The sequence below is a fragment of the Burkholderia sp. 22PA0106 genome, assembly GCF_047497155.1.
In the GTDB taxonomy this organism is placed as follows: domain Bacteria; phylum Pseudomonadota; class Gammaproteobacteria; order Burkholderiales; family Burkholderiaceae; genus Burkholderia.
In genome coordinates, this window is record NZ_CP163163.1 from 3,141,561 (window position 1) to 3,197,920 (window position 56,360).

Sequence of the window (56,360 nt, forward strand, 5' to 3'; positions counted from 1 at the left end):
GCGAGAAGCAAGGTGCGGAGAAGCCATGCACCTTTGCTTCTATAATGCGCGGACAGCCAGGCCGGCCCACGAGCCGGCGGAGACCCCTATGAGAACCCTGTTTCCGGGTGCCACGCTCGTTGCGCTGCTGGCATCGAGCGCCCCCGCCATCGCGCAGCAATCGGCCAGCGGCCCGGTGCTCGCGCAACGCAAGAATTGCATGGCATGCCATGCCATCGCCAATCCGCTGATGGGACCGTCGTTCCACGCCATTGCCGACCGCTATCTGCCGCGCCCCGACGCCGTCGACTATCTCGCGCAAACCATCGTGCGCGGCAGCGTGGGCGTATGGAGCTCGGTGCCGATGCCCGCCAATACGCAGGTGACGGGCGACGAGGCTCGCGCGTTGGCGCAGTGGATCCTGACGTTGAAGTGAGGCGACGGCAAAAACGAACGCCGCGCGGCCGGTCAGGCATCGCGCGGCGTTGATTCTGCGTTTTCCTTTTGCTCTGCCGTGGCGTCGCGTCAGTGTTCCGACGTGGGCGCATTGCGATGCGCGATCGCCTCTTCCACGGCCTCGCTCACCCAGCGTTCGATCTCGGGCGCAAGCGCCGACACCACCTGTTGCGACACCTCGCCCACCAGCCAGGCCGCGTGCTGCTGCACGACTTCGCGGCTGCGCGCGTCGATCAATTCACGCCCCTCGCCCGACAGATAGGCGCTCACGCGCCCTTGCAGACGCTCGGCAATGCGGCGCGAATCGATCTTGACCGGCGGAGGCTGCGGCACCACCACCGATTCGCTGTGGCGCAACTCGGCCGGCAACGGCGTTTCGACGTCGGTGAAGCGCGACGGCACCGGCGTGGCGGCATCGAACGGCGTCAGTTGCGCGAAGGCAGGCGGCGGCAGCGCATCGGCGCGCTGCCGGGCCGATTCGGTGCGGTTGGCGAGATCGCTGGCCGCAGCTTCGGTTTGCGCCGCAGGTGCCGAGGTCGCTCGGTCGTCCTCGAGATTGAGCGCGTAGGCCAGCGGGCCGCCATCCGGGATGTCGTGTTCGTCGTCGTGAATGACGGACGGGAGCGTGGCCTGCGCGGCGGACGGCTCGGGTTCGTGGACAGGCAACGGTTCGGGTGTGGCGGCCAACTCTTGCGGCACGGCCGGCTCGGTCGCGACGAACCGTGCTTCCGCCGGCGTCGGCTCGGACACGTCGGTGGGTTCATGCAACGCGAGCGGCTCGGGTATCGCTGCGAATTCCGCCGGCACGGCGGGTTCGGGCGAGGCGAAGGCGGCTTCGGGTTGCGTCAGGGCTGCGGGTTCGGACGGCTGCGATTCGGCTTGAGCGCCGGACGCTGGCGGAATCGGTGGTTGCGGCTCGGTTGCCGGTTCGTGCGATGCCGGTTCGGATTCAGGTGCGGCGAATGGCGCTTCGGCCTGCGTCGGCTCGACCGACTCAGTTGCCTGATGCGGTTCGAGCGGTTGCGGCTCCGCCGCCAGTTCCTGCGGCACCGACTCAGGTTCGTGAGCCGCAAACGGCGCTTCGGCCTGTGTCGGTTCGACCGGGTCAGTCGCGCGATGCGGTTCAAGCGGTTGCGGCTCCGCGGCCAGTTCCTGCGGCACCGACTCAGGTTCGTGAGCCGCAAACGGCGCTTCGGCCTGTGTCGGTTCGACCGGGTCAGTCGCGCGATGCGATTCGAGCGGCTGCGGCTCCGCGGCCAGTTCCTGCGGCACCGACTCAGGTTCGTGAGCCACAAACGGCGCTTCGGCCTGCGTCGGTTCAACCGGGTCAGTCGCGCGATGCGATTCAAGCGGCTGCGGCTCCGCGGCCAGTTCCTGCGGCACCGATTCAGGCTCGGTCGCCATGAACGCCGCCGCCGAAGCATCCAGCCCCCCCACCGCCAACGGCGCTGCCTCTTCGCCCCGCTCGCCGTCAGCCGGCGCAAGCCGCGAAGCCGGCAACGCATCGGCGCCTGCCGCATCGGCCGGTGCATCGTAAGCCGTGGCAAGCGGCCGGCCTGCATCGACCGCCGGCAAACCCGACGCCGCGACACCCGGCGCCACGTCGGGCGGATGGTCCGGCAGATCGGTGGCGTGCGGCGGTACGTCGGGCCGCGGCGTCGCGCGCGCCAGTGCCGCCTTGCCGGGCACCAGCACGTCGGTCAGAACGGGAATGTCGAACGCGTTGTGGGCGTCGGGCATGTTGGCTCCAGGCGCGACTAGCCGCCTTGCTTGTAATTGTTCAGCGCGTAGCCGCGGTCGCGATAGAACCGGTAACGGTCGCGGCCGGCGGCCAGCTCGTCGGGCGTGTTGCCGACCACCTCCAGCAACCGGGTGAACCGCGCGAACTGCGCGGGCACCTCGGCACCGAGGTTCAGCACCACGCCGTCGTGCGGCGCATGGGACAGATCGGCGGTCAGCACGATCGGCGTCTGCGACGCCTGCGGGCTGTCGACCGAGCAGTGCGGGATGAACTCGAGCGGCGCAAAGGTCCAGAGCCGCTCGTCGAGCGCGCGCAGGCGCGCCGGATCTGCACAGACGACCACGGGTTGCCCCGCCAGATACGCCTTGCGCAGCAATCGGCACGCATACGCGAGCGAATCGCCGACGTTCGAATGGAAGTCGATTCGCGTCATCGCGCGCTCCACCCGGCCAGTGCCGGGCTGCTCGTCACGGCTTCGCTCACGCGCCGGCGCGGTCGATCAGGAACTGCGACAGCAACGGCACCGGACGGCCCGTGGCGCCCTTCGCCGCGCCGCTCTTCCAGGCGGTGCCGGCGATGTCGAGGTGCGCCCACGGGTAGCTTTCGGTGAAGCGCGACAGGAAGCAGGCCGCCGTCACGCTGCCGCCCGGACGTCCGCCAATGTTGGCGAGGTCGGCGAAGTTCGACTTCAGTTGCTCCTGATATTCGTCTTCGATCGGCAGGCGCCAGGCCGCATCGCCCGCTTCGCGCGAGGCGTCGAGCAGCTCGCCCGCGAGCGCGTCGTCAGTCGAGAACAGGCCGCTGTTGTGATGGCCCAAGGCGATGACGCAGGCACCCGTCAGCGTTGCGACGTCGATCACGGCGGCCGGCTTGAAACGCTCGGCGTAGGTCAGCGCATCGCACAGGATCAGGCGGCCTTCGGCGTCGGTGTTGAGCACCTCGATCGTCAAGCCCTTCATGCTCGTGACGATGTCGCCCGGCTTGGTGGCCAGGCCCGACGGCATGTTCTCGCAGGTCGGCACGATCGCGACGACGTTGAGCTTCAGCCCCATTTCGGCCACGGCGCGCATCGTGCCGAGCACCGAACCGGCGCCGCACATGTCGTACTTCATCTCGTCCATGCCCTCGCCCGGCTTCAGCGAGATGCCGCCCGTGTCGAACGTGATGCCCTTGCCGACCAGCACCACCGGCGCGGCCTTGGCGCCGGCGCCCTGGTAATGCAGCACGATGAACTGCGGCGGCTCGACCGAGCCGCGCGTGACCGACAGGAACGAGCCCATCTTCAGCGCCTGGATCTGCTTGAGGCCCAGCACCTCGGCCTTCAGGCCGAAATCCTTGGCCAGTTGCTTCGCGGTGTTCGCCAGATAGGTGGGCGTGCAGACATTGCCGGGCAGATTGCCGAGGTCGCGCGTCAGATCCATGCCGTTGGCGATCGCCACGGCCTGCTTCAGCGCGGTCTTGGCGGCCTTCTCTTCGGTGGTGTCGACGCTGAACACGATGCGCTTGAGCGTGGCCGGCGCCGGCTCCGCCTTGCTCTTCATCTGCGTGAAACGGTAGGTTTCGTTGCGCAGCGCGAGGATCGCGGCGCGCACGCCCCAGTCGGCGCCGCGGTCGGTCACCGGCAGCTGCGCGAGCGTAAACGTGACCTGCGCGATGCGGGTGGCCAGCAGCGCGCGCCAGGCGGCGCGAGTGGCATCCTGGTAGGCCTTCTGGCCGAACGCATCCTGCTTGCCGAGGCCGACCAGCAGCACGCGCGACGCGCCGATTCCCTGGACTTCGTGCAGGAACAGCGTCTTGCCGGATTTGCCATCCATGTCGCCGGCCTTGACGATGCGCGACAGCAGGCCCTTGGTGGCCTCGTCGATATCGAGCGCGGCACCGGACAACGTCTGCGATTCGAACACACCGATCACGACGCAGTCGGACTTGCCGGTCAGGAACCCCTTGGAGGCACCTTTGCTCCAATCAAAGCCTTTTATGCTAAAGTCCATCGCGCTTGTCCTCGGATAAAATCTGGGCTATGTGGGTGAAAGCCGCAATTATCCGCTATTTTTCCCGTGGCGGCGCGCGCTCCCGCCCCTCCCCGCCCTCTTCGCATCAAACATGATCTTCGAACGCTCCCTCCGGCGTGAGCTGGCGTATACGGCCGGCGCTGTATTCATGGTGCTGCTCACGATCATGCTGACGTCGATGATGATCCGCATCGTCGGCTACGCAGCGTCCGGTCAGGTCAGCCCCAAGGACGTGCTCGTGCTGATCGGGCTCACCGTGATCGGCTACCTCGCGATGATCCTCGTCGGCACCCTGTTCGTGTCGATCCTGATCGTGCTCACGCGCTGGTACAAGGACTCCGAAATGGTGGTCTGGCTCGCCTCCGGCGTGAGCCTGACGCGCCTCATCAAGCCGATCGGCGTGTTCGCCACGCCGCTCGTGCTGCTGATCGCCTTCTTCGCGTTCGTCGGCTGGCCCTGGTCGAACCAGCAGAGCAAGCTGATCAAGGCGCGCTTTCAGCAGCGCGACGAAGTTTCGCTGCTCGCGCCCGGCCAGTTCCGCGAATCGCCCTCGACCAACCGCGTGTTCTTCATCGAGAAGATGACGCCCGATCAGGCCAAGGTGCAGAACGTGTTCGTCACGACCACCGAAGCCGACAAGGTCAACGTGGTGGTGTCGCAAACAGGCCGCACCGAAACCGCAGCCAACGGCGATCGCTTCATCGTGCTGGAGAACGGCCGGCGCTACGACGGCGTGCCCGGCCAGCCGAACTTCAAGATCATGCAGTTCGAACGCTACGGCCTGAAGATCCAGAGCAAGGCGGTGGTCACCCAGCCCACCACCACCAGCACGCCCACGCTCGACCTGTTGCGCAATCCGACCAACGAGAACCTGGCCGAATTCGCCTGGCGCGCCGGCCTGCCGCTGATCGCGATCAACCTGATGATCCTGGCGATTCCGCTCGCCTACCAGAACCCGCGGCGCGGCCGCACCGTGAATCTCGTGATGGCCGTGCTGATCTATCTGACGTATTCGAACCTGCTCAACGTGGTGCAATCGCAGATCGAGCGCGGCAAGCTGCCGTTCGCCGTCGGTCTGGTCGTGCTGCACCTGGCGGTGGGCGGCGTGGTGGCGTTCCTGTTCTGGATGCGCGTGCGCAACCGGCCGCTGATCTCGCGCGCCACGTTCCGCCGGGGGAGCTGACCGATGCGGCTCTACGAAAAGTACTTCGCGCGGCAGATCTACCTGACCTTCATCTTCGTGCTGTTCGCGTTCTCGGGCCTGTTCTTCTTCTTCGACCTGATCAGCGAACTGAACTCGGTCGGGCACGGCACCTACAACTTCGGCTACGCGGTGTTGCGCGTGGCGCTTCAAACGCCGTCGCGCTTCTACGAAATCATCCCGGTGGCGGCGCTGATCAGCTCGATCTACGTGTTCGCGCAGATGGCCGCGAACTCCGAATTCACGATCTTCCGCGTGTCGGGCCTCGCGACCAACCAGGCGCTGCGCTCGCTGCTGAAGATCGGCGTGCCGCTCGTGATCGCCACCTACCTGATCGGCGAATTCGTCGGCCCGTACACGGATCAACTGTCCGAGCGCGTCCGGCTCGAAGCGCTCGGGTCGTCGGTGTCGTCCGATTTCGCCTCGGGCGTATGGGTCAAGGACACGCTCACCGCGCGCGACAACGGCGAGCCGGTCACGCGTTTCGTCAACGTCGGCACGCTGTCGCCCGACTCCACCGTGCGCAACGTGCGGATCTACGAATTCGATTCGAAGTTCCAGCTCCAGAACGTGCGGATCGCCAAGGCGGGCCGCTACGCGCCGCCGGGCCACTGGCTGCTGACCGACGTGACCGACACCCAGCTCACGCCGATCGTGCCGGCCGCCAACGGCCCGCAGGACGCGCTGAACCCGGTCTACCGCTCGGAACAGGTGTCGATGCCGCAGTATTCGCTGCGCTCGGACCTCACGCCGCAGATCCTCTCGGTGCTGCTGGTGTCGCCGGAACGGATGTCGATCTTCAATTTGTTCCGCTACATCCAGCATCTGCGCGAGAACCAGCAGGACACGCAGCGCTACGACATCGCGCTGTGGCGCAAGCTGCTCTACCCGTTCGCGGTGTTCGTGATGCTGGTGCTGTCGCTGCCGTTCGCCTACCTGCACACGCGTGCGGGCGTGGTCGGCGTGAAGGTGTTCGGCGGCATCATGCTCGGCATGAGCTTCCAGCTCTTCAACACGCTGTTCTCGCATATCGGCACGCTGAATACCTGGCCCGCGCCGCTCACGGCGGCGCTTCCTGGTCTGATCTACCTCGCGCTCGGGCTGTTCGCGCTGAAGTGGGTCGACCGCCACTGATCGACAAGGAGCGAAGATGAGCAAACACGGGATCATCCTGTTCGGACATGGTTCGCGCGACCCGCGCTGGATGGAGCCGTTCGAGCGGCTCGCCGAGCGCGTACGCGCCACGCACACGAGCGGTCCCGTCGCGCTCGCCTTCCTGGAGCTGATGCCGCCCGAACTCGAAGAGGCGATCGCCGCCCACGTCACGGCCGGCTGCGCGAAGATCACCGTGGTGCCGGTGTTCGTCGGTCAGGGCGGCCACGTGCGCCGCGACCTGCCCGAGATCATCGAGGTCTGCCGCGCCGCGCATCCGAATGTCGAAATCCGCAGCGCGTCAGCGATCGGCGAAGACGACTCGGTACTCGACGCCATCGCGCGCTACTGCGTGCAACAGGCGCACGCCTGAGCCTAAGAAGCTGTTGCGGAATTAAGTTTTGGGTCTGTTTAACTTTTCCGACTTGGTGTTAACTTTCTGTCTTGTTTTGCCCAACAGGAAGCGATGCCTAAAGAACTGATAGACGACGAATTGTGGTCACTCATCGAACCGCTGCTGCCGGTGCGAGCACCACGCAATCGCCAGTATGCAGGCCGCAAACCGACACCCGACCGCGCGGTGCTGGCAGGCATTGTGTTCGTGTTGCGCTCGGGCATTGCGTGGAATCTACTCCCGCAAGAAATGGGATGTGGTTCAGGCACGGCTTGCTGGCGACGGCTCGTGGCGTGGCAACAGGCCGGCGTCTGGCAACGCATCCACGAAACGTTGCTGGCCGAGTTGCGTCGCCGTGGCGAAATCGACCTCTCGCGTGCGCTCGTCGATAGCTCATCGATCCGCGCCGTACTGGCGGGAAAAAAACCGGCCCGAATCCCACGGACCGGCGCAAGCTCGGCAGCAAACACCACCTCATCGTCGACGCGCAAGGCATCCCGCTCGCGGTCATCCTGAGTGCAGCAAACCGTCACGACATTACCCAGCTTGATGCGCTGGTCGATGCCATTCCACACATCAGGGGCAAGCGGGGACGTCCGCTGCGCAAGCCGCAAATCATACAAGGCGACCGGGGCTACAGTTCTGAGCCCCATCGGCAGCGCTTGCGTGAGCGCGGCATCACGCCGATGCTCGCAAAAATCGGCGCGCCACATGGCAGTGGACTGGGAAAAACACGTTGGCCAGTGGAGCGTTCGATTGCCTGGTTGCACTCGTTTCGACGGCTCAAAATTCGTTATGAACGCTACGCTCATGTACACGAGGCCTTTATGTCTTTGGCTTGTGCCTTGATTTGCTGGACACGTCTCAAATCTCTGGATAACTAATTTCGCAACAGCTTCTAAGCCTGATAAGCACGCTTCACGCATCATGAAAAAACGCCGGCTCGAAAGCCGGCGTTTTTGCTGGAATGCCTGAGCGGCAACGCGCGACGCTCAGGCCGCGTTGCGAATCTCGCCGCCTTCACCCTCGGCATCGCCCTCACCCGCCTCGCGCCCGCGCTCGGCGAACGCATTGCCGATCATCAGCAGGCTCGGCTGCGAGGCATCGAGCCAGGCCTGCGCCTCGCCTGCCGCCATGCGCGCCAGCGTCAACGCGAAGCTGCGCTCGCGCGGCGTGCTGCAAGCCTCGACGATCGCCACCGGGGTGTCGCCCGGGCGGCCCGCATCGATCAGTTGCTGCGCGATGCCGGGCGCGCTGTCGCGGCCCATGTAGAACACCAGCGAATCGGCGTTGACCTGCTCGCGGATCTCGTCGCTGCCGGGCGCGCGGCTCTGGGTGGCGAACGCCACGCTGCGCGACACGCCGCGCAGCGTCAGCGAGCGCTTGAGCGTCGCCGCGCTGGCCAACGCGGCCGTGATGCCCGGCACCACGTCGTAGTCGATGCCGGCCGCTTCCAGCGCGCGCATTTCCTCGTCGGCACGGCCGAACAGCATCGGGTCGCCGCCCTTCAGGCGCACCACCACGGCGTGCTCGCGCGCGGCGTCCACGATCTGCTTGTTGATGAACTGCTGCGCCGACGAGCGCTGCCCGCAGCGCTTGCCGACCGCGATGCGGCGTGCGTTCGGCGCGTAGTCGAGCATCTCCGGCTCGACCAGCGCGTCGTGCAGCACCACGTCGGCCTGCGCGAGCAGCCGCGCGCCGCGAACCGTGATGAGGTCCGCCGCACCCGGCCCCGCGCCAATCAGATACACCTTGCCCATATGTTCTTCGTCGGTTGTTCGCCGCCGGCGGCGGGCAGCGAAAAGCGCCCCGGCCGGCGGTACGGACCTCAGGCGGAGTACGCGCGGATCATGCCGGCGGCGACCGTGTGGTGCGTCGCCTCGTCGATCAGCACGAACGCGCCCGTGGCCGGATGCGCATCGTAGGTGTCGCAGACGATCGGCTTTTGCAGCGTCAGCGCCACGCGGCCGATGTCGTTCATCTTCAGATCCTGGCGGTCGATGGCCTGCGACAGCGTATGCACGTCGAGCACCTGCCTGACCGCGCCGATCTTCGTGAACACCGTGTTGGTGGTCTGCTTCAGCAGATACTTGCGTTGCGGCGACAGCGGCGTTTCGTCGAACCAGCACAGGTCGGCCTCGAGCTTCTTGGCCGGCTCGATGCGCTGCGCGTTCGGCACAAACACGTCGCCGCGCGACACGTCGACATCCTCGGCCAGGCGGATCGTGACGGTCTGCCCGGCGAACGCGGATTCTACCGCAGCCGTGCCGCCCGGCACCGGCGCGACAATCTCCGCCACCGTGGCCGTGCGGCCCGACGGCAGCACCGCGATCTCGTCGCCCACCTTCACTTCGCCCGCTTCGACACGGCCCATGTAGCCGCGGAAATCGTCGGCCGAATTGCCGTCCTGGCGCGCCACCCACTGCACCGGGAAGCGCAGCGCGTCGCCGCCGTCGATCGCCACCGGCAGCGATTCGAGCAGGTCGAGCAGCGGTTCGCCCGCGTACCACGGCATGCTGTCCGACAGCGTGACGATGTTGTCGCCCTTGAGCGCCGACACCGGCACGAAGCTCACGTCCTTCAGGCCCAGTTGCTGCGCGAGCCCCACGTAGGCGTCGCGAATCACGTTATAGGTGGATTCCGAATACTCGACCAGATCCATCTTGTTGATTGCGACGATCACGTGCTGCAGGCCGAGCAGCTTGACGATCGCGCTATGGCGCTTGGTCTGCGGCAGCAGTTGCGTGACGCCGTTCTCGACCGTCACGCGGGTGGCGTCGACCAGGATGATCGCCGCATGCGCCGTGGACGCGCCGGTCACCATGTTGCGCGTGTACTGTTCGTGGCCCGGCGTGTCGGCGATGATGAACTTGCGCTTGGCGGTCGCGAAATAACGGTACGCGACGTCGATCGTGATGCCCTGCTCGCGCTCGGCTTCGAGGCCGTCGGTCAGCAGCGCGAGGTCGAGCTCGTCGCCGACCGTGCGCTTGTTCTTCGCGCGCGACAGCGCCGAAAGCTGGTCCGACAGCACGGCCTTGCTGTCGTACAGCAGGCGGCCGATCAGCGTGCTCTTGCCGTCGTCGACGCTGCCTGCCGTGATGAATCGCAACACGCCGAGGTCTTCGTGGTTCTCGATGATGCTCATGATGTTCTCTGTCCTCGCGTGCTTCAGAAATAACCTTGCTTCTTGCGCTGTTCCATCGCGGCTTCCGATGCCTGATCGTCCATGCGCGTCGCGCCGCGCTCGGTGATCTCGGTCACGGCGGTCTCGGCGATGATCTTCTCGACGTCGTCGGCATCGCTGTCCACCGGGCAGGTGCAGCTGATGTCGCCGACCGTGCGGAAGCGCACCAGCGCCTGCTCGCTCGTTTCGCCCTCGCGCATCGGCGTGAGCGGCGTGACCGGCACCAGCAGGCCGTTGCGGCGCACGATCTCGCGGTGGTGCGCGTAATAGATCGACGGCAGTTCGAGATTCTCGCGGGCGATGTATTGCCACACGTCGAGTTCGGTCCAGTTCGAGATCGGGAACACGCGCAGGTGCTCGCCGTTGTGCAGTCGCGCGTTGTACAGGCTCCAGAGTTCCGGGCGCTGCGCCTTCGGGTCCCATTGGCCGAATTCGTCGCGGAACGAGAAGATCCGTTCCTTCGCCCGCGCCTTTTCCTCGTCGCGGCGCGCGCCGCCGATCAGCGCCGTGTAGCCGTATTGCTCGATCGTTTCGAGCAGCGTGACGGCTTGCGCGGCGTTGCGCGAATCGGTTTCGCGGCGCAGCACCACGGTGCCGCGCTGGATCGAATCCTCGACATGGCCCACCACCAGCTCGGCGCCGATTTCCTTGGCGCGGCGATCGCGGAAGTCGATCACTTCCTCGTAGTTGTGGCCGGTATCGATGTGCACCAGCGGGAACGGCAGCGAGGTCTTGCGGCCCGCGCCCAGCCCGAACGCCTTCAGCGCCAGATGCAGCACGACGACCGAATCCTTGCCGCCCGAAAACAGCAGGGCCGGCTTGCTGCACTCGGCCACGAGCTCGCGCAGGATATGGATCGATTCGGCCTCGAGCCAGTCGAGGTGACCCATCCGGCTGGCAGTGCCGGCGGGCGGTGCGGATTGTTCGAGCGTCGTGCTCATGATGTCAGTCCTTACTGGGTTGCTGGCCGTCCGTCATGGCGGACGACGCCGTTCTATAGGGTTCGTGCTGCCTGGCCGATTGGGTCGACCGGCTCAGGCGTTGGCGCCGCGGTTCGGCAATTCGGATACCGGGGCGGCCGTGATGTGCAGGCCGCATTCCTTGCTGTCGCGCGATTCCCACCACCAGCGGCCCGCGCGGCTGTCCTCGCCGGGGCGGATCGCCCGCGTGCACGGTTCGCAGCCGATGCTCGGGTAGCCGCGCGCATGCAGCGGATTGACCGGCACGTCGAAGGCCTTCAGGTACGCCCACACATCGGCTTCGGTCCAGTCGGCGAGCGGGTTGTACTTCGCGATGCCGCGCGCGTCGTCGTGTTCTTCCTCGTGCAGCTCCGCACGCGTGACCGACTGCTCGCGGCGCTGGCCCGTGACCCACGCATCGACGCCGGAGAGCGCGCGGTTCAGCGGCTCCACCTTGCGGATGTGGCAGCACGACTTGCGCAGCTCGACGCTTTCGTAGAACGCGTTCAGGCCGTGCTCGGCCACATACTGGTCGATCGCATCCTGCTGCGGATGGAACTGCTCGATCTCGTAGCCGTAGCGTTCGCGCACGCGGTCGATCATGCCGAGCGTTTCCGCGTGCAGCCGGCCGGTGTTCAGCGAGAAGATGCCGATCGCAACGCCCTTGGACAGCACGGCGTGCGTCACCAGCATGTCCTCGGCCGCCAGGCTGCTCGCGAACTTCACGCGCGGGTGGCGCTCGGCGATCGACGCGAGCAACGCGTCGAGCCGGGCCACCTTCGCGCTCAGTTCGGGCGTGAGGGCGTCGCTCATGCGTTCACCTGTCCGGCAGCGGCGCGGCGGCGGAACAGCGGCACGGCCTCGTCCACCGCGCCCTGATAGCGCTCGGAGAATTCCGTGAACGCGGCCAGCGCATCGTGCGGATCGCGGTCGGCACGCACCGCGAACGCGTCGAAACCGCAACGCGACAGGTACAGCAACTGGTCGCGCAGCACGTCGCCGATCGCGCGCAGCTCGCCGGTCCAGCCGTAGCGATTGCGCAGCAAATGCGCCGTGCTGTAGCCGCGGCCGTCGCCGAAGCGCGGGAAATCGACGGCGATCACCGTCAGCTTGTCGAAGTCGGCCAACACGTCGGCCGGTTCGCTGTCCGGCGCGAGCCACACGCCGAGTTGATCCTTGCCGCGTGCGGCCAGCAGCGCGTCGCGCCCGGCCTGCCAGTAGGCCAGCGGCACCAGCAGCTTGCCGGCCGGCAGCGCGTCCACGTCGGGCAGCACGCCGTCTTCGCCGGCCCGCACGACCTGCCATGCGTCGTCGATCACGGCGCGGTTCTTGATAATCGAAGCCATCTGCTAATTCCTCGTTGCTTACGCGTGGGCCGGCTGGCGAGCTGCGTACACGCGTTCCTTGAACGGCGCGAGACCGATGCGCTGGTACGTGTCGATGAAGCGTTCGCCGTCGATGCGCGATTCGACGAACGTATCCACCAGCTTGGTGATCACGTCCGGCACTTCATGCGCCGAGAACGACGGGCCGATCACGCGGCCCAGCTTCAGGCCGTCCGCGCCGGTGCCCTGTTCGCCGCCGAGCGAGATCTGGTACCACTCGGAACCGTCCTTGTCGACGCCGAGGATGCCGATGTTGCCGACGTGGTGGTGACCGCACGAGTTCATGCAGCCCGAGATGTTCAGCGACATCTCGCCGAGGTCGTACACATAATCGAGATCGTCGAAGCGGTCCTGGATCGCCTGCGCGATCGGCAGCGACTTCGCGTTCGCCAGCGAGCAGAAATCGCCGCCCGGGCACGCGATGATGTCGGTCAGCAGGCCGATGTTCGGCGTGGCGAAGCCGGTCGCCTTGGCCTTTTCCCACAGCGCGAACAGGTCGTGCTTCTTGACGTTCGCGAGGATCAGGTTCTGCTCGTGCGACACGCGCAGCTCGCCGAACGAATACTGGTCGGCCCAATCGGCCACCTGGTCCATCTGCGCGTCGGTCGCATCGCCCGGCGCGACGTTGTTCGGCTTCAGCGACAGCGTGACGGCCGCGTAGCCCGACACCTTGTGCGGCGCGACGTTGCGCTCGACCCAGCGCGCGAACGCCTTGTTCTCGAGCAGGTGCTGCTCGTAGGACGTATCGGTGTCCGCGAGCTTTTCGTAGGCCGGCGGCGCGAAGAATTGCGAGACGCGATCCAGTTCGGCCTGCGTCAGCGTCGACGGGCCGTCCTTCAGGTGTTGCCACTCTTCCTCGACCTGCTGCGAGAACTTCTCCGGTGACAGCGCCTTGACGAGAATCTTGATCCGCGCCTTGTAGAGGTTGTCGCGGCGGCCGAAGCGGTTGTATACGCGCAGCACGGCTTCGCAATAGGTCAGCAGGTGCTGCCACGGCAGGTTTTCGCGGATGATCGCGCCGACGATCGGCGTACGGCCCAGGCCGCCGCCCGCGAGGATACTCGCGACCACCTGGCCGTTCGCGTCGTGCGACAGGTACACGCCGAGGTCGTGCATCTGCACGGCCGCGCGGTCCACCTTCGAGCCGGACACGGCGATCTTGAACTTGCGCGGCAGCCAGGCGAATTCCGGATGGAACGTCGACCACTGGCGCAGGATTTCCGACCACGGACGCGGATCGATCACTTCGTCCTGCGCGACGCCGGCGAACTGGTCGGCCGTGATGTTGCGGATGCAGTTGCCCGAGGTCTGGATGCCGTGCATCTGAACCGAGGCGAGCTTGGCGAGAATGTCGGGCGTTTCCTCGAGCTTGATCCAGTTGAACTGGATGTTCGAGCGCGTGGAGAAATGGCCGTAGCCGCGGTCGTTCTCGCGGGCGATGCGGGCCAGCATCCGGAGCTGATCGCTGCGCAGGTTGCCGTACGGCACCGCGATCCGGTGCATGTAGGCGTGACGCTGCATGTACAGGCCGTTCTGCAGGCGCAGCGGCTTGAATTCGTCTTCGCTCAATTCGCCCGACAGCCGGCGGCGCACTTGATCGCGGAACTGCGCGACGCGTTCGTCGACGATCGTCTGGTCGTACTGGTCGTACTGATACATTCGGGGACCCCAGGGTTTCGTGTTGACTGCTCGGCGTCCTAGCCACGCCGTGCCCGACCTCCGTTTTCGTCTGCGCCTGACCCATCGAGCCGTCTAGCCCGCGGCCGTGTCATTTGCTAATGACGAAAACAGATATCCATATTTGAAAAACCAAGGTGAATCGTAATAAACTCGCCTTATATTTCAAACGACTAAAAAATTCTGTCCATATGCGGAAGGGTTATATATGAACCTGCACCAATTTCGTTTCGTGCGCGAGGCCGTCCGCCAGAATTACAACCTCACCGAGGCGGCGAAGGCCCTGTTTACGTCGCAGCCGGGCGTCTCGAAAGCCATCATCGAGCTCGAGGACGAGCTGGGCGTGGAGATCTTCACGCGGCACGGCAAGCGCGTGCGCTCGTTGACCGAACCCGGACGCATCATTCTCGCCTCGGTCGAACGGATTCTGCAGGAAGTCGAAAGCCTGAAAAGGGTCGGAAAGGATTATGCGGCGCAGGATCAGGGCAACCTGACCATCGCCGCCACCCATACCCAGGCGCGCTATTCGCTGCCGGGCGCGATCGCCGAATTCAAGAAGCGCTTCCCGAAGGTGCATCTTTCGATCCTGCAGGGCAGCCCCACGCAGGTGGCCGAAATGGTGATCCACGACCAGGCCGATCTCGCGATCGCGACCGAGGCGATCGCCGACTACAAGGAGTTGGTGTCGCTGCCGTGCTTCCAGTGGCACCACGCGGCCGTGGTGCCGGCCGACCATCCGCTGCTGGAGCGCCGGCCGCCCTCGCTCGACGATCTCGCGCAATACCCGCTGATCACCTACGACGACGCGTTCGCCGGCCGCAAGAAAATCAACCACGCGTTCGCGCTGCGCGGCTTGTCGCCCGACATCGTGCTCGAGGCGATCGACGCGGACGTGATCAAGACCTACGTGGAACTGGGGCTGGGCGTCGGCATCCTGGCCGACATCGCGTTCAATCCCGAGCGCGACCGCAACCTGCGCGCGATTCCGGTCGGGCATCTGTTCGGCAGCAACGTCACGCGGGTCGCGCTCAAGCAGGGCGCGTATCTGCGCGGCTATGTGTATACGCTGGTCGAACTGCTCTCGCCGACGCTGAATCGCAAGCTGATCGAGCAAGCGCTCAAGGGCGAGGCGGAATCGTACGAGCTGTGAGGTACGGGGCGGCGCTGACGGCCTGTTGATCTCGCGCAGACTATATAGCAGGGATTGCCACCCGATCGCGGCGCGCTGCTTGCCCGTCGCAACGATTTCCGCCATAATCGCTGTTTAGCCTGCGCGCAATCGCAATCGCACGCGCAAGGCCTGAATTCTCTGCCCAGGTGGTGAAACTGGTAGACGCAGGGGACTCAAAATCCCCCGCCGCAAGGCGTGCCGGTTCGATTCCGGCCCTGGGCACCAGATATTCGCTTCGGATACCTTTCCGGAGCCTCTCGAAACCCGTGTCGATCCGCTGATCGCCACGGGTTTTTCATTGGTAGCCGCGAAGTTTGTGTTTCGGGTTTCGCGCCCCCCCGATGCACCGACTGGCCCTCATAGCTAGCCCATCTCGCTCGCCAGCACCATCGGAAAAATTCCGAAAACAGCCCATCCGATTTCCCCATTCCTCCTAGGGAAAAACCAGATTTTCCCGAGTAGCGCCCTCGCGCGCGCCATCGAACTTTACACTTTGCCTACTCGGTCAATTTTGTTGCGCGCCGAACGACTGGCCCACGCGCCGCCCCTCCCACGCCCCTCCTACCCTTCCCGATCATGGTCATGAAACTCATTCCCATCGCGGGCGATCTCGCCCTTCCCGGTTGGCACGCGTTGCGTACGGTATCGTTCGGTGAATCATGGGCGCTTGCTGGTCATGCCGCCGATCGTCATCCGTCGTTCGTACGCGCGACCTGTCGTGCTGCGTTCGCATCGTTTTTCGGCACCGCCAACCGGCCGCAATCCGCTCCTGCCATGGCGCACGTCGCATCCAATCGCGCAGCCAGCGGCATCTCGCCGCGCGAAATACGCCTCGCGGCCTACTGGACGATCGGTGCACTCGGCGTACTGGGCAGCCTCGTATTCGGCACCTCACGCAGCAACGAAAAACCGCTTGAAAACACCGTGCCGATGCAGCCCGCCGCAAGCAGCGCGAAGCCGCTTGCAGCGCTTGCCTCCGTCACAACGCCCGGAGCGGGCCTCACGACGCCCGAAGAGAGCAGCAAGGCCTCGCCCGCCGCATCGGTTCAGCCCGAAACGCCATCGCCCGCTGCTCCGGTGAACAAAGCACCGGCCCGTCCCCCGTCGCACGCCATGCCGCGCCACACCACACAGCGACATGCGGCCGCCGTCAAGCACAAGCAGAGTTATGAGATCCCGCTTGCGAGCAAGGCGCTGGCGACCAAGCAAGCGCGCAAACCCACGGATGCGCCTCGCGCTGCGGCCCCTAAAGTCGATGCGCGTGTGGCCCATGATCGGGACGCATTGCGTGCGCAACGCTGGCGCGAGATCGGCGCGATGCAACGGTTTGCGCCCCACCGCGCCGCCGCGCTACCCACGCCGGCGCCGGTCAACGCCGTAAGCGATGGCAAGCTGGGCCCGCCCAACCTTGATCCGGCCGCAACGCTTGCCTATGCGCATCCGGTATCGCACGCCCACATCGCCCAAACGTCTCATGCCCGGGGGCCGCTGGCGCCACTCCGCAGCGAAACCCCGGCAATTCTCGTAGCAACACCCGGTACAAGCGCGCCCGTTGTCATGCCGCCCGCTGCGAAAACGGCCCCTGGGCATATCGAAATCGTGATCGGCAAGGCAACCATTCGCATCGAAGGCGATGTCGACCCAGCCGTTCTGCGGCACGTATTGGCGGCCCTGCCCGCCTGAATATTCCGGGCTATCGCAACCAGCCATCCGAGCGACCTCGACAGGCGTCGCTCGCGCGATGACCTATCGGTCGCCGAACCGACGTCCGGGTCACACCGAAAACGATTCGCACTTCTCTCTCAACCGCCAGATCCGATCGCCATTCGTCACAGGCGGGCGTGACTTCTGACCACTCGGCCACAGATCGACGGAACGTCACGGATAACGCAGCAGCGTCATCATTGATCGCAAGCCTGCCGTGAGTAGGGAGAGCCAAACAACGCGCACCCCGAACCGAATATTGGATGTCGGGGCGGCAATAAGAAATACAGAGGAGGGGGACAGGCTCAGACAGGCTTATCAGCGGGCAACGGGGTGCCCTTCGCATTCGGATCCTTCAACGGGTCGAAGGGCCGAAAAGCCTCCTGCTCGATACGTTGCGCGGCCTCGATTTCGTCTCGCAAAAAATCGAGCCACGTGCGGATCTTGGCATCGATATAGTGCCGCGACGAATACAGCGCGGAAATGGTGCGCTTGGACGAACGATACTCAGGCATCACACGCACGATGTCGCCAGCACGCATCGCATCAATGACGGAATAGACGGGCAGGATACCAATGCCCATTCCCTCGCGAATCGCAACCGCCATCGCTTCATAGGTATTCACTCGAAACGGCGCGGCTGTTACCGATACATTGGCTTTGCCCTCGGGTCCGACCAATTCCCATTCGCCCGAGCCCGCCGATGCTGCATCGGACGTGACATAGCTGTGCGTAACGAGATCGGCCAGACGACGCGGCGTGCCGTGCTTCGCAAGGTACGCCGGCGATGCGCACAACACACCGAAGGTTTCACCAAGCCGGACGCCAACGAGGCTTGAATTCGGCAAATCACCGCCCATCAACACCGACACATCAAGACCCTCGTCGATCAACCCGGGGGTACGTTGCGACAGGGTCAGTTCGATCTGGACTTCCGGATAGCGCTGCCGGTATTTCGCGACGGCAGGCACGAGATAATGTTGCCCGAGGCTGACCGTACAGTGCACGCGCAACCAGCCGCTCGGATTGACGCTGGCTTTGCGCGCCTCGGCTTCGGCTTCGTCGATAAGCACGAGGATCTCCTGGCAACGCTGCAAATAACGCTCGCCGGCTTCGGTCGAAACAATGCGGCGCGTGGTGCGATTGAGCAGCCTGGTTTGCAGATAGGCCTCGAGTGCCGCCACGGCACGCGACACCTGAGGAATCGTCGTGTTCAACCGATGAGCTGCGGCGGTAAAACTCTTTGCATTCGCGACACAGGCGAAAATACGCATGTTTTGTAGCTTGTTTTGCATGTTCCACTTCCGATACCGAATGACGCTCATCGACGGCGTATCTGACGTTCGATTTTTTCAGGTGATACCCATGCAGGCAACCGGCACCCAAATACGAACCATCTCGCGACCAGTATATAAACAACAGGACAACTTATTAATATCAGGCAAGGCAATAGCCAGGGGCACCACGAAGAAACCGCTGAATGAGGCTGTTTGCCGTGTAGGAACGCTCAGGAGAACAAACGCTTTGCGGCAGTCAGCAGCTCGACCGAATTACGCGCGCCGAGCTTTTTCATGGCCGCTTTCTTCTGCGCGCTGATGGTTTTACAACTGCGCCTACGCACCGCTGCGATTTCCGTGACGGTCATGCCACTCGACCACATGCGCATGACTTCGAGCTCGCGCAAGGACAAATCGACCAGGCTGCCGTTACCATAACCGGTGCCGCCCGAACCGAAGCGTTGAAGCACGATCGACGAGGTTTCCGAATCGAAATATTTGCTGCCGCCGAATACCTTCCGGATGATTTTGGCCAGCTCGATCAAATCCTCGCTGCCCTTTCGGATGAAACCATCGGCGCCCAGTTCGACAACGCGTGCCACCATCGCGAATTGATCGAGCGTCGACGTGAAAATAGTACGAATCTCAGGATAGGTACGCAGAATACGCTCAACCATTTGCAAGCCATCGGGTTGAGAATCGTTCGAGAAGTTGTAGTCGCACACGAGCAGATCGCACGACGTGCGATTCAGTTGCGCATACAGTTCGTCGACCGAACTGGCGGTGGCCACGATGTCGATATCGTTCTCGTCTTCGAGCAAACGGGAAAGACCGTAACGCAGCACCGGTTGGCGATCGGCAATGATCACACGGATGGGCACCGTGCAGACGCGGCCTGGTTCGGTCACGCCCTTGATGAAGGATTGCATTTGCATTTCGTTACCCTTTAATGTGCGGCAAGCATGCTAGGTCTCGAATCGATCGATCTTCTTGCGATCGCACGCCGAAGCCGATCCGTCATGCCGCGTTGTTGTCCAACATATTGCCTAGGACATATCCTAGCTTTTGCTCGATTGATTCTTAGGACAGCTTCCCCACAAAATCTGCCATACTGGCCCGCAGAAATAGATCGGAAATCAGACTGCATGCCATTGAATAAAACCCTCGATCAGAAGCGCCGAATTGGGTTCGTGGTATTCGATGGCGAGCTATTCATGGACGTGATCGGGCCGCTCGAGGTCTTTACCGTCGCCACCGCGTGCCTCGCCGGCCAGGGCCGCGCCGATGCCGGCTACGAAGTCGAATTGATCGCACCGAAAGCGGGGCCGGTCACGAGTTCGTCGGGCCTCAAGCTCTATGCGGAACGCGGTTTTTCAGACACGGATCTGGCGCGCTACGACACGTTGATCGTCGGTGGGTCGGGCAACATGTCGATCATCGAAGACACCGCACGGGCGCTGCGTCACTGGTTCACCGATGCGGACGGCAAAGTCCGGCGCATCGTCTCGACCTGCACCGGCACCTTCTTTCTCGCCGAAGCGGGCCTGTTGAACGGCCGCCGCGCCGTCACGCACTGGCGCGAATGCGACAGGCTCGCGGCGCTCTATCCGCAGGTGCAGGTGGATCGCGATCCGGTCTTCATCAAGGACGGCCCGGTCTATACCTCGGCCGGCGTGACGGCCGGGCTGGATCTCGCGCTCGCGCTCGTCGAGGAAGACTTTGGCCGCAAGATTTCGCTGGCGGTGGCGCGCCTGTTCGTGATGTTCCTGAAGCGCCCCGGCGGGCAGTCGCAGTTCAGCGCGTTGCTCAATGCGCAAATGGTGGAAACCGATCCGATCAGCCAGGTGCAACAGTGGCTTCTGGCGAATCTCGATCAGAACCTGACCATCGAAACCCTGGCCGAACGCGCAGCGATGAGCCCTCGCAACTTTGCCCGCGTGTTCACGCGCGCGACCGGTTCGACACCCGCCGAATTCGTGATTCGCGCGCGCGTCGAAGCGGTCAAGCGTTGCCTGGAAGATTCGAACGATTCGCTGCTGCTGATTTCCGAGCGCTGCGGCTTCGGCAGCACCGAAACCTTGCGGCGCAATTTCCAGCGCTACGTGGGCGTCAGCCCGCTCGATTACCGGGCGCGCTTTCGTTGAAGCGAATCGGCGCGCCGCTCACGACAGCAGCTTGCACGCCACGGCCAGCAGCTCCACGGCGTTGCGCACGCCGAGTTTCCTCATCACATTGGCCTTCTGCGCACTGATCGTGTTCTTGCTGCGCTTGCGCAGCACCGCGATTTCCGTGACGGTCAGCCCCTTCGCCCACATCCGCATCACTTCGATTTCGTGTACCGACAAATCCGCCACGCCATCGCACGCCGTGCTCGCACCGAGCCGCCCGCTCGGCAACGACACGCTGGTTGCGTCGAACTCGAAATGGCGCGCGCCATCCTGCACCTTGTGGATCAACGCAGCGACATCGATCAGATCCTCGCCGCATTTGCGCACGAACGCATGCGCACCGAGTTTGAAGATGCGGCTGACGATCGGCATCTGAGCGTGCGTCGACATGAAGATGGCCCTGACCTCAAGATACGAGCGCACGATGCGCTCGACGAGTTGCAGGCCATCCGGTTGCGCATCGTCACCGAAGTTGTAGTCGCAGATCAGCGTGCAACGAGGGTAGCGTTCAATAGCGGCGTAGATATCTCGCACCGCCCCGACGGATGCGACCACGGCGATGCCGGGCTCGCTCTCGAGCAATCGCATCAGGCTGTATCGCATGATGGGAAAGCGATCGGCGATGACAACCTCGATGAACCTTCCCGCCCTGACGACCGGCTCGCACCGGTCGCGCTGCTCCATTCCCGATCCATTGTGTTTTTCGTATATCGATCGTGCGTGCATGATTATTGTCGGCTTTGCGCCTTGCCGTGATGACCGCCCCGAAGCGGCAAGGCTGCACACGCCCAGAAAATTAATAGTTGAATCATAGGCAGGCGGCGTGAAATATTCGGACAAGCTTCACACGAAAACTGCCAGTGCCGCGCAGTGGGCCGATGTGCCGCTTGTTACAATGCGCGCGCCATGAAACTCGAAACCATCCTCTTTTCCCAGGGCTTCGGCTCGCGCCGCCAGTGCCGCGCACTCGTGGACACAGGCCGCGTATCGATCGGCGGTGCCGCATGCGACGACGCCGATGCGGCGTTCGATACCGCAGGCCTCGCCTTCGAGGTGGACGGCACGCGCTGGCCCTATCGCGAGCGCGCCTATCTCGCGCTGAACAAACCGGCCGGCTACGAGTGCTCGCACGATCCGCAGCATCACCTGAGCGTCTTCTCGCTGTTGCCGCCGCCATTCGCGGCGCGCGGCGTGCAATGCGTCGGCCGGCTCGATCAGGACACCACCGGCCTGCTGCTGCTGTCCGACGACGGCCAGTTCGTCCACGCCTACACGTCGCCCAAGCGCAAGGTGCCGAAAACCTACGTGGCCGAAGTCAGGCACGCGCTCGACGACACGCAACTCGCGGCGCTGCGCGGCGGCGTGCTGCTGCATGGCGAACCGAAGCCGATCGCGGCGGTCGCGGCGAATGCGCGCGGCGAGCGCACGCTCGAACTGACCGTGCTGGAAGGCAAGTATCACCAGGTCAAGCGCATGGTGGCAGCCTCGGGCAATCGCGTCGAGGCGCTGCATCGGGAACGGATCGGCGGCTACGGGTTGCCGGCCGACCTCGCGCCGGGCGCATGGCGCTGGCTCGACAGCACCGATCTGGACTCGCTGCGCGCGGTGCCCTCCGCCGGCTGAAACCGGCTGCCCACCTCGCGGGGCCATGACGTTGCGCGCATCAGACGGTGTCGCCGCATTGCAGCATGGATGTCCGCCATTGCCTCGCTATACTCGAATCACAACGATAAAAAACGAGCAAACCGCGAGGCTCTGGGGAAGATCATGAACGTCAATAATCCGATCGAACTGTCATCCATGGTGCTGATATTCGCCGTGATGGGCGTTGTCGCCATCGGCGCGTTGCTGGTCATCATGCGACTGCGACATCGCTACGATCCGAACTTGATTGGCGCCTTGATCGGCGCCCTGCTCTGTTTCATGTTGATCGAGGCGCTGCCCGCGATCATCTGAGCGAGCCGAGTTCGCTGTCCGGTGAAATCGTGCGCAGGAAATCGTCCACCGTGGGGTAACGCAGCGCCACGCGCAGTTCGCGCTTGAGCCGCCGGTTGACCAGCCGCCGCGATTCCCGCATGAATGACAACTGCACGGGTTCGAGCCTCGCCTCGGCTTCGGCGCGCGTGATGCGCGGCGGGCTGGCGCGACCGCTCGCCCGCGCGACGCGCTCGAAATACTCCCCCATCTTCATCTCGGTGTCGTCCGACGCGAGCACCACGCGCGACGGCAGGCCGCGCACGGCAGCGGCCAACAGGATGCGGGCCAGATCGTCGGCGTGAATGTGGTTGGTATACACGTCGTCGGCATCGACCAGCGCCGGCGTGCGGCGCTCCAGCCGCGCGATCGGCAGGCGGTTGGCCGCGTAGATGCCCGGAATTCGCACGATCCGGGCAGCGAGCGCACCGCGTGCGGTCGCCCGCCGCAGTTGCCGTTCGGCCGACACGCGCCGCACGGCACGCGCGTTGGCCGGGCGCACCGGGCGCGTTTCGTCCACCCGCGCGCCGCCGCAATCGCCGTACACGCCGCTCGTGCTGGCATAGACAAGCGCGGGAGCCGGCCGAATCCCCTCGGGTACAATACGCGCTGCCTGAAACGGCGCGCCGCCCGCTCGCAAGCGGCCCACGGCCGCGGCGCCAGCCGGCCTGGCCGGCCCGCGCCGCGCACCGTGCCGGGCGCCGAGCGCCGCGATCAAGGCGCGCGTGCGCCGATCGTCGTTGCCCGACGCTTGCGGCGGCGCCAGGTGCAGCACCCGATGCGCGATGCCGCCGAGCCGCGCGAGCGTGGCCCGGCGGTCCAGATCGCCGATCATCGGCACCGCGCCGGCTGCCGCCAGCTCCGCCCGGCGGGCCGGCTGGCTCGTCAGCGCGATGATTCGCGGCGGGCGAGCCCGCGCGCGCAACTGTTCGACGCAGCGCATGCCGACATCGCCGCAGCCGACGATCAGTACGCGCGAGCGGCGCAGGATTCGTGTCGCAATCATGGTGTTACCGGAATTCGTAGCGCAATCATTGTAGCCGCCGTGCCCGATTCGCACGGTCCCCACTTTTGGTTCATGGACTTATGGCATTCAACGTAACCCTCAAGCAAAGCGGCCGGCAATTCCAGGTCGAGGCCGAAGAAACCGTGCTGGCGGCCGCCCTGCGGCAGAACGTGCATCTCCCGTATGGCTGCAAGAACGGTGCGTGCGGCTCCTGCAAGGGGCAGATCGTGCAGGGGCAGGTCGAGCAACGCCCGCATGCGGCGTCGGCGCTGTCGAACGACGAGCGCACGCGCGGGCTGGCCCTGCTCTGCTGCGCGAGCGCGCAAAGCGATCTCGAAATCGACGTGCGTGAAATCGCCGGCGTGGACGGCGTGCAGGTCAAGAAGCTGCCGTGCCGCGTCAACGCGATCGAGCGCAAGGCCGACGACGTCGCCGTGCTGAAGCTGCAACTGCCGGCCAACGAACGCTTGCAGTATCTGGCCGGCCAGTACCTCGAATTCATCCTGAAGGACGGCTCGCGCCGCAGCTACTCGATGGCCAGCGCGCCGCACGAGGAAGGCCCGGTCGAGCTGCATATCCGCCACATGCCCGGCGGCAAGTTCACCGATCACGTGTTCAACACCATGAAGGAGCGCGAAATCCTGCGCTTCGAAGGCCCGCTCGGCACGTTCTTCCTGCGCGAGGATTCCGAGAAGCCGATCGTGCTGCTGGCCTCCGGCACCGGTTTCGCGCCGATCAAGGCAATCATCGAGCATGCGCGGCACAGCAATTTCACGCGCCCGATGCGCCTGTACTGGGGCGCACGCCGCAAGAAGGACATCTACCTGTTCGAGCTGGCCGAGCAATGGGCGCGCGAGATCCCGAATTTCCGCTTCGTGCCGGTGCTGTCCGAGCCCGACGCCGGCGACGCCTGGACAGGCCGCACCGGCTTCGTCCACCGCGCCGTGGTCGAGGATCTGCCCGATCTGTCCGGTCATCAGGTCTACGCCTGCGGCGCGCCGGTGATGGTGGAATCGGCCCAACGCGATTTCACGGCCCATCACGGGCTGCCGGCCGACGAGTTCTACGCCGATTCGTTCACGAGCGCGGCCGACCTCGCGAACGCCGTCTGAGCGGCGCGGCCGGCGTCTCGCCCACGCGACGCGCCGGCCGAAAATCCCTGCTCGACATGCGTTTGTCGCAACCGGGCGGTTTACTTATCGCCACGTCATGCCTTATGCTTGCGCCATGAACCGCTTCCTGTCCGCCCTCCGACGTCGCCGCTCGCCGCATCGCACGAATGCCGCCGGCTCGTCACGGACGCACGCGTAACCAGTACCCGTTACGCCCAAGCTGTTCGAACTACCAAGCCACGGCATTCCGTGGCTTTTTTATTGCCCTTTTTTCCCCTGTCGCTACCCGCTGGAGCCCGCAGCCATGCCCTTGAACGATTATCCGATCGACTCGCTGATGTACATCACGACCCGCCCCGACCTCGTGTTCACGCACGGCAAAGGCTCGTGGCTCTACGATCACAACGGCAAGCGCTATCTGGATTTCATCCAGGGCTGGGCGGTCAACAGCCTGGGCCACTGCAACGAGGGCGTCGTCGAGGCGCTGAAAAGCCAGGCCGAACGCCTGCTGAACCCGTCGCCGGCCTACTACAACGAGCCGATGGCCAAGCTGGCCGGCCTGCTCACGCAGCACAGCGTGTTCGACAAGGTGTTCTTCACCAACAGCGGCGCGGAAGCCAACGAAGGCGCGATCAAGCTCGCGCGCAAGTGGGGCCGCAAATTCAAGAACGGCGCGTTCGAGATCATCACGTTCAACCACAGCTTCCACGGCCGCACCATCGCGACCATGTCGGCCAGCGGCAAGCCGGGCTGGGACACGATCTACGCGCCGCAGGTGCCGGGCTTCCCGAAGGCCGAACTGAACGACATCGCCTCGGTCGAGCAACTGATCACCGACAAAACCGTCGCCGTGATGCTCGAACCGATCCAGGGCGAAGGCGGCGTGATCCCGGCCACCCCGGAATTCATGCAGCAACTGCGCGCACTGACCCGACAGCACAACCTGCTGCTGATCGTCGATGAAGTGCAAAGCGGCTGCGGCCGTGCCGGCACGCTGTTCGCCTACGAACTGTCGGGCATCGCGCCGGACATCATGACGCTCGGCAAGGGCATCGGCAGCGGCGTGCCGCTGGCCGCGCTGCTGTCGACGGCCGAGGTGGCGGTGTTCGAGGCCGGCGACCAGGGCGGCACCTACAACGGCAACCCGCTGATGACGGCGGTCGGCTACTCGGTGATCTCGCAACTGGTGGCGCCGGGCTTCCTCGAAAGCGTGCGCGAACGCTCGGAATACCTGAAGCAGAGCCTGCTGGCGCTGTCGGCGGAGCGCGGCTTCCAGGGCGAGCGCGGCGAAGGGTTGCTGCGCGCGCTGCTGCTCGGCAAGGATATCGGCCCGCAGATCGTCGAGAAGGCGCGCGACATGGGCCCGGACGGCCTGCTGCTGAACGCGGCCCGCCCGAACCTGCTGCGCTTCATGCCGGCGCTGAACGTGACGAACGCGGAAATCGACCAGATGATGGCAATGCTGCGCTCGATCCTCGACACGCTCTGATCGAAGCATGACGAGGCTCGCGATGCATGCCGACGACGACGTGACGATCCGGATCTTCGACCGTGCGGACACCGAAGCGGTGACTGCGCTGTGGTGCGAAGCGTTTCCGAGCTACACCGATACGAGCGCGCCGCATCGCGACCCGCGACGATCGATCGACATGAAGCTGGCGGCGCAGCCCGAGCTGTTCTTCGTGGCATTTCGCGACGCGCAATTGGTCGGCACCGTGATGGCCGGCTACGACGGCCACCGCGGCTGGCTCTACTCGTTCGCGGTGGCGGGCGCGGCGCGCCGGCTCGGCATCGGCCGCGTGCTGATGGCGCACGCCGAAGCCGCGCTCGCGGCACGCGGCTGCACCAAGATCAACCTGCAGGTGCTGCCCGAGAACGACGAGGCCTGCCGCTTCTACGAAGCGCTCGGCTATCGTGTCGAGCCGCTCGTGTCGTTCGGCAAGCGGCTTCCGCTGCCGGCCTGACGGGCCGCCGCTCGCCTGCCCGGGCGAGCGGCAAAAACAAAAGGCCGCCGCGGTTTCCCGTGGCGGCCTTTTTCATGCAGGAAAGGTCTGCCCGCTTACTCGCCCAGATACGCTGCGCGCACCTTTGGATCGTCGAGCATGTCCTTCGCGTTGCCTTCCATCGTCACCAGCCCCGAATCCATCACGTAGCCGCGGTCGGCCGCCTGCAGCGCCAGGCGTGCGTTCTGTTCGACCAGCAGCACCGTCAGGCCTTCCTTCGAGATCTCGCGCACCACCTCGAAGATCTTCTCGACCATGATCGGCGACAGGCCCATCGACGGCTCGTCCAGCAGCAACAGCTTGGGCTTGCTGATGATCGCGCGCGCCATCGCCAGCATCTGCTGTTCGCCGCCCGACAACGTGCCCGCGAACTGCGTCGCCCGCTCGCGCAGGCGCGGGAAGAAGCCGAACATGCGCTCGATGTCCGACTTGATGCCTTCCTTGTCCTTGCGCAGGTATGCGCCCATCTGCATGTTTTCGAGGATCGACATGCGCGCGAAGATGCCCCGGCCTTCCGGCACCATCGCCAGGCCGCGCTTGAGCAGCTCGTGCGCCGGCACGCCCTTGATCGAGGCGCCTTCGTACGTGATGTCGCCGCCCGAGAACGGCTTCAGGCCCGTGATCGCCTTCATCGTGGTGGTCTTGCCCGCGCCGTTCGCGCCGATCAGCGTGACCAGCTCGCCCTGGCGAACTTCCATGTCGACACCCTTCACCGCCTGGATGCCGCCGTAGTTCACCTGCAAGCCCGAAATCTTCAACATTGCCGCTGCCATCAGTGCACCCCTGCGCCGAGATATGCCTCAATCACCTTCGGATCCTTCTGCACGTCCTGCGGCAGACCCTCGGCGATCACCTTGCCGTAATCGAGCACCGTCATCCGGTTGCACAATCCCATCACCAGCTTCACGTCGTGTTCGATCAGCAGGATCGTCTTGCCATCCGAACGGATCTTGTCGAGCAGGCTCGTGAGCTCGACCTTCTCGGTCGCGTTCATGCCGGCCGCCGGCTCGTCGAGCGCGAGCAGCTTCGGATCGGTCGCCAGCGCGCGGGCGATCTCGAGACGGCGCTGGTGGCCGTACGAGAGGTTGCGCGAGGTGTAGTCGGCATACTTCAGCACGCCCACGTAATCGAGCAGCTCGATCGCGCGTTCCTTGATCTCGCGCTCTTCGCGGCGCTCCGACGGCGTCTGGAACACCGCGCCGATCAGGCCGTGACGGGTGCGCACGTGGCGCCCCACCATTACGTTTTCCAGCGCGGTCATGCCGCCGAACAGGCGGATGTTCTGGAACGTGCGCGCAATGCCGGCCTTCGCCACTTCGTGCACCGCGGTCGGCGTGTAGTTCGTGCCGTCCAGCTTGAAGTCGCCCGAATCCGGCGTGTACAGGCCCGTGATCACGTTGAAGAAGGTGGTCTTGCCGGCACCGTTGGGGCCGATCAGGCCGTAGATCTCGCCCTGGCGGATCTGCAGGCCGACGTCGGACAGCGCCTGCAGGCCGCCGAAGCGCTTGTTGACGCCCTGCACGGACAGTCGAATGTTGTCGCTCATTGCTTGGTTCTCCGTATCCGTGCGTTACGCGCGCACTGCCGTCTTCTTGCCGCCGCGCTTGGTCAGCTTCGCGATCCTGTCCTCGTGCTTCGGCGCGGGCCACAGGCCTTCCGAGCGGTACAGCATGATCAGCACCATCGCGAGGCCGTACAGCGCCTGACGGATCACTTCGGTATCGACGATTTCATGACCGAACAGCGCGTGCTGCAGCGGGCCCATGGTCGAGCGCAGCACTTCCGGGAACACGGCCAGCAGCACCGCGCCGAGGATCACGCCAGGGATGTGGCCCATGCCGCCCAGCACCACGCAGGCCAGCACCACGATCGATTCCCAGAACGTGAACGATTCCGGCGACACGAAGCCCTGGAACGCGCCGAACATCGAGCCCGACAGGCCGCCGAACGAGGCGCCCATCGCGAACGCCAGCAGCTTCACGTTACGGGTGTTGATGCCCATCGCCTTGGCGGCGATTTCGTCTTCGCGAATCGCGGCCCAGGCACGGCCGATGCGCGAGTGTTGCAGGCGCGTACAGATCCAGATCACCAGCAGCGAGCAGATCACGAACACGTAGTAGTACAGATAGACCGACGTGATCGTGAGGCCGAACAGCGAGTGCGATTGCGACAGGTTGAAGCCGCCGAAGTGCAGCGGCGCCACGCCCGTGATCCCCTGCGGCCCGTTCGTGATGTTGACCGGGCGGTCCAGGTTGTTCATGAAGATCCGGACGATTTCCCCGAAGCCCAGCGTCACGATCGCGAGGTAGTCGCCGCGCAGGCGCAGCGTCGGCGCGCCGAGCAGCACGCCCGCGAGCGCGGCCACCGCCATCGCCACCGGCACCACTACCCAGTACGGCGTATGCAGGCCGTTCGGGAACATCGCCGCGATCCATGCGAACTGCGTGGTCAGGTGCGGCGAGGTCAGCAGCGCGGCGACATAGGCGCCCACCGCGTAGAACGCGATGTAGCCGAGGTCCAGCAGGCCGGCGAAGCCGACCACCACGTTCAGGCCCAGCGCGAGCATCACGTAGAGCATCGCGAAGTCGAGCACGCGCACCCAGTAATTGCCGCCGGCGGCGCCGATCACGAACGGCGCGGCGGCAACGAGAATCGCCACCACGATGCCGACCGTGAGGGTCTTGGCCAGGTTGCGCTCCTCGACCAGCGTGGTCGAGGTTTCGATCGGTTGAATGGAAGTCATGGAGGGTCTCCTTATGCGCGGTCGGCCACGCGTTCGCCCAGCAGGCCGGACGGACGGAACACGAGCACGATGATCAGCACCACGAACGCGAACACGTCCTGGTAATTCGAGCCGAACACACCGCCCGTCAGGTTGCCGATGTAGCCGGCGCCGAGCTGTTCGATGAGGCCGAGCAGCACGCCGCCCACCATCGCACCGCCGAGGTTGCCGATCCCGCCCAGCACGGCGGCGGTGAACGCCTTCATGCCGGGGATGAAGCCCATGTAGAAGTGCACGTTGCCGTATTCGGACGCGATCATCACACCGGCCAGCGCCGCGAGCGCGGAGCCGATCATGAAGGTGGCCGAGATCACGAAGTTCGGGTTCACGCCCATCAGGCTGGCGTTGTTCGGGTTTTCCGAGATCGCGCGCATCGCACGGCCCAGCTTGGTCTTGTGCACCAGCAGCAGCAGGCCCGCCATCACGAGGAACGCCACCGCGATGATCACGATTTCGGTCGGCGAAATCACGGCGCCCGGCGTCGCGTCGGTGGCCTGGATCACGTTCAGCGGGTTGGTCGACAGCAGCTGCGGGAACGGCAGCGGGTTACGCGACCAGATCATCATGCCTGCCGTCTGCAACAGGATCGACACGCCGATCGCGGTGATCAGCGGAGCCAGACGCGGCGCGCGGCGCAGCGGCCGGTAGGCGATGCGTTCGATCGCGAAACCCACGATCGAGCACACGGCCGCGGCAATCACCAGCGCGATGGTCAGCGTGGCGACGTTGCCGAGGCCCGGAAAGTGGTTCTGCAGCACGGTGATCGCGGACAACGCCACCATCGCGCCGATCATCAGCACGTCGCCGTGCGCGAAGTTGATGATGCCGAGAATGCCGTACACCATCGTGTAGCCCAACGCGATGATGGCGTAGACACTGCCGAGCACCAGTCCGTTGATGACCTGCTGGACAAAAATATCCATTTAAAGCTCCTTGGTCCGTGCGATCGGGGAGACGCTGCTCGACGCGGGTAGGCGGCGGATAGGCGCTCTCGACAGCACTGCGGGTACGAATAAATACCGGTAAGGGTGATGACATCCCGGCGCGCGGTACGTGGCCTGTACAACCTTGTCCGCCACCGGGATGGGTACAAAACGGCGTCGCACGGGTTCGGCGCCGTCACGAGTCCCGTCGCTACATCTCCACGACATCGAGGACGGTAATCCTGGCCTCCCTGAAGTCGTTAGGCATCCTTGCACCCAAGGCCGCCGCATTCCGCATGTCCGCGCCGAGGTGCGCGTGCGCCGCCGGACGGCGTGCGAACGGGCGACGTGGAACGGACATGAGGTAAGTGGCGCGCGCTTCGATGCGCTCGTCCTGCCGGCTCGCGGCCCGGCACGACCGTGCGGTTTGCCGCGTCGGCCTGAGCTCGGCGGTGCCGGCGTGATGCCCGGCGGCCGATCCACCGTTCGACGATGCGAGCGCATCGCCGAGATGGCGAGGTTGCCGCGTCGCGCGGTACGCGATCGCGGCCGGCACGGCGACGTGCTGCGCTACGCCGTGCCCTGCTGCCCCGATATCGGGCATGCCGACGCACACTCCCGGTGCAATCGAATCGGCATCCCGTTCTCCCGATGGTGCAACCACGGTCGCAACCGCCGGGCGATTCAAGAAAAACGTATTTCGCACAATACCCAAACCATCCAAAAAGCCGAGACGATGGGCCGGGACACGCCGTACCGTCGCGTGTGTCGCGCCAGCCGCCCCAAGCCTTTCCATCCATTGAGCAATTTGCATGCCAATTTGATGGATGACCGCTTCCGCCTGCCACGCCGGAACCGCAGAGCGATCCCGCGCGGCGCACCGGTCACGCGAATGCATTGCTTCGATCGTCAAACAGACCTCGTTATCGTTCTGCTTCCCGTTTGCCGCGCCCCGTCGAACCGGCCGAACCGAATCGGTCCGGCACGCGTTTTCTGCGTCGGTGCGCACTGCCGCATCCCGCTCAACCGCTGCGCGACGCATTGCAACCCCGCATGCCACGAACAGGGCGACGGCCAACTTGTGCTGCATTAAATCGGTCTCCTGCGCATCGCAAAATCCTTGTCTGCAATGCATTTCGGCCTGAAAACGCGCGCATTGTAACTCCAATTTATAGATAACCAATATTCCTGATTCGACAGGGTTTTCCTGCATTGCAACCGTTTTTTTGCGAAGCGTCCGCAAAAATATCGCAACCTGGTTGCACTACATGCGAAGCAAACGGTTGCAAAACGAAATATCGGCACGGAAAAACAAAAAGCGCGCCGGAGGGCGCGCTTTTAGCGGGGGCCGCGCCGGAAAATATCCGGCCGGCCGAGAGGCGGGAACGGGCCGCTTACGCGGCGGGCGGCAGATTGAGGCCGCGCGGCAGCGGGAACGAGACGTTCTCCTCGATGCCTTCGAGCGCGCGCACGTTGCGCACACCCAGTTCGCGCAGGCGCGCGATCACGGCCTGGGCCAGCACCTCGGGCGCCGACGCGCCGGCCGTCACGCCGATGCGGCGCTTGCCGGCCACCCACGCCGGGTCGATCTGATCCGGCGAATCCACCATATAGGCGTCCACACCGCGTTTTTCCGCGACTTCACGCAGTCGGCTCGAATTCGAGCTGTTCGGGCTGCCGACCACGATCACCACGTCGCATTGCGGCACCATGAATTTCACGGCGTCCTGACGATTTTGGGTCGCGTAGCAAATGTCCTGCTTCTTCGGCTCACGGATCGCCGGGAACTTGTTTTTCAGCGCGGCGATGATTTCGGCGGCGTCGTCGACCGACAGGGTGGTTTGCGTGACGAGCGCGACGCGCTCCGGATCGGGCAGCTCCAGTGCGAGCACATCCTCGACGCTCTCGACGAGATGCATGCCGCGTTCGACCTGCCCCATCGTGCCTTCGACTTCCGGATGGCCCTTGTGGCCGATCATGACGATGTCGACGCCGTCCTGGCGCATCTTCGCGACTTCGACGTGCACCTTGGTGACGAGCGGGCAGGTGGCGTCGTAAATGCGCAGGCCGCGCACGTCGGCCTCGTCGCGCACGGCCTTCGACACGCCATGCGCGCTGAAGATCACCGTGTTGCCCGACGGCACTTCCTCGAGCTCTTCGACGAAGATCGCGCCCTTCTTCTTCAGATCCTCGACCACATATTTGTTGTGGACGATTTCGTGGCGCACATAGATTGGCGAGCCATGCATCGCGATGGCGCGCTCGACGATCTCGATCGCGCGATCGACGCCGGCGCAGAAGCCGCGCGGCTGAGCGAGCAGGATTTCGGCGTCGGCGGCAACGGTCTGGCCGGACAGCGTATCGGTTGTGCTCATGGTTACAGAATCCCGATGATTTTCACTTCGAACGTAATGGCCTGGCCCGCGAGCGGGTGGTTGAAGTCGAACAGCGCCGAGGTTTCGCCCACTTCCTTCAACACGCCGGCATAGCGGCCGCCGTCGGGCGCGTTGAACTCGATCAGGTCGCCGGGCGTGAAATCGTCGCCCACCATGCCGTTATCGCGCAGGGTTTTCATCGACACGCGCTGGATCATGTCCGGGTTGCGGGGGCCGAACGCCTCGCCAGCCGCTAGCTGGAAGGTCGAATGGTGCCCCGACTTCAGGCCGAGCAAAATGCTTTCGAGCGCCGGGGCCAGTTGGCCGGCACCCATCAGCAACGTAGCCGGCTTGTCGGCGAAGGTGTTGACGATGTCGGCACCATCGCCGAGCGCAAGCCGGTAGTGAAGCGTGACGTGGGAACCGGGCTTCACTTCTGAGATATCGATGAGGCTCATGTGTACTCGTTCAATCCGCCGCCGGGCGGCATAACGCAAAACATCCATTGTAAGTCACCTGAGCGCTTGGAGCGGAATGTCGGCTCACACCGCTCCCCGCGCGTCAAACGGAGAAATCCCATGCCGTCAGCCCCGCAACGCGTCACGATGCTCGCCTGCGTCACCGGTCCGGCGCCCGCCTCGCCGGCCTGCGTCGCCCTGCCCGCCGCGGCGGTGGCCGCTTCCCCGACAACGCACCCGGCGCCGGCCGCGGCGGGCAGGGGCGTTGCCGGAAAAGCCTCGCGAGGCCATCCCCGCCGCGACGACAGGCCACGAGAACGCCTGCTCGAGCGCGGGCCGGCCGCGCTGACCGACAGCGAACTGCTCGCGTTGCTGATCGGCAACGGCATTGCCGGCAAGCGCACCGCCATCACGGCGCAGGCGCTGCTCGAGCATTTCCGCTCGCTGCGCGCCCTGCTCGACGCATCGCCCGCGGCGGTTCTCGCTCGGCCCGGCATCGGCGCGGCGCGCGCCGCCGTGTTGATCGCCACCTCCGAGCTGGTGCGCCGTGCGCTGATCGAACGCAGCAAGGAACGCACGTTGATCGATTCGCCGGAGGCGGTGCACGATTATCTGCGGCTCACGATCGGCACCCGTACCCGCGAAGCGTTCCTCTGCCTCTATCTCGATGCGCAGCACCGGCTGATCGATTGCGAGGAAAGCACCGTCGGCACGCTGACGCGGATGGCCGTCTACCCGCGCGAAATCGTGCGCCGCGCGCTCGAACTGAGTGCGGCGGCGCTGATCGTGGCGCATAATCACCCGTCCGGCGCGGTAAGGCCGAGCGCCGAGGATCGCCGCCTCACCCGGCTGCTGCGCGAGGCGCTCGCGCTGGTGGACGTGCGGTTGATCGATCACATCGTGGTCGGCGCCAGCGACACCTTGTCGTTTTCGCACGCCGGGCTGCTCTGAGCCCCGCCACGGGCCGTCATTCGATATGACCCTGCACGTCCGGCGCGGGACATCGCCGCGCCCCGAGATCGGCACCTGAAATAGGGTTGATTTTCCAGAATTTTTTCTGTTAGAATCGCCGTCTGACTTTTTTCCAACCAGTTCTGAAGCCAAAGAAGGGACGAGGGGTCTAGCCATTCAGGATGGCCGGGTCTTTCCGAGACGGCAGCGAGTTCGCAGTCGTTGTGCAAAGAAACTTCATCGGCAATCGAACCCGAATTCAGCGTATTAGGAGTGCTCTCATGGCACGCGTATGCCAAGTAACTGGGAAAGCGCCGATGAGCGGCAACAACGTTTCCCACGCCAACAACAAGACGAAGCGTCGCTTCCTGCCGAACCTGCAAAACCGCCGGTTCTGGGTGGAGAGCGAAAACCGCTGGGTGCGTCTGCGCGTTTCGAACGCCGGCCTGCGCCTGATCGACAAGAACGGTATCGACACCGTGCTCGCTGACCTGCGCGCACGCGGCGAAGCCTAAGGAGCACGAGCATGGCAAAGGGCGCACGCGACAAGATCAAGCTGGAATCGACCGCAGGCACGGGTCACTTCTACACGACCACGAAGAACAAACGCAACATGCCGGAAAAGATGGCGATCAAGAAATTTGATCCCGTCGTCCGCAAGCACGTCGAATACAAGGAAACGAAGATCAAGTAATCTTCGATCCCTGTTTAGCGACACAAAAAACCCCGCAATCGCGGGGTTTTTTATTTGGCGCGCCGCTTTTCCTCGCGACGATCGTCTTTTTGCCTTGGCCGTGACACATTGCCACAGCGTTCGCGGTATGCTCTGCCCTTCCCGCCGGCCATGCCGGCACGGGAACACCGGATGAAGGCGCAGAAACGGAGAAGCAAGATGAATTTCGATGTGGCGATCGTCGGCAGCGGTCTTGCCGGTTTGTCGGTCGCGCTGAACCTCGCGCAAACACGCAAGGTCGCGCTGATCGCGAAGCGATCGATGATGGAGGGCGCGAGCGACTACGCGCAGGGCGGCATCGCGGCGGTGCTCGATTCAGCCGACAGCGTCGAAAACCACGTCAGCGACACGCTCGTCGCCGGTGGCGGCTTGTGCGACGAAACCACCACGCGCTTCATCGTCGAACACGGCCGCGAGGCGATCGAGTGGCTGATCTCGCAAGGCGTGCCGTTCACGCGTGACGCCGCCGCCGAACTCGGCTTCCACCTGACGCGCGAAGGCGGCCACAGCCATCGCCGCATCATTCATGCCGCCGACGCCACCGGCCACGCCGTGCTGGCCACGCTGAGCGCGCGGGCGCGCCAGCATCCGAACATCACGTTTTTCGAGAACCACCACGCGGTCGACCTGATCACGTCGGAGCGCATCGGCCTGCCCGGCGGGCGCTGCGTCGGCCTCTATGCGCTCGACGTGCGCACCGGGCTGACCGTCACGATCGAGGCGCCGCACACGGTGCTCGCCACCGGCGGCGCGGGCAAGGTCTACCTGTATACGACCAACCCCGACACGGCGACCGGCGACGGCATCGCGATGGCCTCGCGCGCGGGCTGCCGCGTCGCGAACATGGAATTCATCCAGTTCCATCCGACCTGCCTCTACCACCCGTACGCAAAGTCGTTCCTGATCTCGGAAGCGGTACGCGGCGAAGGCGGCCTGCTTAAGCTGCCCGACGGCACGCGCTTCATGCCGGCGCACGATGCGCGCGCCGAACTGGCGCCGCGCGACATCGTCGCGCGCGCGATCGATTTCGAGATCAAGAAGCGCGGCATCGATTGCGTCTATCTCGACATCAGCCACCAGCCCGAAGCGTTCCTGCGCGAGCACTTTCCGACCATCCACGCGCGCTGCCTCGAATTCGGCATCGACATCGCCAAGCAGCCGATTCCGGTGGTGCCGGCCGCACACTACACGTGCGGCGGCGTGGTCACCGACTTGGCCGGACGCACCGACGTGGCCGGCCTCTACGCGGTGGGCGAGACCTCGTACACGGGCCTGCACGGCGCGAACCGGCTGGCCAGCAACTCGCTGCTCGAATGCCTGGTGATCGGCCGTGCCACCGCCGAAGCGATCGAAACGGCCGGCTACGCGCGCCTGCCGCACGGTGCGCTGCCCGCCTGGGACGAAAGCCGCGTGTCCGATCCCGACGAAGAAGTGGTAGTCGCCCATAACTGGGACGAGCTGCGTCGCCTGATGTGGAATTACGTGGGCATCGTCCGCACCGACAAGCGGCTCGCCCGCGCGATGCACCGCATCGAACTGCTGCGCGACGAAATCCAGGAGTACTACGCGAATTTCCGCGTCAGCCCCGACCTGCTCGAACTGCGCAATCTGGTGGATGTCGCATCGCTGATCGTGGAAAGCGCGCGCTCGCGGCGCGAAAGCCGCGGCCTGCATTTCAGCCGCGACTGGCCCGATACGCTGCCGAAGGCATTGCCGTCGGTGCTGCTGCCGCGCCGCTGAACGCACGGCCGCTGACGATTTTCGGCAGCCCGAAACGACAAAGCCGCTCGCGGATGGCCTCCGCGAGCGGCTTCGTTTTTGGCTTAGGCAGCCAGCCGTTTGTCAGTCGACGATCCGCATCGAATAATCGGTCGCGCGCACATCCTTGGTCAGCGCGCCGATCGAGATGCGATCCACGCCCGTTGCGGCGATGTCGCAGACGGTGTCCGCATTGACCCCGCCCGACACCTCGAGCACGGCACGGCCACCGGCCACGCGCACCGCGTCGCGCATCATGTCGAACGTGAAGTTGTCGAGCAGCACCGATTTCGCGCCATGCGCGAGCGCCGTATCGAGCTGCGCCAGCGTCTCGACCTCGACCTGCACCGGCACGCCGGCATCCAGGGCGAACGCGGCATCGAGCGCCGCACCCACGCCGCCGGCCGCCGCGATGTGGTTTTCCTTGATCAGGATGCCGTCGTAAAGCGCAAGCCGCTGATTGGCGCCGCCGCCCACGCGCACCGCGTACTTCTGCGCGAGCCGCAGCCCCGGCAGCGTCTTGCGCGTATCGAGGATGCGTGCGCGCTGCCCCTCGATCAGGTCGACGTAGCGCCGCGTCGCGCTGGCCACGCCCGACAGCAATTGCAGGAAATTCAGGCCATTGCGCTCGGCCGTCAGCAGCGAACGCGCGGGGCCGCGCAGCTCGCAGACGGTCGAATCGGCCGTCATCAGCTCGCCTTCGCGATAGCGCCAATCCACCTCGATGGCCGGATCGATCGCGCGCATCACGGCCTGAAACCAGGGCACGCCGCACAGCACCGCGTTCTCGCGAACGATGATCCGCGCGAGCCGCGCAGGGCCGTCGGGCACCAGGCGGCCCGTCTGGTCGCCACTGCCGACATCCTCGGCAATCGCATCGGCGACATTGCGCGCGATCGCGGCCTCGAAGGCCGCGCCGTATTGGCGGACGATTTCGTCGTAGATCGGGGACACCGCTGCCGTCATGCCGCCCCCACGTTCGAGAACAGTTGCGCATCGCGCTGCAGATCACCGCTCGCCTGCACGCGCCGCTTGTGCTGCGCGGCGAAGTCGAGCATGCGATCGATCGGCAGGCGGGCTCGCTCGCCGAGCGTCGCATCCACAAAGATTTCGTTGTGACCGCGCTCCAGCACGTCGGCCAGATTCGCGAGGCCGTTCATCGCCATCCACGGGCAGTGCGCACAGCTCTTGCAGGTGGCGCTGTTGCCGGCCGTGGGGGCGGCGATCAGCGTCTTGCCCGGCGCGGCAAGCTGCATCTTGTGCAGGATGCCGAGGTCGGTGGCGACGATGAAGGTTTGCGCGTCGAGCTTCACGGCCGCGTCGATCAACTGCGTGGTCGAGCCCACCACGTCGGCCAGCGCCACTACGTTCTCGGGCGACTCCGGGTGCACGAGCACCTTCGCGCCGGGGTGTTCGGCGCGCAGCAGGTCGAGTTCGATGCCCTTGAATTCGTCGTGCACCAGGCAGGAGCCTTGCCACATCAGCATGTCGGCGCCGGTTTTCTTCTGAATATAGCTGCCGAGGTGCCGGTCCGGCGCCCAGATCAGCTTTTCGCCGCGCGCGTGCAGATCGGCGACGATCTCCAGGCCGATCGACGAGGTGACCATCCAGTCGGCGCGTGCCTTCACGGCCGCGCTGGTGTTGGCGTACACCACCACCGTGCGATCCGGATGCGCGTCGCAAAACGCCGAGAATTCGTCGACCGGGCAGCCGAGGTCGAGCGAGCAGGTGGCGTCGAGATCGGGCATCAGAATCCGCTTGCCGGGGCTCAGGATCTTCGCCGTTTCGCCCATGAAGCGCACGCCGGCGACGATCAAGGTTTGCGCTTCGTGATCGCGCCCGAAACGCGCCATCTCCAGCGAATCGGCTACGCATCCGCCGGTTTCGTCGGCCAGCTCCTGCAACTCGGCGTCCACGTAATAGTGGGCGACGAGCACGGCCTTTTCGCGCTTGAGCAGCGCCTTGATCCGCGCCTTCAGCGCATCGCGCTCCGCCGCGGACGGGCTGTCGGGCACCTTCGCCCAGGCTTGCCCGATTCCACACACGGCGCCGGGCCGGTCGTACTCGACGGGTTTGATCGCGGCTTGCATCTCGTATCTCCTCTACTTCCTCTGCACGGCAGAATCGCTGTCGATTGGCCACCGCCAAATCGGCGGCACAAAAGAAAAAACCCCGCCAACGCGGGGTTTGTGACGTTCCGAAATTCTAATCGATTTCAGATCATGCGTAGCGGCGCAGACGCGTCGCGAATTCCTGCAGCGCCTTGATGCCGCTTTGTTCGGCACGATGGCACCAGTCCTGCAATTGGGCCAGCAGCTGTTCGCGCGAGGCATTCGAACGATCCCACATCGAGGCCAGATCCTGACGCAGCTGGAAGTAGGTTTCCATCTTCTTGCTGTTCGCGAAGATTTCCGGCAGTTGGCGCTTCTGCGGTTCGTTCAGGCCGTCTTCGCCCTTGTGGAACCAGTTGCGCGCGCCGCGCAGCGACTGATACTTCTCGCTCGAACCGAGGCCCTTCAGATGCGCCAGTTCCTGGCGGTAGGCGCGCTTGAATGCCTTGCCGTAACGCGCCATCACTTCATAGCGGTTCGACAGCACGGCCTGCAGCGTTTCCTGGTCGAGCACGGCCTTGCGTGCCACGAGGCGCGGCGTGGGCGCGACCTTCTTGACCTTCGCGAGCTTGAATGCCGACAGGATACGGATGTACATCCAGCCGATGTCGAACTCGTACCACTTGTTCGAGAACTTCGCCGAAGTGGCGAACGTGTGGTGGTTGTTGTGCATTTCCTCGCCGCCGATCACGATGCCCCAGGGAATCAGGTTCGTGCTGGCATCGGCCGAGTTGAAATTGCGGTAGCCCCAGAAGTGCGCGAGACCATTGACGACGCCGGCGGCCCAGAACGGGATCCAGATCATCTGCACGGCCCACACCGACAGGCCGACGATGCCGAACAGCGCCACGTCGATCACCATCATCAGGCTCACGCCGAGGATCGTGTACTTCGAGTAGATGTTGCGTTCGATCCAGTCGTTCGGCGTGCCGTGGCTGAACTTGCGCAGCGTTTCTTCGTTCTTCGCTTCGGCGCGATACAGCTCCGCGCCTTCGAGCAGCACCTTCCAGATGCCGCGCGTTTGCGGGCTGTGCGGATCCTCTTCGGTTTCGCACTTGGCGTGGTGCTTGCGGTGGATCGCCGCCCATTGGCCCGTCAGCATGCCCGTGGACATCCACAGCCACAGACGGAAGAAGTGGCTGACGATCGGGTGCAGATCGAGCGCGCGGTGCGCCTGACAGCGATGCAGATAGATGGTCACGGCCACGATCGTGACGTGCGTGGCAACGAGCGTGAACAGAATGATCTGCCACCAGGAGAGGTGCAGCAGCCCGTGGGCCAGGAAGTCGAGCACGGAATTCAACAAGGCATTTACCTGTAATTCGGAGATGGCGCCGGTATGCGCGCGCCAACGTCATAAAAATGAAAGCATACCGGGTATGGACGAAATTTTACTGTATCCGTTCCCGGCAACTGTCAAAAATGAATGATTGTTGCTACGGCGCAAGGGGATTGCAGTCCACCTGTGGACCATCAATCCAAAATGGTCCAATAGCACGCCCGAAAACCTTGAAAAGGGTCGAATTCATTCTTCGACGTGCAACGAACGCCCGTCGATCACCCGCACTTCGCGCTGCGGCAACGGCACGGCAACCCCATGCTCCGCGAACAACCGCCACAGCCTGCGATTGACGGCCGAGCGCACCCCCGACGTGCCGCGCGCGGCATCGGCAATCCAGAAGCCCAGTTCGAGTTCGATGCCGTCCACGCCGAAGCCCACCAGATAAGGTGCCGGCGCCGGCTCGTCGAGCACGCGCTCGACGCCGTTCGCGGCCTCGGCCAGCAAGGCCAGCGCCGCTTCGACGTCGCTCGTGTAGGCGATGCGGATCGCCACCTTGGCATAGCCGCGGGTCTGGAACGACGACTGGTTCTGCACCACGTCGGTAATCAGCTTCTCGTTCGGAATCAGCTTTTCGTAGCCGTCGAGGCCGCGCACCACCGTGTATCGGGTGCGGATCTGCGTGACGATGCCCTGCAGGCCGCCCACGTCGATCGCGTCGCCCAGCCGCAGCGAGCGGTCGAGCAGGATGATGAAGCCCGACACGTAGTTGCTGGCGATCTTCTGCAGGCCGAAGCCGAGCCCCACGCCGAGCGCGCCGCCGAACACGCCGAGCACGGTCACGTCGATGCCGACCAGCGACAGGCCGATCAGCACGGCCGCCACCACCAGCAGCGCGCGGCCGACCCGCGACAGCACCACCTTGAGGTTCGCATCGAGCGTGACGGCCCGCGCCAGGCGGTCCTCCAGCAGCGAACCGAGCCACATCGCCACCACCAGCGTCACGCAGATCCACAGGCAACCGGACAACAGCGAGAGCAGGCTCAGGTGCGCACTGCCGACATGGAAGGTCAGGCTGTCGAGCCAGTCGACCACGTCGCGCTGGATGCCGAGCACGGTCAGCCCCATCGCGACCCAGACCACCGCCGACACCAGCTTCTCGACGATCGACAGCCATGCGTGGGTATCGCCGTCGCGCGCAAACGCGCGGCGCGCGATCGAGAACAGCAGATAGAGCAGCGCGATGCCGAACAACGGCACCAGCGCGAGTTGCAGAATGGGCGTGGCGAAGAAGCGGTCGCCAACCGCCTGCGCCACCGTCAGCAGCGTGCCGCCGGCGAGCGGGAACAGCGCGCGGTTCAGGCTTTCCGAACCGGTGCCTGGCGCGCGGCCGGCGGCGCGCCGCCGTGCGTCGATCCGCGCGCGCAGCCAGCGCGCGACGAACCAGGCCAGCGCCAGCGTGCCGGCCAGCACCGCGAGCTGCCAGATCATGACCGGCTGCCCGAAATCGCGGATCACGCTGGCCAGCCGCTTCGACAGCAACGGGTCCTGCACGGCCTGCCCCGCGGTCAGTCCTGACCGGCGGCCGGCTCGGCAGCCGGTGCAGCCGGATCAGCCGACACAGCGGCTTCTGCCGCGTTGGCAACTTCGATCGACCCGGTTGTCGATTCAGCCACCGGTTCAGCCGCCGGTTCGTCCGCCTTCGCTTCGGCTTGCTTGTCGGCCTTCTTCACGGCCGGCTTCGCACGGCGCTCCATCACGGCGGCGAAGAAGCCGTCGGTGGCATGACGATGCGGCCACAACGACAGGTAATCGCCGGTATCGAGCTCGATGCGCTGCTCGGCCAGCACCTTGTTGGCGGGCACCAGCACGAAATCGGGGTGTGCGGCCAGGAACTGCTCGACGATCGCTTCGTTTTCGGCTTCCAGCACGCTGCAGGTCGCGTAGACGAGCCGGCCGCCCGGCTTCACGAGCCGCGCGGCGCTGGCCAGAATCGAGCCCTGCTTGGGCGTCAGTTCGGCGATCGAGTCGCGCGTCTGGCGCCACTTCAGGTCCGGATTGCGGCGCAGCGTGCCGAGCCCGCTGCACGGCGCATCGACCAGCACGCGGTCGATCTTGCCCGCCAGACGCTTGATCTTCGCGTCGTGCTCGCTGTCGATCAGCACCGGGTTCACGTTCGACAGCCCGCTGCGCGCGAGGCGCGGCTTGAGCTTGGCCAGACGCTTTTCGGAGACATCGAACGCATACAGGCGGCCGGTCGAACGCATGGCCGCACCGATCGCCAGCGTCTTGCCGCCCGCGCCCGCGCAGAAGTCGACGATCATCTCGCCACGGCGCGGCGCCATCAGCGAACACAGCAACTGGCTGCCCTCGTCCTGCACCTCGATCATGCCTTCCTGGAACAGCGCGAGCTTGGTCAGCGCCGGCTTGCCGTTCACGCGCACGCCGTACGGGGCGAACGGCGTCTCGCCGGCCTCGATGCCGTTGGCCTTGAGCGCGGCCACCACCTGCTCGCGCGTGGCCTTCTGCGCGTTGGCGCGCAGGTCGAGCGGGGCCGGATAGTTCACGGCGGCGGCGAACTTCGCCAGCGTGTCGGCATCGAAACGCTGCGCGAGAGCCTGGTAGATCCAGTCGGGCAGGTTGGTGCGCACGCGCAGCGGCAGGCTGGCCGGATCGATCTTCGCGACGTGATCGAGCCACGCCCATTCGGATTCCGAGACGTGCGCGCGCAGCGCCGAGCGGCCCGCCGTCTGCATCAGGCCGAGCAGCGTCAGGCGCCGCGTCGGGTTGCCCGTGCCGCTTTCGGCCAGATGCGAATATTCCATCTTCCGGCGCAGCACCGCGAACACCGCTTCGGCGATCACCCCGCGCTCGGCGTGGCCGAGCTTCGGATGCGCGCGGAAAAAGCGGCTCGTGGCGGCATCGGCCGGGCCGGTGAACTTCAGTACGTCGCCGAGCAGCAGCTCGGTCTGGCCAATCAGGAATCCATGCAGCTTCATACACCCTCACCCAAATCGTTGTAGTCGTTGACGTCGCCGTCGGCCAGCAGCCAGCGGCAAGCGCCCGGCGCCAGCACCGCGCGGCCCGCTTCGAGCCGCAGCCGGCCCTCGACGAACCAGCGCACGGCGCGCGGATAAAGCTGGTGCTCGGCGGCCAGCACGCGCTGCGCCAGCGCGTCGGGCGTATCGCCGTCGCGCACCGGCACCGCCGCCTGCGCGACGATCGCGCCGCTGTCCAGCTCGGGAATCACGAAATGCACCGTCGCGCCATGCAGGGCCACGCCGGCGGCCAGAGCGGCCTCATGTGTGCGGATGCCCTTGAAGCTGGGCAACAGCGACGGATGAACGTTCAGCATCCGGCCCTCGAAACGGGCGACGAAGGCCGGCGTCAGGATCCGCATGAACCCGGCCAGCACCACGAGATCGGGCGCGAAACGGTCGATCTCGGCCGCCAACGCGGCGTCGAAGGCCTCGCGGCCGTCGTGGCCGCGATGATCGACCACCGCGGTCGGGACCCCGCGCGCAGCCGCAAATGACAAACCGGCCGCATCGGGCCGGTTTGCGATCACGGCGGCAATCTGGGCCGGCCAGCCGTCGCGCCTGCACGCTTCGACGATGGCCTCCATGTTGCTGCCGCGACCTGAAATCAGGATGACTATTTTCTTCATGCGCGGATTTTACCATTCGGGATCGCCGTTTCCGGCCCGACGGGCCGCCCATTGCCGCGAAGCGTTTATAATCTTGTGCTTTGCGGCATCCGCCCGCCCATTTCGTCCGCTGCCAACCCGCTATCGTGAAAGTGTTTCGCGGCCTGCCCAACGCCGAAAGTCGCGCCCCGTGCGCGCTGACGATCGGCAATTTCGACGGTGTCCATCGCGGCCATCAGGCCTTGCTCGCGCGCGTGCGCGCGGCGGCGGACGCACGCGGGCTGCCCGTGTGCGTGATGACGTTCGAACCGCACCCCCGCGAATTCTTCAACCCGGCCGGCGCGCCGCCGCGCATCGCGATGCTGCGCGACAAGCTCGAGGCGCTGCGCGAGAACGGCGTCGATCGCGTGGTGGTCGAGCACTTCAACCAGACGTTCGCGAACCAGTCGCCCGAGGCGTTCGTCGAGGACACCCTGGTGGGCGGCCTGCACACGCGCTGGATGATCGTCGGCGACGATTTCCGCTACGGCGCCAAGCGCGCCGGCAATTTCGCCTCGCTGAAGGAAGCCGGCACGCGCTACGGGTTCGACGTCGAGCAGATGGCCACGCTGGCCGCGCCGAACGGCGCGCGCATTTCCAGCTCGGGCGTGCGCGCCTCGCTGGCGGCCGGCGATCTCGATGCGGCCAAGAACGCGCTCGGCCACGGCTACGCGATCAGCGGCCATGTCACGCACGGCCTGAAGCTCGGCCGCGATCTCGGCTTCCCGACCCTGAACCTGTCCATCGCGCACAAGCGCCCGGCGCTGTCGGGCATCTTCGTGGTGACGGTGCACGGCCTCGCCGATCACCCGCTGCCCGCCGTGGCCAGCCTCGGCGTGCGCCCCACGGTGGTCGATGCGGGCCGCGTGCTGCTCGAAGTCCATATTCTCGACTGGCACGGCGACGCCTACGGCAAGCTCGTGCGCGTCGAATTCCTGAAGAAGCTGCGTGACGAGGCGAAATTCATCGACCTGGAAACGCTGACCCGCGCGATCGCGCAGGACGTCGTCGACACGCGCGCCTACTTCGCCGCGCATGGCGTCCCGCCCGGCGGCCGCGCAACCGGCTTCGCGATTTCGGCCACCGACCGAATTAGCTGATCCGGTTCGGGCGCCACCCGCGCCCGCCCCGCCGCCCCCGGTGCCCGTCCCCCGATTCACGACGCGCGAGCGTCCCCGAATAGAGATAGCGATTCCCGACATGAGCAACAAGAAAGCCGATTCGAAACCGCAGGCCAAATATCCGGTCAACCTGCTAGACACGCCGTTCCCGATGCGCGGCGACCTGCCCAAGCGCGAACCCCAATGGGTTCAGGACTGGGAAGACCGCAATGTCTACGAAACGATCCGCGCCGCCAGCGCCGGCCGGCCGAAGTTCATCATGCACGACGGCCCGCCCTATGCGAACGGCGACATCCACCTCGGCCACGCCGTCAACAAGATCCTGAAGGACATCGTCGTCAAGTCGCGCAACATGGCCGGCTTCGACGCGCCCTACGTGCCGGGCTGGGATTGCCACGGCATGCCGATCGAAATCCAGATCGAAAAGCAGTTCGGCAAATCGCTGCCGGCCGCCGAGGTGCAGAAGAAGGCGCGCGCCTACGCCACCGAGCAGATCGAGAAGCAGAAGCCCGGCTTCAAGCGGCTCGGCGTGCTCGGCGACTGGAAGAACCCGTACAAGACGATGAACTTCGCCAACGAAGCGGGCGAACTGCGCGCGCTCGGCAAGATCATGGAGAAGGGCTTCGTGTATCGCGGCCTGAAGCCGGTCAACTGGTGCTTCGATTGCGGCTCGGCGCTGGCCGAGGCGGAAGTCGAATACAAGGACCGCACCGATCCGACCATCGACGTGCTGTTCCCGTTCGCGGAGCCCGAGCTGACCGCGCAGGCGTTCGGCCTGGCCGCGCTGCCGCGCGCCGAAGGCGGCATCGTGATCTGGACCACCACGCCGTGGACCATGCCGGCCAACCAGGCGCTCAACGCGCACCCGGAAATCGTCTACGCGCTGGTCGACACGCCGCGCGGCCTGCTGATCCTGGCCGAAGAGCGCGTCGCGGCCTGCCTCGAAGCGTTCAAGCTGAGCGGCACGACGATCGCCACCGCGCCGGGCGCCAAGCTCGCCGGCCTGCGCTTCCATCACCCGCTGGCCGGCGCGCATCCGGGCTATCAGCGCACGGCGCCGATCTACCTCGGCGACTACGTCACGACCGACACCGGCACCGGCATCGTCCATTCGTCGCCCGCCTACGGCGTGGAAGATTTCATCTCGTGCAAGGCCCACGGCCTGACCGACGCCGACATCATCAACCCGGTGATGGGCGACGGCCGCTATATCGAATCGCTGCCGCTGTTCGGCGGCCTGGCGATCTGGGACGCGAACCCGAAGGTGGTCGAGGCGCTCGAGGCCGCGGGCACGCTGCTGCGCATCGAGAAGTACACGCACAGCTACATGCACTGCTGGCGCCACAAGACGCCGATCATCTACCGCGCCACCTCGCAATGGTTCGCCGGCATGGATACGCCCCCGAACGACGGCGGCCGCACGCTGCGCGAAGTCGCGCTGCAAGGCGTGGAAGACACCGCGTTCTACCCGTCGTGGGGCAAGCAGCGCCTCTACAGCATGATCGCGAACCGCCCGGACTGGACGCTGTCGCGTCAGCGCCAGTGGGGCGTGCCGATGGCGTTCTTCGTCCACAAGGAAACCGGCGACCTGCATCCGCGCACGCTGGAGCTGCTGGAAGAAGTGGCCAAGCGCGTGGAAGTGGGCGGCATCGAGGCCTGGCAGGCGCTCGACGCACGCGAACTGATCGGCGACGAAGCCAACCTCTATGAAAAGAACCGCGACACGCTCGACGTCTGGTTCGATTCGGGCACGACGCACTGGCACGTGCTGCGCGGCTCGCACAAGGATTCGCTGCAATTCCCGGCCGACCTCTACCTCGAAGGCTCGGATCAGCACCGCGGCTGGTTCCATTCGTCGCTGCTGACGGCCTCGATGATCGACGGCCGCGCGCCGTACAAGGGCCTGCTCACGCACGGCTTCACGGTCGACGGCGAAGGCCGCAAGATGAGCAAGTCGCTCGGCAACGGCATCGATCCGCATGAAGTGTCGAACCGCCTCGGCGCGGAAATCGTGCGCCTGTGGATCGCCTCGACCGATTACTCGGGCGAACTGGCGATCTCGGAAGAAATCCTCAAGCGCGTGACGGAAGGCTATCGCCGCATCCGCAACACGCTGCGCTTCCTGCTCGCGAACCTGTCCGATTTCGACTACGCGAAGGATGCGGTGCCGGCCGCCGAGTGGCTCGAAATCGACCGCTACGCGATCGCCTTCTCGGCGCAGTTGCAAACCGAACTGCTCGGCTACTACGAGAGGTACGAGTTCCACCCGATCGTCGCCAAGCTGCAAACCTACTGCTCGGAAGACCTCGGCGGCTTCTACCTCGACGTGCTGAAGGACCGCCTCTACACCAGCGCGCCGGCGTCGCACGCCCGCCGCTCGGCGCAAACGGCGCTGTACCACATCACGCAGGGCCTGCTGCGCGTGCTCGCGCCGTTCCTCTCGTTCACGGCCGAGGAAGCCTGGAAGGTGTTCCAGCCGGCCAGCCAGACGATTTTCACGGAAACCTACTACGCTTACCCGGACATCGACGGCGCGGCGGCGCTGGTCGACAAGTGGACGCTGCTGCGCGCGGTGCGCGCGGACGTGACGAAGGCGCTCGAAGAAGCCCGCACGGCGAACCGGATCGGCTCGTCGCTGCAGGCCGAGGTGGAAATCCGCGCGAGCGGCGCACGTTACGACGCGCTCGCGAGCCTCGGCGACGACCTGAAGTTCGTGCTGATCACGTCGGCGGCCACGGTCGCGAAGGTCGAGGCGGAAGGCGACGAAGCCGTGAACGTGTCGGCCTCGTCGTACCAGAAGTGCGAGCGCTGCTGGCACTACCGCGAGGATGTCGGCGCGCATGCCGAGCACCCGACGCTGTGCGGCCGCTGCTTCTCCAACCTCTTTGAAAACGGCGAAACCCGGAGCGCTGCGTAATCATGGCAACGAAATCCTTGTCGAAATCCACCGGCGGCGCGCTCGCGCCCTGGCTCGGCATTTCGCTGATCGTCATCCTGTTCGATCAGCTCAGCAAGATCGCGGTGCTGAAGACCTTCAGCTATGGCTCGTTCCATACGCTGACGAGCTTCTTCGACCTGACGCTGATCTACAACCGCGGCGCCGCGTTCGGCTTCCTGTCGGCCGCGAGCGGCTGGCAGCGCTGGGCCTTCACGGCGCTCGGCATCGCCGCCACGCTGGTGATCTGCTACCTGCTGAAGCGCCATGGCCACCAGCGCCTGTTCAGCCTGTCGCTGGCGCTGATCCTCGGCGGCGCGCTCGGCAACGTGATCGACCGCCTGATGTACGGCCATGTGATCGACTTCCTCGATTTCCACGTCGGCCGCTGGCACTTTCCGGCGTTCAACCTGGCCGATTCGGCCATCACGATCGGCGCGATCCTGCTGATCTACGACGAACTGCGCCGTGTGCGCGGCACGCGTTGAGCGCCTGACGCAATGGCCGCGACAACGCGGTAAATTACGGGGCCGGGCCTTCGGGCGCCGGCCCGTTTCATTAGCGGAGGTCCCGTTGGAACATCAGGAACTCGCAGGAAAACATCTCGTTCTCGGCCTGACGGGCGGCATCGCCTGCTACAAGATCGCCGAGCTCACGCGCCTGCTGACCAAGGCCGGCGCGACCGTGCAGGTGGTAATGACCGAGGCCGCCGCCCAGTTCATCACGCCCGTCACGATGCAGGCGCTGTCGGGGCGGCCCGTCTACACGAGCCAGTGGGACGCGCGCGTCGACAACAACATGGCGCACATCGATCTGTCGCGCGAAGCCGACGCCATCGTGATCGCGCCCGCGTCCACCGATTTCCTCGCCAAGCTCGCGCACGGCTTCGCCGACGATCTGCTGTCGACGCTCTGCGTCGCGCGCGATTGCCCGCTGCTGGTGGTGCCGGCCATGAACCGCCAGATGTGGCAGAACCCGGCCACCCAGCGCAACGCGGCGCAACTGCGCGCCGACGGCGTATCGGTGCTCGGCCCCGATTCGGGCGCGCAGGCCTGCGGCGAAATCGGCGACGGCCGCATGCTCGAGCCGGAAGCGATCTACGAGGCGATCGTGTCGCACTTCCGGCCCAAGAAGCTCGCGCACAAGCGCGTGCTGATCACGGCCGGCCCGACGTTCGAGCCGCTCGATCCGGTGCGCGGGCTGACCAACCTGTCGAGCGGCAAGATGGGCTTCGCGCTCGCCCGCGCGGCCCAGCAGGCCGGCGCCGACGTGCACCTGATCGCCGGCCCCGTTCATCTGGCGACGCCGTGGGGTGTCTATCGCGAGGATGTGCAAACCGCGCAGCAGATGCACGATGCGGTCATGCATGCCGCCGCCGACGCCGACCTGTTCATCGCGGTGGCCGCCGTGGCCGACTGGCGCGTGGCGCAACCGGCCGAGCACAAGATCAAGAAGACCGCCGATCGCAAGATGCCGGTGCTCGAATTCGTCGAGAACCCCGATATCCTCGCCACCGTGGCGGCCCGGCCCGATGCGCCGTTCTGCGTCGGCTTCGCGGCCGAGAGCGGCGACCTCAACGTGCACGGCGAGGAAAAGCGCCGCCGCAAGCAGGTGCCGCTCCTGATCGGCAATCTCGGCCCGCTGACGTTCGGCCGCGACGACAACGAAGTGGTGCTGTTCGAAGCGAGCGGCGCCACGCCTTTGCCGCGCGAGGCGAAAGCCACGCTGGCGCATACGCTGATCGACGAAATTGCCAGGCGCCTGCCCGATACCCGTCTGATTTGACGCTTCAGCGCCGGGCCGCCGCGCTTGCCGTGGCGGGCCGGCATTTCCTTTCTCGACTCCTGCCTGCCATTCGCCGCATGAATCTCGACCTCAAAATCCTCGACGCGCGCATGCGCGAATATCTGCCGAACTACGCCACGCCGGGCAGCGCGGGCCTCGACCTGCGCGCCTGCCTCGATGCGCCCGTCGTGCTGAAGCCGGGCGACACCGTTCTGGTGCCTACCGGTCTCGCGATCCACGTGGCGGACCCGGGCTACGCGGCGCTGATCCTGCCGCGCTCGGGCCTCGGCCACAAGCACGGCATCGTGCTCGGCAACCTGGTTGGCCTGATCGATTCGGATTACCAGGGGCAGTTGATGGTGTCGACCTGGAACCGCGGTCAGACCGAATTCACACTGAACCCGTTCGAGCGTCTTGCGCAGCTCGTGATCGTGCCGGTGGTGCAGGCTCGCTTCAACATCGTCGATGATTTCGCGCAGAGCGAGCGCGGCGAAGGCGGCTTCGGCAGCACCGGCCGGCAATAAGGCCGGCCAACCCGGTCAGCGCACCCGGCGCAGCACGGCGTCCGGGTTCGCGTCGGCGACCTGACAGCCGCTGCGCGCCGCGATCACGAGGTATTGGCCAAGTTGACGCGCATCGAGCTCACACGGGCTGCCGGACCGATCGGCGCGCGAAAGCCGAGCCAGGTTCGGCTCGACTTCCTTGAGCCGCAGCAGCAAGCCGGCACGCCCACTTGGCGCGCGTGCGCTGTGATACGAATAGCTGACGCTGCCTTGCGAGATCGTCAGATCGCGCCCGCCGGCGCTGCTGCGCCAGTGGCCATCCCAAGCGTGAGCGCCATGGCGTATCGGCGCACCGGCATGCGCCACGCTCCAGGCCGGGCAGGCCAACAGCAACACGCCGAATGCAGCCGCCTCGAGGCGCCGCCACGCGGCACGGCGTACTGCGGATTGCGCCGCCCCGGTTTGATTGGTCATTGCGTGCGGACGGAATCCGCGCCCCATTTCTCTCGACTGCCGCGCCTCGCCGTCAGCGAGCACGATCTGTTGTTGTGTGTGCGCCAAAACTGCCAGCCTCCCCTGCCATCATCCGCACGCACGCACCGGCGCCGGACAAAATAAAACGGCGCGGGAAACTCCCGCGCCGTTTGCTTCACGCGTTGCCGCGTGTCATTCCACTTCGACCGTTTCCTCGCTCGGCTTCGGCGGCTCCGCCGAATTGTCGAACGACAGTTGCACGACTTCCTTCTCGTCGACGTCGACCGTCACTCGGCCGCCGCTCACGAGCTTGCCGAACAGCAGTTCGTCGGCCAGCGCACGACGGATCGTGTCCTGGATCAGACGCTGCATCGGCCGCGCACCCATCAGCGGATCGAAACCGTTCTTCGCGAGATACTTGCGAAGCGCGTCGGTGAACAACGCATCGACCTTCTTCTCGTGCAGTTGATCTTCCAACTGGATCAGGAACTTGTCGACCACGCGCATGATGATTTCCTCATCGAGCGAGCGGAAGCTGATCGTCGAGTCGAGACGGTTGCGGAATTCCGGCGTGAACAGACGCTTGATCTCGCCCATTTCGTCGCCGACTTCGCGCCGCGTCGTGAAGCCGATCGTGCCCTTCTGCATCGACTCGGCGCCCGCGTTGGTCGTCATGATGATGATGACATTGCGGAAATCCGCCTTGCGACCGTTGTTGTCGGTCAGCGTGCCGTGGTCCATCACCTGCAGCAGCACGTTGAAGATGTCCGGATGCGCCTTCTCGATTTCGTCGAGCAGCAGCACGCAATGCGGCTTCTTCGTGACGGCTTCGGTCAGCAAACCACCCTGGTCGAACCCGACATAGCCCGGCGGCGCGCCGATCAGCCGGCTGACCGCATGGCGCTCCATGTATTCCGACATGTCGAAACGGATCAGCTCGATGCCGAGCGTGAACGCGAGCTGCCGCGCCACTTCGGTCTTGCCGACGCCGGTCGGGCCGGAGAACAGGAACGAGCCGATCGGCTTGTCGAGCTTGCCGAGGCCGGCCCGTGCCATCTTGATCGCGGCGGCGAGCGCGTCGATCGCCGGATCCTGGCCGAACACGACGCTCTTCAGGTCACGATCGAGCGTTTGCAGCTTGCTGCGATCGTCCTGCGACACGCTTTGCGGCGGAACGCGGGCGATCTTCGAGATGATTTCCTCGATTTCCGACTTGCCGATCGTCTTCTTCTGCTTCGACTTCGGCAAGATGCGCTGCGCTGCGCCGGCTTCGTCGATCACGTCGATCGCCTTGTCGGGCAGATGGCGATCGGTAATGAAGCGTGCCGACAGTTCAGCAGCGGCCGACAGCGCGCTCGACGAATACTTGACGCCGTGGTGCTCCTCGAAGCGCGACTTGAGCCCGCGAAGGATCGCGACGGTCTGCTCGACCGACGGCTCGTTGACGTCGACTTTCTGGAAGCGCCGCGACAGCGCCGCATCCTTTTCGAAGATGCCGCGGTATTCCGTGAAGGTGGTCGCGCCCATGCACTTCAGGTTGCCCGACGACAACGCCGGCTTCAGCAGATTCGACGCATCGAGCGTGCCGCCCGACGCGGCGCCCGCGCCGATCAGCGTGTGGATCTCGTCGATGAACAGGATCGCGTGCGGACGCTCCTTGAGCTCCTTGAGCACCGTCTTCAGACGCTGCTCGAAGTCGCCACGATATTTCGTGCCTGCCAGCAACGCGCCCATGTCGAGCGAGAACACCTGCGCGTTCGCGAGGATGTCCGGTACTTCGCCTCGCGTGATGCGCCAGGCCAGGCCCTCGGCGATCGCGGTCTTGCCGACGCCGGCCTCGCCGACCAGCAGCGGGTTGTTCTTGCGGCGACGGCACAGCACTTGCACCACGCGCTCGACCTCGGTCTCGCGACCGATGAGCGGATCGATGCGGCCGTCCTTCGCCAATTGGTTGAGGTTCTGCGTGAACTGCGCGAGCGGGGTTTCCTTCTGCGCGTTCGGATCTTCCGACTCGGGCGTGCCTTCGCCGGCCTTCGCCGCATCGCCGGCGTTGCCGGTTTTCGCGATACCGTGCGAAATGAAATTCACGACGTCGAGTCGCGTCACGCCCTGCTGTTGCAGGTAGTAGACCGCGTGCGAATCCTTCTCGCCGAAGATCGCCACCAGCACGTTCGCGCCGGTCACTTCCTTCTTGCCGTTCGAGGTGGATTGCACATGCATGATCGCGCGCTGGATCACGCGCTGGAAACCGAGCGTCGGCTGGGTGTCGACGTCTTCGGTGCCCGGCACGGTAGGCGTGTTGTCATGGATGAAGTTGCGCAGGTTCTGGCGCAGGTCTTCGATGTTCGCCGCGCACGCTCGCAACACCTCGGCTGCGGTCGGGTTGTCGAGCAACGCGAGCAACAGGTGTTCGACCGTAATGAATTCATGCCGCGCCTGACGCGCTTCCATGAACGCCATGTGCAGGCTGACTTCCAATTCCTGGGCAATCATGCTTCCTCCATCACGCACTGCAGCGGATGCCCTGCCTGCCGCGCATGGGTAACGACTTGCTCAACTTTGGTCGACGCGATATCTCGCGTATAGACCCCACATACCCCCCGCCCCTCGCGATGAACCTTGAGCATGATCTGCATCGCGGTCTCGCGATCCCTCTTGAAGTACTCCTGAACCACCATCACGACGAATTCCATCGGGGTGAAATCGTCGTTCAGCAGCACCACCTTGTACATCGAAGGCGGCTTCAGTTTCTGCTCATTGCGTTCCAGGACGGTGTTGTCCTGCTTGTCCGGGATAATCGCCATACACCCATTCTAAACAACTCGGACAGGCCCGCAATCCTGTCATAAACCAGCCTTGCGGCCGGCGCCGTTCTGCATGCATGCTCATCAGCTCGAACGCTGCGCACGCTACGAAAACCGGCTCGCGGCGCCGGCCTCCGATCGTGGCCGCGACACCGGAAATGCTCCGTGCCGCAACGCGTGGATCGAGTATCCCATATTCCCGGAAAGCTCGACGGGCTGTCGTCCGGTTCTGGTATATGGGCCGATTATGGGGCTTTTCAAGCACCTTCGCTTGGCACCCGTATGACACTGCAAAGCGGGATAAACCCTGAAGATGGGTTCTTTACAACGACCCCCAAACCGCCGACAAATTCCCCTTGACACTCAAATAAAGAGCGCCAACAATCAAGCTGGCACTTTTTTCAATCCGTCTTATTCGACGATAAAAAAGGCCGAGGTGAGCTTGTGAGGGGGGAACGGCTGTATTTTCCGGTCGTTTAGCTTTTCGAGCGTGCTCGTGGTAACGACTGAGTGACAGGGGAAGTAGGCATGGCAACTGGTATCGTCAAATGGTTCAACGACGCGAAAGGCTTCGGTTTCATTACGCCCGATGAAGGCGGCGAAGATCTGTTTGCACATTTCTCGGCTATCACCATGGCGGGTTTCAAGACCCTCAAGGAAGGCCAGAAAGTGAGCTTTGATGTGGTTCAAGGCCCGAAGGGCAAGCAAGCTTCGAATATTCAGGCAGCCTGAGCGCGGTACTGAATTCGACAAAAACCCGGCTCCAAGCCGGGTTTTTTTTGTTCTGCCGTTCCCGCACCTGCGCTCACACCACGCGCAGCGTGCCCATCATGCCGAGATCCTCGTGCTCGAGGATATGGCAATGGAACATGCGATCACCGGCCTCGTGCTGGACGGTCGCGATGCGCACCGTCTCGCCCTTGCGCACGTTGACCGTGTCGCGCCAGGCCCGGTACGGCTCCGCCATGCGGCGGCCGCGATAATCGCGCTCCAGCACCTGGAACTGCGTGCCGTGCAGATGAAACGGGTGATCCATGTCGGTGGTGTTCGCGATCGACCACAGTTCGACGTCGCCGCGGCGGCTCGTCAGCGTGGCGCGATGCGGCGCGAATACCTGGCCGTTCACCATGAAGCGCATCCCGGCCGGCCGCTGCCCCGGCGCCGAACCCATCATCGCGTCCATGTCCATCGCCTCGCCGAACGTGACCGTCTTGCGCGCCACCGGCCGGCCGAGCGGCGGCACCGCACGCAGCATGCCCGGCACGGCGCGCGCGGCGGCCGCCACGAAGCTCACGTCGGCCAGCGGCAGCGGCGGATCGGCCGGAAGGGACGCATCGTCGTCGTCCGACATGGCCATTGCCATCTTGCTGCGGTCATAGCTGTCGGCGCGCAGCACGGCCTGCCCGGCGTGATCGCCGGCGCGCACCAGCAGCTCGGCGCGCTCGCCCGGCGCCAGCACCAGCGATGTCATGCGATGCGGCTGCTCGAACAGGCCGCCATCGGTGCCGACCTGCTCGAAGCTGCGGCCGTCGTCGAACGCGAGGTTCAGGTAGCGCGCGCTGCAGGCGTTCCACACGCGCCAGCGCTCGTCCTGCGCGACCTCGATGCGCGGCCGGCGTGCGCCGTTCAGCAACGCGAACTGGCCTTCGCGGCCGTTCATCCAGTCCATCATGTCGTCGGGCACGATCGTGCCGTCGCGCGCCAGCTTCAGATCGGAAACAAATAGATGCCGTTCCGGCCAGCCGGCCAGCGGATCGTCGGCCGCGCGCACCACGATGGGGCCGGCGAGGCCGCGAAACACCTGCTCGGCCGTGAAATTGTGCGGATGCGGGTGATACCAGTAGGTGCCCGCGCTGCCTTTCGGCAACGTGAACCGATAGGTGCGAGAGGCACCCGGCTCGATCAGTGCAAGCGGGTTGCCGTCCTGATCGGGCGGCACCGGCAGGCCGTGCCAATGCATCGTGGTCGGCTGCGGCAAGCGGTTGATCACGCGGATCTCCACCGCATCGCCTTCCTGCAGCGCGATCAGCGGGCCGGCGACGGCGCCTTCGGCGGCATCGCCGTAGAGCCACATCGGCGTGGGCTGCGCGCCGGGCAGCAGCTGGCGCGCGACCGGCTGCGCCACCAGCGTGGCCTGGAACCGGCCCGGCGTGCTGCTTTCGTTCGCGAGCACGCGCAGCGGCGCGAGCGGCGCGCCGGCCGGCAGCGCATCGGCGGCGGCCAGCGTCATGTCGGGCATCGGCGCGGCCGGCGCGGAAGCCGCCGAGTCATGCATGCCGGCCATGCCGGACATATCGTCCTGCATGCCCTTCATCCCCGGCATGCCGTGCATGGCATGCGACTGCGCGAACGCCGCGCGCGCGAAGGCCAGCGTGGCCGCGGCCCCGAACGCGTGACGAAGAAATTGCCTGCGTAGCATCGATCGAATCCCGAATCAGCGAAGCGATGACGATACACCAGCGGCGCACCGTGCGAGCGGCACGGCGCGCATTCCGCACTCAGCTCGCGAGCTTGCGGAACGTGTCGAGCACGGCCTCGCCGCGAAACGGCTTGACGATCCAGCCGCGCACGCCGGCGGCCTTGCCGCGTTCCTTCATCGCCGGGCTGCTTTCGGTCGTCAGCATCACGACGTTGACGGCCGCGTTGCCCAGCTCGCTGCGGATCTTCTCGACCATCGTCAGGCCGTCCATGTTCGGCATGTTCACGTCGCTGACCACGAGCTTGATTCCCGGGCTCGTCTTCAGCTTCGCGAGGCCGTCCTTGCCGTCGACCGCCGTATCCACTTCCAGCCCGTTCTTGCGCAGGAAGCCCGCGACTTCGTCGCGCACCGTGCTCGAATCATCCACCACCAGAATCTTTGCCATGTCTGTTATCCGTTTGTCACTTAAAACCAGTCGAGTTCACCCGCTTCAACCATTTCGCCCACCGCCTGCGCATGGTCGTCGAACGATTCCGGCGACCATTGCAGGCTGAACACGAAACGCTGATGGATCGTTACGGTGCGGCCCGACGCTTCGTCCGTCACCTGATACTGGAAGCACAACTGCGGGTTTTCGGACCCGAACGAGATGTACTTCTGCTTGTGGTTGATCAGCAGCGGCACCTGCACGTTGCTGGCCGAGGGCACC

General features: G+C 65.1%; 55 protein-coding genes and 1 tRNA gene (1 of these 56 only partly in view). 24 read left to right on the top strand and 32 right to left on the bottom strand.

Going from position 1 to position 56,360, the window contains the following annotated elements:
• The first annotated feature begins 88 nt into the window (after positions 1-88).
• On the top strand, positions 89-415 hold the full coding sequence (locus AB4850_RS28925) for a c-type cytochrome (protein WP_414442844.1): 327 nt from the start codon (positions 89-91) through the stop codon (positions 413-415).
• An 89-nt stretch (positions 416-504) separates the two neighbouring features.
• Here AB4850_RS28925 and AB4850_RS28930 read toward each other — a convergent pair whose 3' ends face one another.
• Genes AB4850_RS28930 through AB4850_RS28940 form a run of 3 tightly spaced genes read right to left on the bottom strand, consistent with a single transcriptional unit; the run spans position 505 to position 4,167 of the window.
• On the bottom strand, positions 505-2,175 hold the full coding sequence (locus AB4850_RS28930; RefSeq protein ID WP_414442845.1) for a DUF2486 family protein: 1,671 nt from the start codon (positions 2,173-2,175) through the stop codon (positions 505-507).
• 17 nt (positions 2,176-2,192) lie between these two features.
• Positions 2,193-2,609, bottom strand: coding sequence for a DNA polymerase III subunit chi (locus tag AB4850_RS28935; RefSeq protein WP_414442846.1), 417 nt, complete (start codon positions 2,607-2,609; stop codon positions 2,193-2,195).
• Between the two features lie 46 nt (positions 2,610-2,655).
• Positions 2,656-4,167: a leucyl aminopeptidase gene (locus AB4850_RS28940; RefSeq protein ID WP_414442847.1), complete on the bottom strand. Its 1,512-nt coding sequence runs from the start codon at positions 4,165-4,167 to the stop codon at positions 2,656-2,658.
• A gap of 112 nt (positions 4,168-4,279) precedes the next feature.
• On the opposite strand from AB4850_RS28940, the gene lptF reads away from it, so the two are divergent.
• The 4 genes from lptF (at position 4,280) to AB4850_RS28960 (ending at position 7,819) form a co-directional block, all read left to right on the top strand.
• A complete protein-coding gene (gene lptF, locus AB4850_RS28945) occupies positions 4,280-5,371 on the top strand; it encodes an LPS export ABC transporter permease LptF (RefSeq protein WP_414442848.1) in 1,092 nt (363 codons plus the stop codon).
• 3 nt (positions 5,372-5,374) lie between these two features.
• A complete protein-coding gene (lptG, locus tag AB4850_RS28950; protein WP_414442849.1) occupies positions 5,375-6,523 on the top strand; it encodes an LPS export ABC transporter permease LptG in 1,149 nt (382 codons plus the stop codon).
• 16 nt (positions 6,524-6,539) lie between these two features.
• Entirely contained in the window at positions 6,540-6,914 is a 375-nt protein-coding gene (locus AB4850_RS28955; protein WP_414442850.1) for a sirohydrochlorin chelatase, read from the top strand.
• A 93-nt stretch (positions 6,915-7,007) separates the two neighbouring features.
• Positions 7,008-7,819 (top strand): IS5 family transposase gene (locus tag AB4850_RS28960; RefSeq protein ID WP_414440148.1). Its coding sequence is split into 2 segments (ribosomal slippage): positions 7,008-7,347 and positions 7,347-7,819, totalling 813 coding nucleotides; the frame shifts between segments, so codons are not numbered across the junction.
• 108 nt (positions 7,820-7,927) lie between these two features.
• Here AB4850_RS28960 and cobA read toward each other — a convergent pair.
• From cobA to AB4850_RS28990, 6 genes are all read right to left on the bottom strand, one after another.
• A complete protein-coding gene (gene cobA / locus AB4850_RS28965; RefSeq protein ID WP_414442851.1) occupies positions 7,928-8,695 on the bottom strand; it encodes a uroporphyrinogen-III C-methyltransferase in 768 nt (255 codons plus the stop codon).
• A gap of 68 nt (positions 8,696-8,763) precedes the next feature.
• Positions 8,764-10,080, bottom strand: coding sequence for a sulfate adenylyltransferase subunit 1 (locus tag AB4850_RS28970; protein WP_414442852.1), 1,317 nt, complete (start codon positions 10,078-10,080; stop codon positions 8,764-8,766).
• A 23-nt stretch (positions 10,081-10,103) separates the two neighbouring features.
• The gene (gene cysD / locus AB4850_RS28975; RefSeq protein ID WP_414442853.1) at positions 10,104-11,060 is read right to left on the bottom strand and encodes a sulfate adenylyltransferase subunit CysD; all 957 of its coding nucleotides are present in this window, start codon (positions 11,058-11,060) and stop codon (positions 10,104-10,106) included.
• Positions 11,061-11,153: 93 nt separating this feature from the next.
• Positions 11,154-11,891 carry a phosphoadenylyl-sulfate reductase gene (locus tag AB4850_RS28980; RefSeq protein WP_414442854.1) on the bottom strand — a complete coding sequence of 246 codons (738 nt, stop codon included), beginning with the start codon at positions 11,889-11,891 and terminating at the stop codon, positions 11,154-11,156.
• Positions 11,888-12,424, bottom strand: coding sequence for a DUF934 domain-containing protein (locus AB4850_RS28985; RefSeq protein ID WP_414442855.1), 537 nt, complete (start codon positions 12,422-12,424; stop codon positions 11,888-11,890). Before AB4850_RS28985 ends, AB4850_RS28980 begins: the two co-directional genes overlap by 4 nt.
• An 18-nt stretch (positions 12,425-12,442) precedes the next feature.
• Positions 12,443-14,122: a nitrite/sulfite reductase gene (locus AB4850_RS28990; RefSeq protein ID WP_414442856.1), complete on the bottom strand. Its 1,680-nt coding sequence runs from the start codon at positions 14,120-14,122 to the stop codon at positions 12,443-12,445.
• A 226-nt stretch (positions 14,123-14,348) separates the two neighbouring features.
• Between AB4850_RS28990 and AB4850_RS28995 the strand changes: the two genes are divergently transcribed.
• The 3 genes from AB4850_RS28995 to AB4850_RS29005 all read left to right on the top strand — a co-directional run bounded on the left by AB4850_RS28995 (position 14,349) and on the right by AB4850_RS29005 (position 16,994).
• Complete coding sequence (locus tag AB4850_RS28995; protein WP_414442857.1) at positions 14,349-15,290, top strand: CysB family HTH-type transcriptional regulator; 942 nt, start codon at positions 14,349-14,351, stop codon at positions 15,288-15,290.
• 161 nt (positions 15,291-15,451) lie between these two features.
• Positions 15,452-15,536, top strand: a tRNA-Leu gene (locus tag AB4850_RS29000).
• Between the two features lie 357 nt (positions 15,537-15,893).
• A complete protein-coding gene (locus AB4850_RS29005) occupies positions 15,894-16,994 on the top strand; it encodes a hypothetical protein (RefSeq protein WP_414442858.1) in 1,101 nt (366 codons plus the stop codon).
• A gap of 326 nt (positions 16,995-17,320) precedes the next feature.
• Here the strand turns inward: AB4850_RS29005 and AB4850_RS29010 are convergent, their stop codons facing one another.
• Positions 17,321-18,310, bottom strand: a complete 990-nt coding sequence (locus AB4850_RS29010) for a LysR family transcriptional regulator (RefSeq protein WP_414442859.1) — start codon at positions 18,308-18,310, stop codon at positions 17,321-17,323.
• 212 nt (positions 18,311-18,522) lie between these two features.
• Positions 18,523-19,221 carry a response regulator gene (locus tag AB4850_RS29015; protein WP_414442860.1) on the bottom strand — a complete coding sequence of 233 codons (699 nt, stop codon included), beginning with the start codon at positions 19,219-19,221 and terminating at the stop codon, positions 18,523-18,525.
• Between the two features lie 33 nt (positions 19,222-19,254).
• Here AB4850_RS29015 and AB4850_RS29020 point away from each other — a divergent pair, with 33 nt between their 5' ends.
• Positions 19,255-20,436, top strand: coding sequence for a GlxA family transcriptional regulator (locus AB4850_RS29020; RefSeq protein ID WP_414442861.1), 1,182 nt, complete (start codon positions 19,255-19,257; stop codon positions 20,434-20,436).
• 18 nt (positions 20,437-20,454) lie between these two features.
• Here the strand turns inward: AB4850_RS29020 and AB4850_RS29025 are convergent, their stop codons facing one another.
• The gene (locus AB4850_RS29025; RefSeq protein ID WP_414442862.1) at positions 20,455-21,144 is read right to left on the bottom strand and encodes a LuxR C-terminal-related transcriptional regulator; all 690 of its coding nucleotides are present in this window, start codon (positions 21,142-21,144) and stop codon (positions 20,455-20,457) included.
• 222 nt (positions 21,145-21,366) lie between these two features.
• Between AB4850_RS29025 and AB4850_RS29030 the strand changes: the two genes are divergently transcribed.
• Both AB4850_RS29030 and AB4850_RS29035 read left to right on the top strand, forming a co-directional pair.
• Complete coding sequence (locus AB4850_RS29030; protein ID WP_414442863.1) at positions 21,367-22,083, top strand: 16S rRNA pseudouridine(516) synthase; 717 nt, start codon at positions 21,367-21,369, stop codon at positions 22,081-22,083.
• 144 nt (positions 22,084-22,227) lie between these two features.
• A complete protein-coding gene (locus AB4850_RS29035; RefSeq protein ID WP_414445643.1) occupies positions 22,228-22,416 on the top strand; it encodes a hypothetical protein in 189 nt (62 codons plus the stop codon).
• Here AB4850_RS29035 and AB4850_RS29040 read toward each other — a convergent pair.
• Entirely contained in the window at positions 22,409-23,494 is a 1,086-nt protein-coding gene (locus AB4850_RS29040) for an NAD-dependent epimerase/dehydratase family protein (RefSeq protein WP_414445644.1), read from the bottom strand. The genes AB4850_RS29035 and AB4850_RS29040 overlap by 8 nt on opposite strands.
• Before the next feature lie 26 nt (positions 23,495-23,520).
• Between AB4850_RS29040 and AB4850_RS29045 the strand changes: the two genes are divergently transcribed.
• The 3 genes from AB4850_RS29045 to AB4850_RS29055 all read left to right on the top strand — a co-directional run bounded on the left by AB4850_RS29045 (position 23,521) and on the right by AB4850_RS29055 (position 26,516).
• Positions 23,521-24,552, top strand: coding sequence for a CDP-6-deoxy-delta-3,4-glucoseen reductase (locus AB4850_RS29045; protein ID WP_414442864.1), 1,032 nt, complete (start codon positions 23,521-23,523; stop codon positions 24,550-24,552).
• 304 nt (positions 24,553-24,856) lie between these two features.
• The gene (locus tag AB4850_RS29050) at positions 24,857-26,041 is read left to right on the top strand and encodes an acetylornithine transaminase (RefSeq protein ID WP_414442865.1); all 1,185 of its coding nucleotides are present in this window, start codon (positions 24,857-24,859) and stop codon (positions 26,039-26,041) included.
• Between the two features lie 22 nt (positions 26,042-26,063).
• Positions 26,064-26,516, top strand: a complete 453-nt coding sequence (locus tag AB4850_RS29055; protein WP_414445645.1) for a GNAT family acetyltransferase — start codon at positions 26,064-26,066, stop codon at positions 26,514-26,516.
• 95 nt (positions 26,517-26,611) lie between these two features.
• On the opposite strand, the gene AB4850_RS29060 is transcribed toward AB4850_RS29055, so the two are convergent.
• The 7 genes from AB4850_RS29060 to AB4850_RS29090 all read right to left on the bottom strand — a co-directional run bounded on the left by AB4850_RS29060 (position 26,612) and on the right by AB4850_RS29090 (position 33,093).
• The gene (locus AB4850_RS29060; RefSeq protein WP_414442866.1) at positions 26,612-27,328 is read right to left on the bottom strand and encodes an ABC transporter ATP-binding protein; all 717 of its coding nucleotides are present in this window, start codon (positions 27,326-27,328) and stop codon (positions 26,612-26,614) included.
• Entirely contained in the window at positions 27,328-28,101 is a 774-nt protein-coding gene (locus tag AB4850_RS29065; protein ID WP_414442867.1) for an ABC transporter ATP-binding protein, read from the bottom strand. The genes AB4850_RS29060 and AB4850_RS29065 overlap by 1 nt, the downstream gene beginning before the upstream one ends.
• 24 nt (positions 28,102-28,125) lie before the next feature.
• Positions 28,126-29,298 carry an ABC transporter permease subunit gene (locus tag AB4850_RS29070; RefSeq protein ID WP_414442868.1) on the bottom strand — a complete coding sequence of 391 codons (1,173 nt, stop codon included), beginning with the start codon at positions 29,296-29,298 and terminating at the stop codon, positions 28,126-28,128.
• Between the two features lie 11 nt (positions 29,299-29,309).
• Entirely contained in the window at positions 29,310-30,260 is a 951-nt protein-coding gene (locus tag AB4850_RS29075) for a branched-chain amino acid ABC transporter permease (RefSeq protein WP_414442869.1), read from the bottom strand.
• 211 nt (positions 30,261-30,471) lie between these two features.
• Positions 30,472-31,473: a hypothetical protein gene (locus AB4850_RS29080; protein WP_414442870.1), complete on the bottom strand. Its 1,002-nt coding sequence runs from the start codon at positions 31,471-31,473 to the stop codon at positions 30,472-30,474.
• A gap of 181 nt (positions 31,474-31,654) precedes the next feature.
• Complete coding sequence (gene ispH / locus AB4850_RS29085; RefSeq protein ID WP_414442871.1) at positions 31,655-32,635, bottom strand: 4-hydroxy-3-methylbut-2-enyl diphosphate reductase; 981 nt, start codon at positions 32,633-32,635, stop codon at positions 31,655-31,657.
• A gap of 2 nt (positions 32,636-32,637) precedes the next feature.
• On the bottom strand, positions 32,638-33,093 hold the full coding sequence (locus tag AB4850_RS29090) for an FKBP-type peptidyl-prolyl cis-trans isomerase (protein ID WP_414445646.1): 456 nt from the start codon (positions 33,091-33,093) through the stop codon (positions 32,638-32,640).
• A gap of 120 nt (positions 33,094-33,213) precedes the next feature.
• Here AB4850_RS29090 and radC point away from each other — a divergent pair, with 120 nt between their 5' ends.
• The 4 genes from radC to nadB all read left to right on the top strand — a co-directional run bounded on the left by radC (position 33,214) and on the right by nadB (position 36,517).
• Positions 33,214-34,044 carry a RadC family protein gene (gene radC / locus AB4850_RS29095; protein WP_414442872.1) on the top strand — a complete coding sequence of 277 codons (831 nt, stop codon included), beginning with the start codon at positions 33,214-33,216 and terminating at the stop codon, positions 34,042-34,044.
• 281 nt (positions 34,045-34,325) lie between these two features.
• Positions 34,326-34,559 (top strand): 50S ribosomal protein L28, encoded by a 234-nt coding sequence (gene rpmB, locus AB4850_RS29100; protein WP_007586227.1) that lies wholly within the window; start codon positions 34,326-34,328, stop codon positions 34,557-34,559.
• Positions 34,560-34,570: 11 nt separating this feature from the next.
• The gene (gene rpmG / locus AB4850_RS29105) at positions 34,571-34,738 is read left to right on the top strand and encodes a 50S ribosomal protein L33 (protein ID WP_006478046.1); all 168 of its coding nucleotides are present in this window, start codon (positions 34,571-34,573) and stop codon (positions 34,736-34,738) included.
• A gap of 198 nt (positions 34,739-34,936) precedes the next feature.
• Complete coding sequence (nadB, locus tag AB4850_RS29110; protein WP_414442873.1) at positions 34,937-36,517, top strand: L-aspartate oxidase; 1,581 nt, start codon at positions 34,937-34,939, stop codon at positions 36,515-36,517.
• Positions 36,518-36,619: 102 nt separating this feature from the next.
• On the opposite strand, the gene nadC is transcribed toward nadB, so the two are convergent.
• The 6 genes from nadC to purN form a co-directional block, all read right to left on the bottom strand.
• Positions 36,620-37,501, bottom strand: a complete 882-nt coding sequence (nadC, locus tag AB4850_RS29115; protein WP_414442874.1) for a carboxylating nicotinate-nucleotide diphosphorylase — start codon at positions 37,499-37,501, stop codon at positions 36,620-36,622.
• A complete protein-coding gene (gene nadA, locus AB4850_RS29120; RefSeq protein WP_414442875.1) occupies positions 37,498-38,625 on the bottom strand; it encodes a quinolinate synthase NadA in 1,128 nt (375 codons plus the stop codon). Before nadA ends, nadC begins: the two co-directional genes overlap by 4 nt.
• A 130-nt stretch (positions 38,626-38,755) precedes the next feature.
• A complete protein-coding gene (locus AB4850_RS29125; protein WP_414442876.1) occupies positions 38,756-39,952 on the bottom strand; it encodes a fatty acid desaturase in 1,197 nt (398 codons plus the stop codon).
• A 219-nt stretch (positions 39,953-40,171) separates the two neighbouring features.
• Positions 40,172-41,479 (bottom strand): mechanosensitive ion channel family protein, encoded by a 1,308-nt coding sequence (locus tag AB4850_RS29130; protein WP_414442877.1) that lies wholly within the window; start codon positions 41,477-41,479, stop codon positions 40,172-40,174.
• 14 nt (positions 41,480-41,493) lie between these two features.
• Positions 41,494-42,924, bottom strand: coding sequence for an RsmB/NOP family class I SAM-dependent RNA methyltransferase (locus AB4850_RS29135; protein WP_414442878.1), 1,431 nt, complete (start codon positions 42,922-42,924; stop codon positions 41,494-41,496).
• On the bottom strand, positions 42,921-43,592 hold the full coding sequence (gene purN / locus AB4850_RS29140; protein WP_414442879.1) for a phosphoribosylglycinamide formyltransferase: 672 nt from the start codon (positions 43,590-43,592) through the stop codon (positions 42,921-42,923). Before purN ends, AB4850_RS29135 begins: the two co-directional genes overlap by 4 nt.
• A 125-nt stretch (positions 43,593-43,717) precedes the next feature.
• Here purN and AB4850_RS29145 point away from each other — a divergent pair, with 125 nt between their 5' ends.
• The 5 genes from AB4850_RS29145 to dut all read left to right on the top strand — a co-directional run bounded on the left by AB4850_RS29145 (position 43,718) and on the right by dut (position 49,975).
• A complete protein-coding gene (locus tag AB4850_RS29145) occupies positions 43,718-44,710 on the top strand; it encodes a bifunctional riboflavin kinase/FAD synthetase (RefSeq protein ID WP_414442880.1) in 993 nt (330 codons plus the stop codon).
• Positions 44,711-44,810: 100 nt separating this feature from the next.
• On the top strand, positions 44,811-47,648 hold the full coding sequence (gene ileS, locus AB4850_RS29150) for an isoleucine--tRNA ligase (protein WP_414442881.1): 2,838 nt from the start codon (positions 44,811-44,813) through the stop codon (positions 47,646-47,648).
• Positions 47,649-47,650: 2 nt separating this feature from the next.
• Positions 47,651-48,154: a signal peptidase II gene (gene lspA, locus AB4850_RS29155; protein ID WP_414442882.1), complete on the top strand. Its 504-nt coding sequence runs from the start codon at positions 47,651-47,653 to the stop codon at positions 48,152-48,154.
• A gap of 85 nt (positions 48,155-48,239) precedes the next feature.
• On the top strand, positions 48,240-49,451 hold the full coding sequence (coaBC, locus tag AB4850_RS29160) for a bifunctional phosphopantothenoylcysteine decarboxylase/phosphopantothenate--cysteine ligase CoaBC (protein ID WP_414442883.1): 1,212 nt from the start codon (positions 48,240-48,242) through the stop codon (positions 49,449-49,451).
• A 77-nt stretch (positions 49,452-49,528) separates the two neighbouring features.
• The gene (gene dut / locus AB4850_RS29165) at positions 49,529-49,975 is read left to right on the top strand and encodes a dUTP diphosphatase (RefSeq protein WP_414442884.1); all 447 of its coding nucleotides are present in this window, start codon (positions 49,529-49,531) and stop codon (positions 49,973-49,975) included.
• A 15-nt stretch (positions 49,976-49,990) separates the two neighbouring features.
• Here dut and AB4850_RS29170 read toward each other — a convergent pair whose 3' ends face one another.
• From AB4850_RS29170 to clpS, 3 genes are all read right to left on the bottom strand, one after another.
• Positions 49,991-50,428, bottom strand: coding sequence for a hypothetical protein (locus AB4850_RS29170; RefSeq protein WP_414442885.1), 438 nt, complete (start codon positions 50,426-50,428; stop codon positions 49,991-49,993).
• Positions 50,429-50,620: 192 nt separating this feature from the next.
• On the bottom strand, positions 50,621-52,921 hold the full coding sequence (gene clpA, locus AB4850_RS29175) for an ATP-dependent Clp protease ATP-binding subunit ClpA (RefSeq protein ID WP_414442886.1): 2,301 nt from the start codon (positions 52,919-52,921) through the stop codon (positions 50,621-50,623).
• Complete coding sequence (gene clpS, locus AB4850_RS29180; RefSeq protein ID WP_414442887.1) at positions 52,918-53,232, bottom strand: ATP-dependent Clp protease adapter ClpS; 315 nt, start codon at positions 53,230-53,232, stop codon at positions 52,918-52,920. Before clpS ends, clpA begins: the two co-directional genes overlap by 4 nt.
• 528 nt (positions 53,233-53,760) lie before the next feature.
• Here clpS and AB4850_RS29185 point away from each other — a divergent pair.
• A complete protein-coding gene (locus tag AB4850_RS29185; protein WP_206130780.1) occupies positions 53,761-53,964 on the top strand; it encodes a cold-shock protein in 204 nt (67 codons plus the stop codon).
• A 73-nt stretch (positions 53,965-54,037) separates the two neighbouring features.
• Here AB4850_RS29185 and AB4850_RS29190 read toward each other — a convergent pair whose 3' ends face one another.
• The 3 genes from AB4850_RS29190 to AB4850_RS29200 all read right to left on the bottom strand — a co-directional run.
• A complete protein-coding gene (locus tag AB4850_RS29190; RefSeq protein ID WP_414442888.1) occupies positions 54,038-55,651 on the bottom strand; it encodes a multicopper oxidase family protein in 1,614 nt (537 codons plus the stop codon).
• Positions 55,652-55,730: 79 nt separating this feature from the next.
• Positions 55,731-56,096 (bottom strand): response regulator, encoded by a 366-nt coding sequence (locus AB4850_RS29195; RefSeq protein WP_414442889.1) that lies wholly within the window; start codon positions 56,094-56,096, stop codon positions 55,731-55,733.
• A 20-nt stretch (positions 56,097-56,116) separates the two neighbouring features.
• Positions 56,117-56,360: the 3' end of a chemotaxis protein CheX gene (locus tag AB4850_RS29200; RefSeq protein ID WP_414442890.1), read on the bottom strand. 719 nt of this gene lie beyond the right edge of the window; 244 of the gene's 963 nt are visible here — the last part of the coding sequence; its start codon lies beyond the right edge, outside the window; its stop codon occupies positions 56,117-56,119.

Coding starts and splice junctions, on each gene's coding strand:
- AB4850_RS28955 (WP_414442850.1), top strand. CDS start 6,540: ATGAGCAAACACGGGATCATCCTGTTCGGACATGGTTCGCGCGACCCG.
- lptF (WP_414442848.1), top strand. CDS start 4,280: ATGATCTTCGAACGCTCCCTCCGGCGTGAGCTGGCGTATACGGCCGGC.
- AB4850_RS29030 (WP_414442863.1), top strand. CDS start 21,367: ATGAAACTCGAAACCATCCTCTTTTCCCAGGGCTTCGGCTCGCGCCGC.
- AB4850_RS29005 (WP_414442858.1), top strand. CDS start 15,894: ATGAAACTCATTCCCATCGCGGGCGATCTCGCCCTTCCCGGTTGGCAC.
- AB4850_RS28990 (WP_414442856.1), bottom strand. CDS start 14,122: ATGTATCAGTACGACCAGTACGACCAGACGATCGTCGACGAACGCGTC.
- AB4850_RS29170 (WP_414442885.1), bottom strand. CDS start 50,428: ATGACCAATCAAACCGGGGCGGCGCAATCCGCAGTACGCCGTGCCGCG.
- AB4850_RS28985 (WP_414442855.1), bottom strand. CDS start 12,424: ATGGCTTCGATTATCAAGAACCGCGCCGTGATCGACGACGCATGGCAG.
- cobA (WP_414442851.1), bottom strand. CDS start 8,695: ATGGGCAAGGTGTATCTGATTGGCGCGGGGCCGGGTGCGGCGGACCTC.
- rpmG (WP_006478046.1), top strand. CDS start 34,571: ATGGCAAAGGGCGCACGCGACAAGATCAAGCTGGAATCGACCGCAGGC.
- nadB (WP_414442873.1), top strand. CDS start 34,937: ATGAATTTCGATGTGGCGATCGTCGGCAGCGGTCTTGCCGGTTTGTCG.
- ispH (WP_414442871.1), bottom strand. CDS start 32,635: ATGAGCACAACCGATACGCTGTCCGGCCAGACCGTTGCCGCCGACGCC.
- AB4850_RS28925 (WP_414442844.1), top strand. CDS start 89: ATGAGAACCCTGTTTCCGGGTGCCACGCTCGTTGCGCTGCTGGCATCG.
- AB4850_RS29190 (WP_414442888.1), bottom strand. CDS start 55,651: ATGCTACGCAGGCAATTTCTTCGTCACGCGTTCGGGGCCGCGGCCACG.
- AB4850_RS28940 (WP_414442847.1), bottom strand. CDS start 4,167: ATGGACTTTAGCATAAAAGGCTTTGATTGGAGCAAAGGTGCCTCCAAG.
- AB4850_RS29075 (WP_414442869.1), bottom strand. CDS start 30,260: ATGGATATTTTTGTCCAGCAGGTCATCAACGGACTGGTGCTCGGCAGT.
- AB4850_RS29055 (WP_414445645.1), top strand. CDS start 26,064: ATGCATGCCGACGACGACGTGACGATCCGGATCTTCGACCGTGCGGAC.
- AB4850_RS28930 (WP_414442845.1), bottom strand. CDS start 2,175: ATGCCCGACGCCCACAACGCGTTCGACATTCCCGTTCTGACCGACGTG.
- AB4850_RS29045 (WP_414442864.1), top strand. CDS start 23,521: ATGGCATTCAACGTAACCCTCAAGCAAAGCGGCCGGCAATTCCAGGTC.
- radC (WP_414442872.1), top strand. CDS start 33,214: ATGCCGTCAGCCCCGCAACGCGTCACGATGCTCGCCTGCGTCACCGGT.
- AB4850_RS29195 (WP_414442889.1), bottom strand. CDS start 56,096: ATGGCAAAGATTCTGGTGGTGGATGATTCGAGCACGGTGCGCGACGAA.
- AB4850_RS28935 (WP_414442846.1), bottom strand. CDS start 2,609: ATGACGCGAATCGACTTCCATTCGAACGTCGGCGATTCGCTCGCGTAT.
- AB4850_RS29185 (WP_206130780.1), top strand. CDS start 53,761: ATGGCAACTGGTATCGTCAAATGGTTCAACGACGCGAAAGGCTTCGGT.
- AB4850_RS28970 (WP_414442852.1), bottom strand. CDS start 10,080: ATGAGCATCATCGAGAACCACGAAGACCTCGGCGTGTTGCGATTCATC.
- lspA (WP_414442882.1), top strand. CDS start 47,651: ATGGCAACGAAATCCTTGTCGAAATCCACCGGCGGCGCGCTCGCGCCC.
- AB4850_RS29035 (WP_414445643.1), top strand. CDS start 22,228: ATGAACGTCAATAATCCGATCGAACTGTCATCCATGGTGCTGATATTC.
- clpA (WP_414442886.1), bottom strand. CDS start 52,921: ATGATTGCCCAGGAATTGGAAGTCAGCCTGCACATGGCGTTCATGGAA.
- clpS (WP_414442887.1), bottom strand. CDS start 53,232: ATGGCGATTATCCCGGACAAGCAGGACAACACCGTCCTGGAACGCAAT.
- AB4850_RS28980 (WP_414442854.1), bottom strand. CDS start 11,891: ATGAGCGACGCCCTCACGCCCGAACTGAGCGCGAAGGTGGCCCGGCTC.
- AB4850_RS29080 (WP_414442870.1), bottom strand. CDS start 31,473: ATGCAGGAAAACCCTGTCGAATCAGGAATATTGGTTATCTATAAATTG.
- purN (WP_414442879.1), bottom strand. CDS start 43,592: ATGAAGAAAATAGTCATCCTGATTTCAGGTCGCGGCAGCAACATGGAG.
- lptG (WP_414442849.1), top strand. CDS start 5,375: ATGCGGCTCTACGAAAAGTACTTCGCGCGGCAGATCTACCTGACCTTC.
- AB4850_RS29050 (WP_414442865.1), top strand. CDS start 24,857: ATGCCCTTGAACGATTATCCGATCGACTCGCTGATGTACATCACGACC.
- nadC (WP_414442874.1), bottom strand. CDS start 37,501: ATGACGGCAGCGGTGTCCCCGATCTACGACGAAATCGTCCGCCAATAC.
- AB4850_RS29015 (WP_414442860.1), bottom strand. CDS start 19,221: ATGCAATCCTTCATCAAGGGCGTGACCGAACCAGGCCGCGTCTGCACG.
- AB4850_RS29060 (WP_414442866.1), bottom strand. CDS start 27,328: ATGGCAGCGGCAATGTTGAAGATTTCGGGCTTGCAGGTGAACTACGGC.
- AB4850_RS29070 (WP_414442868.1), bottom strand. CDS start 29,298: ATGACTTCCATTCAACCGATCGAAACCTCGACCACGCTGGTCGAGGAG.
- nadA (WP_414442875.1), bottom strand. CDS start 38,625: ATGCAAGCCGCGATCAAACCCGTCGAGTACGACCGGCCCGGCGCCGTG.
- AB4850_RS29010 (WP_414442859.1), bottom strand. CDS start 18,310: ATGCAAAACAAGCTACAAAACATGCGTATTTTCGCCTGTGTCGCGAAT.
- AB4850_RS29020 (WP_414442861.1), top strand. CDS start 19,255: ATGCTAGGTCTCGAATCGATCGATCTTCTTGCGATCGCACGCCGAAGC.
- AB4850_RS29065 (WP_414442867.1), bottom strand. CDS start 28,101: ATGAGCGACAACATTCGACTGTCCGTGCAGGGCGTCAACAAGCGCTTC.
- dut (WP_414442884.1), top strand. CDS start 49,529: ATGAATCTCGACCTCAAAATCCTCGACGCGCGCATGCGCGAATATCTG.
- AB4850_RS29135 (WP_414442878.1), bottom strand. CDS start 42,924: ATGAAGCTGCATGGATTCCTGATTGGCCAGACCGAGCTGCTGCTCGGC.
- cysD (WP_414442853.1), bottom strand. CDS start 11,060: ATGAGCACGACGCTCGAACAATCCGCACCGCCCGCCGGCACTGCCAGC.
- rpmB (WP_007586227.1), top strand. CDS start 34,326: ATGGCACGCGTATGCCAAGTAACTGGGAAAGCGCCGATGAGCGGCAAC.
- AB4850_RS29090 (WP_414445646.1), bottom strand. CDS start 33,093: ATGAGCCTCATCGATATCTCAGAAGTGAAGCCCGGTTCCCACGTCACG.
- AB4850_RS28995 (WP_414442857.1), top strand. CDS start 14,349: ATGAACCTGCACCAATTTCGTTTCGTGCGCGAGGCCGTCCGCCAGAAT.
- ileS (WP_414442881.1), top strand. CDS start 44,811: ATGAGCAACAAGAAAGCCGATTCGAAACCGCAGGCCAAATATCCGGTC.
- AB4850_RS29025 (WP_414442862.1), bottom strand. CDS start 21,144: ATGGAGCAGCGCGACCGGTGCGAGCCGGTCGTCAGGGCGGGAAGGTTC.